We start from the raw sequence: 56,981 nt of genomic DNA on the forward strand, positions 1-56,981 counted from the left end.
AAGCTCGGGTTCTCGGTGGTGGCGGCGATCAGGGTGACCAGCCGGTTCTCCACGGCCGGCAGCAGGACGTCCTGCTGGGCCTTGGAGAAGCGGTGCACCTCGTCGACGAACAGCACCGTCGGGTTGCCGCGGGCCAGCTCGCGCTTGGCGGTGTCCAGCTCGGCGCGGACATCCTTGACGCCGGCGGTGACGGCGGAGAGCTCCACGAAGCGCCGGTTCGTGGACCGGGACACCACCGCCGCGATGGTCGTCTTGCCGACCCCGGGCGGTCCCCACAGGAAGACCGACCCGGGCTCGCCGGCCGCCAGTCGGCGCAGCGGGGAGCCCGGGGTCAGCAGGTGGTCCTGGCCGACGATCTCGTCGAGGGTCCGGGGACGGAGCCGGACCGCCAGCGGCTCCTGGCCGCTGGCGGTCCCGCCGAGCACGCCCCGGCCGGTGGGCTCGGGTTCGTCGTTGTCGGAGAAGAGGTCGTGAGGCATCGTACGTTCAGCCTACCCACGACCCGCAGTCCCCCGACGCGTGGCGATCAGGCCTGCGACGTGGCCGCCGCGACCCTCTCCTCGTCCTTCTTCTTCGGCTTGGAGTCGACCCCGGCCTCCTTGCGCTGCTTGGTCGTGATCGGCGCCGGGGCACCGGTCAGCGGGTCGTAGCCGTTGCCGGACTTGGGGAACGCGATCACGTCGCGGATCGAGTCGGTGTGGGCGAGCAGGGACACGATCCGGTCCCAGCCGAACGCGATGCCGCCGTGCGGGGGGGCGCCGAACTTGAACGCGTCGAGCAGGAAGCCGAACTTCTCCTGCGCCTCCTCCTCGCCGATGCCCATCACCTTGAACACCCGCTCCTGGATGTCGCGGCGGTGGATACGGATCGAGCCGCCACCGATCTCGTTGCCGTTGCACACGCAGTCGTAGGCGTAGGCGAGGGCCGAGCCCGGATCGGTGTCGAAGGTCTCCATCGAGTCCGGCTTCGGGGAGGTGAAGGCGTGGTGCACGGCGGTCCAGGCGCCCTCGCCGACGGCGACGTCACCGGCGGCGACGGCCTCGGAGGCGGGCTCGAACAGCGGGGCGTCGACCACCCAGAGGAAGCTCCAGGCCGACTCGTCGACCTGCCCGGTGCGCCGGCCGATCTCCAGCCGGGCCGCGCCGAGCAGCTCCTGGGAGGACTTGCGTCCCCCGGCAGCGAAGAAGATCGCGTCGCCAGGCTGCGCGCCGGTCGCGGCGGCCAGGCCGTCGCGCTCGGCCTCGGTGATGTTCTTGGCGACCGGCCCGCCGAGCGTGCCGTCCTCGCCGACGGTTACGTACGCCAGGCCCTTGGCCCCGCGCTGCTTGGCCCACTCCTGCCAGGCGTCGAACTGGCGGCGCGGCTGGGAGGCCCCGCCGGCCATCACGACGGCACCGACGTACGGCGCCTTGAACACCCGGAAGGTGGTGTCCCGGAAGTAGTCGGTCATCTCGGTGATCTGCAGGTCGAAGCGCAGGTCCGGCTTGTCCGAGCCGTACCGGTCCATCGCGTCGGCGTACGTCATCCGCGGGAACGGGGTGGGCAGTTCGACGTCGACCAGCCTCCAGACCGCGACCATCACCTGCTCGGCCAGGGCGATCACGTCGTCCTGGTCGACGAAGCTCATCTCGATGTCGAGCTGGGTGAACTCGGGCTGGCGGTCGGCGCGGAAGTCCTCGTCGCGGTAGCAGCGGGCGATCTGGTAGTAGCGCTCCATCCCCGCGACCATCAGCAGCTGCTTGAACAGCTGGGGGGACTGGGGCAGGGCGTACCAGGAGCCGGGCGCCAGGCGGGCCGGGACCAGGAAGTCACGGGCGCCCTCCGGGGTGGAGCGGGTCAGCGTCGGGGTCTCGATCTCGACGAAGTCGTGGGCCTCCAGCACCGAGCGGGCCGCCCGGGATACCTGGGAGCGCAGGCGCAGCGCGGCGCCCTGGCGGGGCCGGCGCAGGTCGAGGTAGCGGTACTTCAGCCGGGCCTCCTCGCCGACGGTTACGTGCTCGTCGATCTGGAAGGGCAGCGGGGCGGCGGTGTTGAGCACGTCGAGGTCGGTGATCGCCACCTCGATCTCGCCGGTCGGCAGGTCCGGGTTGGCGTTGCCTTCCGGACGCTCCTCCACGACACCGGTCACGGCGATGCAGTACTCGTTGCGCAGGTCATGGGCGCCGGAGGACTCGAGGATCTCGTCCCGCACCACGACCTGGGCCACGCCGCTGGCATCGCGAAGGTCGATGAACGCGACGCCGCCGTGGTCCCGCCGGCGGGCCACCCAGCCGGCAAGGGTGACGGTCTGGCCGGCGTGCTCGGCACGCAGGGTACCGGCGTCATGGGTGCGAATCACAGGGTGTCCTTCCGGGAACTGGGCATCGTACGGTTGGCCAGCCTACCGCCGATCGACCGGGCGACCGTGACAGGATCAGGGCGCCGTCCGCTGCGGCGTGACCAGTCCGTACTGGTAGGCCAGCACCAGGATCTGGGTACGGGAACGGACCCCGAGCTTGTCCCCGATGTGGCGCAGGTGCGCCTTCACCGCGGCCTCGGAGATACACAACCGCTCGGCGATGTCCTTGTTGCTCAGGCCGAGCGCCAACTGGTCGAGGACCTCGTGCTCACGGGCCGTCGGCGCGGGCACCCGTCGGGGCAGCTGGGCGTGCGCCGGAGTGGCCGAGGGCCCCTCGGCGATGCTGCGGGCCAGGGCGCGCGAGATCCGGGGACTCAACGGCATCTCGTCCGCCAGCGCCTGCCGGATCCCGTCCATCAGCTCCTCGGCGGAGGAGTCCTTCACCAGGTAGCCGGCCGCACCTGCGCGCAGTGCCGGCACCACGTAGTCGACCGACACGAAGGTCGTGACCGCGACCATGCACGCGTCGGGGTGCTGGCGTCCGATGGCGGTCATCGCCTCGACCCCGGACATCCGCGGCATCTTGAGGTCCATCAGCACCACGTCCGGGCGCAACTGGCCGTAGCGGCCAACCGCCTCCGCCCCGTCGGAGGCCTCACCGACCACGACGAACTCCGGATGGTCCGCGAAGATGTGGCGGAAGGCGTCGCGAACGACCGGTTCGTCGTCGACGACGAGGATTCTGGTGGGCTCGGTCACGCCCCTAGACTAAGCCCCCGGAATGTAGACAAAAGGTGATGGCCAGCCCGGTCGTGATGGACCAGCATTGATCTCGGCGCCGGGGGGTGCTGTCAGCGCAGGGAGGTGGGGGCCGTGAAGAAGAACATCAGGGCGCAAGGGATCAGCAGGATCGCCAGGATCTCGGTAGTGTCCTTGGCAGTCATGTTCATCACGGCCCCCCTCTCCCCCGCAGCCACGTCCGAGAACGCCATCGCCCAGCCGTTGGGTTTTCGCGACATGATCTGCCGGTACTTCCCGTCCGTTTGCGCCTGATCCGGATACCATCACGTCCTTTCCCTCCCGTTTGCAGGAGTTGCTGGAGTCACGTCCCTTGCCGACGTGGCTCCGTGTCGCGATGGTCGTCACCATTTCGCTGAGTTTCGTGGACGACCTGCGCGGGTCGTTCGGCGACTGGGCCACGATCCGCGGCGACCAGCACGAGGTGTGGGTCCAGATCGGCCTGCTGCTCAGCTACCTGGTGCTGTACCTGTCCACCTGGCGCACCACTGCTGCGGTGCTGGCCTTCATACCCACCCTGGTGGTCGCGCTGACGACCGGTGACTCGTCTGTGGTGCTGCTGAGCGGGGCGGCCGTCGTCGGCCTGGCCCCGATCACGACGCGCCTGCCGGTCACGCTCGCGACCTGGCTGCTGTTCCTGGGGTGGGCGGTGCTGGCCGCAGTGCTGAAGGGATCGGCCTGGCGCGACATCTTCTGGCTGGCGATGCTGGTGTTCTTCCTCAGCAGTGTGCTCGGCACCGCGGTGCGCCGGTTCCAGGTCCAGCTGTCGCACGACCGGCGCCGGCTGCTGGAACTCCAGGAGGAGAACCGGCGGATCCGTGAGGACGAGCGGGCAGCGCTGGCCCGCGAGCTGCACGACGTGGTGGCCCACGAGCTCTCGCTGATCTCCCTGCAGATCACCAGCCGCAGCCGCACCGACGACCCCGCCGAGCTCCACCGGGTCCTGGACAGCGTGCGGCAGGCCACCCATTCCGCCCTCTACGAGCTGCGGCTGCTGGTGGGAGTGCTGCGGGAGGACGACCCGGGCGACGACTCCGACCTCGGGCACCTCAACGACGACACGTCGGTGCTGCGCGCCGTCGAGGGACTGACCGCCAGGCTGGACGAGCTCGGCTTCGATGCCCGGTTCGTGGTCTCCCCCGAGGTCGACGGGCTCCCCTCCACGCTCACCCGGACGCTGATCCGCATCATGCAGGAGTCGTGCACCAACATCGTCAAGCACGCCCCGTCCGGGTGCACCTGCCGGGGCGAGGTGCGGCTCGGTCCGCGCTCGGTGCTGCTGACCGTCCGCAACCCCCTCGGTCGGGTGGCCGGGCGCGAGGACCTGAACGACGGGCCGACCGGCTGGGGCCTGCGGGGCATCGCCGAACGGGTCGACCTGCTCGGCGGTCAGCTGCGTGCCGGCCAGGAGGGCTCGGACTGGCTGGTGCGGGCCGAGCTCCCCCTCTCGGCCGACGAACTGACCTAGCCGTCAGCCCAGCGGCCCGCGCACTGTACGGGGGAAGAGGTCCTCGGCCGGCGGAGTCCACGCATCGGCATCGGCGCCGACCTGCTCACCAGAACGGATGTCCTTCACCTCGTCGTTCTCCCCGGCGCCGAACCACACGTACGGGATGCCGCGGCGGTCGGCGTAGCGGATCTGCTTGCCGAACTTGTCCGCCTTCGGGGCCACCTCGGTCGGGATCCCGCGCCGGCGCAGCCGGTCGGCGGTCCGCAGCGCGACCTCGCGGCTCTCCTCGTTGTCGACTGCCACCAGGACGCAGGTCGGCACCGAACGCGACGCGGTGAGCTCCCCACGGCCCAGGATCGGGGCCAGCAGCCGGGTGACGCCGAAGGAGTAGCCGACCCCGGGGAAGGTGTTCTTGCCGTCGGAGGCGAGGGCGTCGTACCGGCCGCCGGAGGCGACCGAGCCCATCTTCTCCGCGCCCTGCAGCACGGTCTCGTAGACGGTGCCGGTGTAGTAGTCCAGGCCGCGGGCGATCTTCAGGTCGGCGAGCATCCGCCCGGGCACCTGGCGCTCGGCCACCCGGACCACGGCGGCGAGCGCCTCCAGGCCCTGGTCGAGCAACGCGTGCTCGACGCCGAGTTCGCGGACCCGGTCGACGAAGGACTCGTCGGTGGTCGCGATGCCCGCCAGTGCCACGCACTTGGCTGCCTGCCCGGTCTCCAGGCCGAGCTCGGTGACCAGCAGCTCGGCCACCGCGTCCGGGCCGATCTTGTCGTACTTGTCGACCCGCTGGAGCACGGCGGCGGTGTCCTCGATGCCGAGCCCGCGGTAGAAGCCCTCGGACAGCTTGCGGTTGTTGACGTGCAGCACGACCGGCGGGATGCCCAGGTCGACGTGCAGCTTCTCGAACGCGTCGAGGGCGACCAGAGGGATCTCGACGTCGTGGTGGTCGGCCAGGGTGCCCTGGCCGACGATGTCGATGTCGGCCTGGAGGAACTCGCGGTAGCGGCCCTCCTGCGGGCGCTCGCCGCGCCAGACCTTCTGGACCTGGTAGCGGCGGAACGGGAAGACCAGGTGCCCGGCGTGCTCCAGCACGTAGCGGGCGAACGGCACCGTCAGGTCGAAGTGCAGGCCGAGTTCGTCGGTGTCGCCCTCGGCCGCGTGCAGCCGCCGGACGACGTAGATCTCCTTGTCGATCTCGCCCTTGCGGGCCAGCTGGTCCATCGGCTCGACGGCCCGGGTCTCGATCGAGGCGAAGCCGTGCAGCTCGAAGGTCGACGACAGGATCCGCAACGCATGCAGCTCGACCATCCGCTCGGCGGGGAGGAACTCGGGGAAGCCGGACATCGGCTTGGGGCGGCTCATGCGGACAGCGGCCTTTCGGGACGGGGTTGCGTACGCGAGGGCGTACGCACGACCCCACGAGCCTAGTCCCTACAACTGCAGGTAGGGATTGGTGGCGCGCTCGCGGGACACCAGCGTCTGCCCACCGTGGCCGGGCAGCAGGACCGTACGATCGGCCAGGCCGAGGACGACGTGGCGCAGCGTCTCCGCCATCACCGTGGGGTCGCCGCTCGGCAGGTCGGTGCGCCCGACGCTGCCGGCGAACACCACGTCGCCGGTGAGGACCAGCGCGTCGTACCGGTCGTCGTCGGGGTAGGCCAACCGGTACATCGTGGATCCGGGGGTGTGCCCGGGGGCGTGCAGGGCCTCGAACTCCAGCCCCGCCAACTCGATCCGGTCCCCGTCGGCCACCTCGTGCAGCGGGGAGGGCTCGCGGTCGGTGAAGTCCGGGGCCTCGCCGAACGTCCGGGCGACCAGTTCACGGGCGGCCGGGATCGAGTACGGGTCGGTCAGGGAGGGCCGGTCGGCCGGGTGGATCCAGCAGCCGATGCCGTACTCCTCGGCCACGGCCGCCGCCGAGAACATGTGGTCGATGTGTCCATGGGTGAGCAGGACACCCGCCGGGACGAGCCCCTGGTCCCGGACGATCCGCCGGAGCGTGTCGATCGCCGTCACGCCCGGATCGACCACGACGCACTCGCCGCCGGGAGCGGGCCCGACAAGGTAGCAGTTCGTCTGCCAGGCACCCGCCGGAAATGAGGCAATGAACACAACTCGCACCCTATCGGGCAAGATGTACCCCATGAGTGAGATGTCAGGGCCAGCTTCCTTTGGTCGCGTCGACGCCGACGGCACGGTCTACGTACGCACCCCGGAAGGAGAGCGCACCGTGGGCCAGGTCCCGGATGCGGACCCCGCCGAGGCCCTCGCGTTCTACGTGCGCCGCTTCGAGAACCTCTCGGTCGAGGTCGACCTGCTGGAGAACCGGCTCCGGGGCGGTGCCCTGTCACCCGACGAGGCACGCAAGCGCATCGCCCAGGTCAAGGAGAGCATCCACGACGCCGCCGCCGTCGGTGACCTTGCCGCGCTGGAGACCCGCCTGGAGGGACTGCAGCCGCTGATCGAGGAGAAGTCCGAGGAGCGCAAGGCCGCCCGGGCGGTGCAGAACGAGGAGACCCGCCAGGCCAAGGAGGCCATGGTCGCGGAGGCGGAGAAGATCGCCGCCGGCAGCGACTGGCGCGGTGGAGTGAACCGGTTCCGCGACCTGCTGGAGCAGTGGAAGGCCCTCCCCCGCATCGACAAGGCCACCGACGATGCCCTCTGGCACCGTTTCTCGACCGCCCGGACGACCTACACCCGGCGCCGCAAGCACCAGTTCGCCGAGCAGAACGCCCAGCGCGAGGGGGCGAAGGCGCTGAAGGAGGCGATCATCGCCGAGGCCACGCCGCTGGCGACCTCCGAGGACTGGGGCCAGACCTCCCGCGACTTCCGCGACCTGATGCAGCGCTGGAAGGCGGCCGGTTCGGCTCCGCGCGACATCGACGACAAGCTGTGGAAGCAGTTCCGCACCCTGCAGGACACCTTCTTCAATGCGCGCAACAACGCGCAGAGCGTCCAGGACGAGGAGTTCCGCGGCAACCAGGTCGCCAAGGAGGCGCTCCTGGACGAGTACGAGCCGCAGATCCGCCCCGAGGACGACCTGCCCGGCGCCAAGCGCCTGTACCGGGAGCTGCTGGAGAAGTGGGCCGAGGTCGGCATGGTGCCGCGCGACTCGATGCGCGGGCTGGACAGCCGGCTGCACAAGATCGAGCAGTCGGTCAAGCAGCGCGAGGACGCCGAGTGGAAGCGTACGGACCCGCAGGCCCGCGAGCTGGCCACCGACACCGCCCGCAAGATCCAGGCCCAGATCGACGACCTGGCGGAGAAGGCGGACAAGGCGGAGTCCCGCGGCGACGCCCGCCGGGCCAAGGAGCACCGCGACGCGATCTCCACCTACCAGACGTGGCTGGAGCAGGCCGAGCGGGCCGCCCGCGACTACGGCGCCTGATCACCACCGGACCGAACGCGACCGCGGTCGCCGTCACCCGACGGCGGCCGCGGTCGTTCGCTGGTGTACGAGGGGTGCGCCGGCTCAGCCCTGGACCCGGTAGACGTCGTAGACGCCCGGAACACGCCGGATCGCGTTCAGCACGTGGTCCAGGTGGGTCGGGTCGGGCGTCTCGAAGGTGAGGGTGGTCTTCGCCGTCTGGTCCCGGCGCGTGTTGACGCTGGCCGCGCTGATCGAGATGTGCTCCTCCGCGATCGACCGGGTGATGTCGGACAGCAGGCCGTTGCGGTCCAGCGCCAGGATCTGCACGGTGACCAGGAAGCTGCTGGCCGAGGTCGGAGCCCACGAGACGTCGACGATGCGCTCGGGCGAGTTCTCCACCAGGTCCAGCGCATTGCTGCAGTCGCGGCGGTGCACCGAGACACCGGACGCGCGGGTGATGAAACCGAGGATGTCGTCACCGGGGACCGGCGTGCAGCACCGGGCCAGCTTCACCCACAGGCCCTTGTCTCCGTCCACCATCACCCCGGTCTCGGAGGACGACGGGACGGTCCTGGGGCGGCGCAGGACGATCGAGTCCTCGCTGGTCTCGTCGGCCACCTCCTCCGGTCCGCCGGCGATCTCGACCAGCCGCTGGCACACCGCCTGCGGCGACACCGAGCCGTCGCCCACCGCCTTGTAGAGGCTGTTGACGTCGGCGACGCGGAAGTACGCCGCGACCTCGGTCAGGTGCTCGATGGTGAGCAGGCGCTGCATCGGCATGTCCATCCGGCGCATCTGCCGGGCCAGGGACTCCTTGCCGCCCTCGATCGCCTCGTCGCGCCGCTCCCGGCTGAAGTACTGGCGGATCTTGGCGCGGGCGCGCGGGCTGGCGACGAAGTTCATCCAGTCCCGGGAGGGGCCGGCCCCCTCGGCCTTGGAGGTCAGGATCTCGACCCGGTCGCCGGTCTGCAGCTTCGACTCCAGCGGGACCAGCCGGCCGTTGACGCGTGCGCCGATGCAGCGGTGCCCGACCTCGGTGTGCACCAGGTAGGCGAAGTCGACCGGGGTCGCTCCGACCGGGAGGGTCAGCATGTCGCCCTTGGGCGTGTACACGATGACCTCGTCGGCGTTGATCGAGAAGAGCAGGTCGTCGAGGAACTCCTCGGGGTCCTCCGTCTCGCGCTGCCACTGGTTGAGCGCCCGTACCCAGGTCAGCTCGCTGGGGTCGGACCGGTCGCCCTTGCCCTCCTTGTACTTCCAGTGGGCAGCGACGCCGTAGTCGGCGCGGCGGTGCATCTCCCAGGTCCGGATCTGGAACTCGACCGGGGATCCCTCCGGACCGCGCACCGTGGTGTGGAGCGACTGGTACATGTTGTACTTCGGCATCGCGATGTAGTCCTTGAACCGCCCGGGCAGCGGGTTCCACTGCGAGTGCAGCACCCCCAGCGCGCCGTAGCAGTCCTGGATCGAGTCGACGATGATGCGCAGCGCGACCAGGTCGTAGATGTCGTCGAACGAGCGTCCCCGCACCACCATCTTCTGGTAGATCGAGTAGTAGTGCTTCGGCCGGCCCGTGACTGTCGCGCGGATCCCGGCCTGGCGCAGGTCGTTGTCCACGATCTCGGTGACCTGCTTGAGGAACTTCTCCCGGGAGGGTGCGCGCTGGGCGACCAGGTGCACGATCTCGTCGTACAGCTTGGGCTGCATGGTGGAGAACGCCAGGTCCTCCAGCTCCCACTTGATCGTGTTCATGCCGAGCCGGTGCGCCAGCGGCGCGTAGACCTCGAGGGTCTCCTCGGCGATCCGGTTCTGCTTGTCGGGTCGCAGGTAGTGCAGCGTCCGCATGTTGTGCAGGCGGTCGGCGAGCTTGATCACCAGGACCCGGATGTCCTGGCTCATGTTGACGATCATCTTGCGCAGCGTCTCGGCCTTGGCCGAGGAACCGTACGTCACCTTGTCCAGCTTGGTGACCCCGTCCACCAGCAGCGCGACGGTGGGACCGAAGTCTGCCGTCAGCTGGGCGAGGGTGTAGTCGGTGTCCTCCACCGTGTCGTGCAGCAGCCCGGCACAGATCGTGTCCTCGGCCGCACCGAACTCGGCCAGGATCGTCGCCACCGCCAGTGGGTGGGTGATGTACGGGTCACCGCTCTTGCGCTTCTGGCCGGAGTGGAAGTGTGCAGCGGTCACGTAGGCGCGCTCGACCAGCTGGAGGTTCGCCTTGGGGTGGCTGGCCCGGATCGCCTGGAACAGGGGGTCCAGGACGTTCGGCTGCTGGGGCTTGGTGCCCAGGCGTGCCAAGCGCTGGCGCATCGAGAGGCGCGGCGCATCGCCCAGTGCGACGGGCAACGTGTCGTCGGACATGCTCGGCCTCCTCACGGTGCATCCGCGTATTGGCGGAATTCTAGTCCCCCGAGCGCAGATCTCCCCCGTACGGCCCGGATCTGACCGAGGAGCGGGACGGTCAGCCCTCGACCGTCACCAGGGCGGTGATCGCCGTCTCGCCCAGACCGGCCTCCGCCAGCCGGCGGTGCGGCTCCAGGAAAGCGAGCTCCATCACCACCGCCACGTGGACCAGCTCGGCGCCGAGACGCCGGATCAGTTCGGCGGTGGCCGCCAGGGTGCCGCCGGTGGCCAGCACGTCGTCGACCACCAGCACCCGCGATCCGGGCTTGATCGCGTCGGTGTGGATCGTCAGCGTCTCACTGCCGTACTCCAGGTCGTAGCTGACCTCGTACGTCGCGGCGGGCAGCTTGCCGGGCTTGCGGACGGGCACGAAACCCGCCCCCAGCGCGACGGCGACCGGGGCACCGACGATGAATCCCCGCGCCTCCATACCGACCACCACGTCGATGGCGGGCGGGGCCGCCGCGACCAGTTCGTCGACGGTGGCCCGGAAGCCCTCCGCGGAGCCGAGCAGCGGGGTGATGTCCTTGAACCCGACCCCCTGCTGGGGGAAGTCCGGGATGTCGCGGATCAGCGAGGCGATCAACCTGCGGTTCTCCGCCGAGGTGCGGGCAGGCACTGCGGTGGTCATGGTTCCTCGATCTCCTCGGACGCTCAGTGCTCGGTCCGGCGCTGGCTGCGCGGGCGGTGCTCGGGCTGGTGGCGGACGCCGTGATGGACGTGGTCGGTCACGTCGACAGCCACAGTGACCGGTGAGGGGCTGGAGGTGACCAGGGCCGCCTCCTGTTCGGCCCGGAGCTGCCGCTCCTCGTCCCGGGCCAAACGGGAACGCCAGTCGGCCATCTGCGAGGTGCGCTCCTTCATGTCCACCAGCAGCGAGGTGGCGATGTAGATGGAGGAGTAGGCGCCGGCGATCATGCCGACGACCATGGCCAGCGACAGGTCCTTGATCGGGCCGGTGCCCAGCACCCAGATGCCGGCGACCAGCAGCGCCACGATCGGCAGCACGCCGATGATGGTGGTGTTGATCGACCGCAGCAGGACCTCGTTGAGGCTCCGGTTCGCAGCCCGCGTGTAGGTCTCCTTGCGTACGCCCAGGTCCCGGACGTTCTCCCGGACCCGGTCGAAGACGACCATCGTGTCGTAGAGGGAGTAGCCGAGGATGGTGAGCAGTGCGGTCAGGGTCGCCGGGGTGACGGAGAAGCCGACCCAGGCGTAGACCCCGACGGTGACGACCAGGTCGTGCAGCACCGCCGCGATCGCCGCGACCGCCATTCGCCAGTCACGGAAGTACACCGCGATCAGCAGACCTACCAGGACCAGGAAGACGCTCAGTGCGATGATGCCCTTCTGGGTGATCTGCTTGCCCCAGGAGGCGCCGATCAGGCTGTAGGACACCTGGTCGGGTGATACCCCGGCCCAGGACCCGAGGGCCTGGCGGATCTCGGTGACCTCGGGGCTGGTCAGCGCGCGGGTCTGCACGTTGACGGTGTTGGCACCGATGGTCGTGACGGTGATCTCGTTCAGCTCGGGGATGCTCAGCTTCTCGATGGCGGCGCGCGCGTCGTTGACGGAGGTGTCGGTGACGGCGTACGGCACCCTGAACTCCGAGCCGCCCCGGAACTCGATGCTGAGGTTCAGGCCACGGACCAGCACCCCGAGGATGCAGATCGCCAGGACCACGGCGCTGATCACGTACCAGCGCCGGCGGTGGGCCATGACGTCGTAGACGTTCTCGCCGTGCGACAGCCGAACGAGCTTGCCCAACAGGCCGCCCATCATGCCTCCTCGGTGGTGGGAACAGAGTTGGTGACAGGAGCGCTGGCGACAGGAGCGCTGGCGACAGGGCTGCTGGTCGCGACACGGCTGGTGGCAGGAGCGGCATCGCGCGGGCGCCGCCGGCTGGTGGGCAGCCGCTCGACACCGATCGAGGCCGGTTCCAGCCCCGAGCCACGCCGTCCCTCACCGAAGTACCGGGTCCGCATCAGCAGCGTCATCACCGGCTTGGTGAACAGGAAGGTCACCACCAGGTCGATGATCGTGGCCAGCCCGAGGATGAAGGCGAACCCGCGGACCGCGCCGATGGAGAGGATGAACAGCACCAGGGCGCTGAGCAGCTGCACCCCGTCGGAGATCAGGATCGTCCCGCGGGCCTTCTCCCAGCCGGACTCGACCGCGGAGCGGATCGTACGTCCGGACCGCACCTCGTCCTTGATCCGCTCGAAGAAGATGATGAAGGAGTCGGCCGTGACGCCGATGCCGACGATGGCACCCGCCACACCGGGCAGGTTGGTCGCGACACCGAGGCCCTGCCCCAGCAGCACCATCAGGGAGTACGTCATCACCGCCGCCAGGGCGATCGTCGCGATGACGATCCAGGACAGGGTGCGGTACATGGCGACCGCGAAGGCCGCCACGAGGATCAGGCCGAGCAGTCCCGCGATCAGGGCGCCGCGCAGCTGCTCACCGCCCAGGACCGGGGAGACCGTGTCGACCGAGTCGATCGTCAGGGCGAGCGGCAGGGCGCCGTACTTGAGCACGGAGGCCAGGCTCTGGGCCGATTCCTGGGTGAAGCCCTGGGAGCCTCCGTCGATCTGGGCGCGGCCGTTCGGGATCACCTCGTTCACCTGCGGAGCCGACACGACCCGACCGTCCAGGACGATCGCGAACTGCTTGGTCGGCACGCCCTGGGCGAGCTGGGCGGTGGCGTCGGCGAACAGGCGGGCGCCCTCGGAGTTGAAGTCCATCGTGACGACCCACTGCAGCTGTCCCTGGGGGATGCCCGCGCTGGCGGTCTGCACCTGCTGGCCGCTGACCACCGTCGGACCGAGCAGGTACTTGGCCGTGCCCTCGCGGTCACAGGTCATCAGCGGCTGGTCGGCGACGTCGTTGACCGGGTCACCACAGTGGTAGGCGGCGAAGTTCGCAACTGCCTGCTGGTCCGGCTGCCAGGTCAGTGCCTTGTCCTGCGGCACGCCCTTGCCCGCCACCGACGGGTAGGGCGACGGCGCAACGCTGGGCTTCGCCGGGGCCGCCGGAGCGGTCGGCAGGTTGTTGGCCTTCGGCGTGGTCGAGGCCTGCGGAACCACCGAGGCCTGCGGGGCCGTGCTGCCGGACCCGGCCTGCGGCGTCGCGCCCGGGCTGGGGGTGGCCGCCGGGACGGCGATCGGCTCGGCGTAGTAGACGACTCGGAAGTTCAACAGGGCCGTCTGGCCCACCATGTCCCGCAACCGGTCCTGGCTGACGTTCGGAACGCTGACAGTGATCTGGTTGTTGTTCGCCGTGGTGACCTCGGACTCGCCGACGCCGAGGCTGTCGACGCGCTGCTGGAGGATCGTACGGGCCTGCTCCAGGCTCGCCTTGTCGACCTGTCCCCCGCCGGTGGAATTGGACGCGGTCAGCGTGATGGTGGTGCCGCCCCGCAGGTCGAGGCCCAGCTTGGGCACCCAGCTCCCGCTCGCAGCCATCCCGCCGACCATCGCGGCAATTGCCACGAAGAGGGCCAGCAGCGGTCGCCAGGGATGGACGGGATGGGACGATCGTCGGTTCGTCGATGCCATGGGGTCCGGGGCTCAGGCTTTCCGGTCGTCCGGGCCGTGGAGGCGTCCGTCGGTGTCGCGATCGGTCCCGGTGGTGTCGGTCGTGTCGGTCGTGTCGGTTCCGGCTGCGGTGTCGGGCCGCTCGAGGTCCGTCCGCTCGAGATCCGTCCGCTCGACGTAGGTGTCGTCCGTCGTGTCCTCGAGGACCTCGTCAGAGGGCTCCTCGGGGTAGGCCCAGAACTCGTCGCGGCTGCGCGGCACGACGCCGGTCACCAGTCGCTTGTCGACGGTCATCACCACGCCGGGGGCGACCTCCACCCGGGCCTGGACGTCGCCCAGCTCGACCAGCGTCCCGTAGACACCGATCTGGGTCGACACGCGCGCACCGGGCTCGAGCTCGCCCATCAGGGCGGCCTGCTTCTTCTGCTGGACCCGCGCGGGGCGCACCAGCATGAAGTAGCCGAGCGCGACGAAGAGCGCGATCATCAGCAGCGTGCTCGTGGAGTTGTTCATGTATCTCACTTCTCGGGTCAGGGACGGACGGGGGCGAGTCTAGTCCCACAGGGACGGGGCCCCGGTTTCCTGGCCCGGGACGGGCAGTCCCAGGTGGGCATAGGCAGCCGGGGTGGCGACGCGTCCGCGCGGCGTGCGCATCATGAACCCGAGCCGCACCAGGAAGGGTTCGGCGACCTCCTCGACGGTGTCAGGCTCCTCGGCCACGGCGATCGCCAGGGTGGACAGCCCGACCGGACCGCCACCGAAGCGGCTGCACAGCGCGACCAGGACGGCCCGGTCGAGACGGTCCAGGCCCAGCTCGTCGACCTCGTACAGGTCGAGGGCGGCCCGGGCGGTGGCCCGGTCCACGTCACCGGTGCCGTGCACCTGGGCGTAGTCGCGGACCCGGCGCAGCAGCCGGTTGGCGATCCGGGGCGTGCCCCGGGAGCGCCGGGCGATCTCGGCGCCGGCATCGGCGTCGACCGGCACGTCGAGGACACGCGAGGAGCGCTGCACGATGTGCTCCAGCGCCTCGGGCGCGTAGAACTCAAGCTGCGCGGTCATCCCGAACCGGTCGCGCAGCGGGCCGGGCAGCAGTCCGGCCCGGGTGGTGGCACCGACCAGGGTGAAGTAGGGGATCTCGATCGGGATGGCCGTGGCGCCGGGGCCCTTGCCGACCACGACGTCGACCCGGTAGTCCTCCATCGCCAGGTAGAGCATCTCCTCGGCGGGCTTGGACATCCGGTGGATCTCGTCGAGGAAGAACACCTCGCCCTCGACCAGTCCGGACAGGATCGCCGCCAGGTCGCCGGCGTGCTGGATCGCCGGGCCGGAGGAGATCCGCAGCGGGACGCCCATCTCGGCGGCGATGATCATCGCCAGGGTCGTCTTGCCCAGCCCCGGCGGGCCGGACAGCAGGACGTGGTCGGGGGTGGTGCCGCGCTGCCGGGCGGCGGCGAGCACCAGACCGAGTTGGGCGCTGACCCGCGGCTGGCCCTCGAAATCGGTCAGCCGGCTGGGCCGCAGCGCCGCCTCGACGACACTCTCCTCGGCGAACGCGTGCGGGTCGACCGCGCCACGGTCGGTCACGACCGCACCACCTCCCGCTTCACTTGGCCAGCGACTGCAGCGCCGCCCGCATCAACTGTGCCACGCCGATCGAGGGGTCCTCGACGACGAGCGGTTCGACGGCGTCGCAGGCCAGCTCCGCCTCCTTGGCGGACCAGCCGAGCCCCTGCAGGCCTCCGGCGACCTGCTGGCGCCAGAGCGGACGCTCGTCCGCCGGGACCGACGGCCGATGGCCGACGGGGTCCACCCCGAGGCGGACGACCTTGTCCTTCAGCTCGACCAGCATCCGCTCGGCCGACTTCTTGCCGACCCCCGGCACCCGGGTCAGGGCGGCCAGGTCCTCGGCGAGGATGGCGGCCACGAACGCGGGCGGGTCGAACAGGGAGAGCACCGCCAGCGCCAGCTTGGGCCCGACGGCGTTCACCCCGAGCAGCATCTCGAAGGCCTCGCGCTCGGTCGGGTCGACGAAGCCGAACAGGGTGAAGGTCTCCTGGCGCATCTGCAGGGAGGTCTCCAGGTGGCCGCGCTCCCCCAGCCGCAGCCCGGCGAGGGCGCGGGCGGTGCACTGCACCTCCAGCCCCAGTCCGCCCAGGTCGATCACGGCGGTCGTCGCCCGGATGGCGCTCACCGTCCCGGTGAGGTGTGCGATCACCGACCGCCCTCCTTCCATGTCGTACGTCTGTTGCCGGCGTGGTCCTGGATCGCCTGCTGCCAGCGGTTGGGTACGGCATCGCCGACGACGATGCCGCTGCGCCACAGGTGGCACACGGCCAGGGCGACCGCGTCGGCGGCGTCCGCGGGCCTGGGCATCTCGGCCAGCCCGAGGATCCGGGCGACCATCGTGCCGACCTGCTGCTTGTCGGCGCGGCCGGACCCGGTAACCGCCGCCTTGACCTCCGAGGGGGTGTGCAGCTGGACCGGGAGTCCGTTCCGGGCGCCCACCAGCATGGCGATGCCGGCCGCCTGGGCGGTGCCCATCACTGTCGGGCTGTTGTGCTGGGCGAAGACCTGCTCGACGGCGACCACGTCGGGCCGGTGCTCGCGCAGCTTCGCCTCGATCTCGCGCTCCAGCAGCACCAGGCGGCGTGGTGTGTCGAGGTCCGCCGGGGTGCGGAAGACCCCGACATCGACCAGGCTGCACCGCCGGGAGCGGTCGCCGTCGATGACGCCGAAACCGCACCGGGTCAGGCCCGGATCGATGCCGAGGATTCGCACGCTGGGGTCGGGCCTCAGTCCTCGGAGAGGGAGGCCAGGGCCTCGGCGTCGGGTTCGTAGTTGCCGTAGACGTTCTGGACGTCGTCCAGGTCGTCGATGGCGTCAACCAGCTTCTCGACCTTCTCGAAGACCTCCAGGTCGACCTGCTGGAAGAAGTCGGGCACGAACTCCACCTCGGCGGAGTCGTAGTCCAGACCGGCGGCCTGGATCGCCTGGCGGACGGCGACGACCGAGTTCGGCTCGCAGATCACCCGGAACTGCTCGCCGGCATCCTGCACGTCCTCCGGGTCGGCCTCCAGGGTGGCCTCGAGCAGCTCGTCCTCGCTGATCTCCTTGCCGTCCTGCTTCTTGGCCACCGACACGACGCCCTTGCGCTGGAACATCCGCGAGGTGGATCCCGGGTCGGCGACGGTGCCGCCGTTGCGGGTGATGGCGACGCGGACGTCGGAGGCCGCGCGGTTGCGGTTGTCGGTGAGGCACTCGATCAGCAGGGCGATGCCGGCCGGGCCGTAGGCCTCGTACATGATCGTCTCGTAGTTGACCGCATCGCTGCCCTCACCAGCGCCGCGCTTGACAGCACGGTCGATGTTGTCGTTGGGGACCGAGGACTTCTTCGCCTTCTGGATGGCGTCGTAGAGGGTCGGGTTGCCGCCCGGGTCGCCGCCGCCGATCCGGGCAGCGACCTCGATGTTCTTGATCAGCTTGGCGAAGAGCTTGCCGCGCTTCGCGTCGATGACGGCCTTCTTGTGCTTGGTGGTGGCCCACTTGGAATGCCCACTCATGGGGTGCTCCTGTCTGTCGAACCGCCGGGGCGTCAGCCCCAGATGCGGGGGTGTTCGGGGGTGGTGGGCACTGACTGTGCCCAGCGGCGGCGCCACGGTGCGGCGCCGTCCTCGACGGCCGATGCCGTCCGGCCGGTGAACCTGTCGGCCCAGCCTGCTCCGGGTTCCGGCGTCCCGCCGGGGTCCGGCACCCGTCCGCCTGCGATGTCCGTGCTCATCACTGTCACCCCCGTCCTGTCGTGCCGCGGGTCTCCGCGACGCGGCTTCCCACCACATCGGTCACCATCGTCGGTCCGGGGTGCAGGTAGGTGAGCTGCGGGTCCGGTCCGACGCCGTTCGAGACGATCTCGAGTGCATCGGCCAACGAGGTCGCGGCGCGCATCCCCAGCCGGGCAGCACTGTCGCGGTCCGCCCCCACCCAGACGATGTCCCCGCAGTGCTCACGGGCCCGGGAGATGGCGTACCACTGGTAGACCGGCAGCATACCCGCGTAGCCGTGCTCGTCACGGTGCAGGTGGCCGTACCAGTCGTCGGTGGCGAAGCGCTGCTCGTGCTCGTCGTGGACGACCTGCGGGTCAGTGGTGCGGGTCAGGACCTGGGTGAAGAAGTCACCCGCGGCCGAGTGCTCGGTCGGGCTGAAGTCGGGCCGCAGCGGGTGGCAGATGATGACCGCCCCGCCCGCCCGGACCGGGCTGCCCGCTCCGGCCAGGCCCGCCAGGGCCGCCCAGGCTGCGGTGAGGGGGTCGGCCGGGAGGCCTGCGTTGTGTGGGGTCCGTCCCGGCACCGTCGTGATCAGGACGTCGGCCTGGCCGGGGACCTGCACCATCTGCTGGTCGGCCAGGGCCGTACGGGTGGCCTCGGCGACCTGGTCGGGGGCGCCGGCGGTGAGCGCGCAGATCTCGCGGGCCTGCATGCCCTCCCACATGGCCTTGTGCAGGCGCTCGGGGGCCACCTTGCCGGCCCGGCGGGCCGCGGTGAGCGCGAGCCGCTGCGGCACCGACCACTCCCACTCGCGCCGGCCCAGGTAGCCGAACGGGGCCGCTACGTCCTGCTGGTCGGTCACCACGTCGATGGCGAACAGCGGCAGCCTGTCGGCCAGCACGGCGGCGACCCGCTGCTGCGCGTCCGGTGCTGCCGAGAAGCCGTGCATGGCGTCCAGCGTCTCGCGGGCGACGACGCCCTCGGCGAGGAAGCCTGCACCGGCGTCGGCCGCGGTGCGCGCCACGTTGACCGTCACCACGACGTCGGAGGCGGCCAGGCGCCGGTTGACCAGGACGGGCTCGCCCCGGTCGGTGCTGCCGAGGTCGGCGGGACCGGCGGGATCGGCCAGGTCGTGCTGGACGACCAGGTGGTCGGGGCCGAGCGCGTCGACCACGCGCCGGCCGAGGACGGCGGCGAGCTCGGCGGCGCCGAGCCTGCGGCCGGTCCCGATCGCGAGGAGCACCTGGACGTCGTCGACGCGCCGCTCCGCGGCCACGTCGAGGATGCGCTCGACCAGCCGGCCGCGGATGTCCTGGGCCATCGGGGCGACGGCCAGGCCGGTGACCACGACGGTGAGGGAGCTGCTCGGCTCCAGCAGGTCGGCCAGCGGGGTGGTGCCCTTCGGCGCACCGAGGGCGGACCCGATGGCCTGCTCGACGTCCTGGAGGGCGCTGTCGTACTCGTTGGCGTACACCACCTGGGTACCCAGCGGCAGGGTGGCCAGGTGTCCGGCTCCCCCGTCACCGACCAGCAGTGGCGGCGTACGCTTCTCGACTTCGAGGACGAATCCCGGTCGCGACATGTTCCGTCTCCTCCTCTAGCGGCCGAGAGGCCGGTTGCGTCGGCTCCCCGCGCTGTGGGAGCTCCATTCCACGATCGACCAGTGGTCGGCCTGCGCCACCCGCATCAGCGGGACGTCAGGGTTGACCGCCACCGGGTTGCCCACGGCCCGCAGCATGGACTCGTCGGCGTGGGAGTCGGCGTACGCGTAGCTCTTGGCCAGGTCGATCCCGTTCGCGGCGGCGTAGTGGCGCAACCACGCGGGCCGCGCCTCGCCGACCAGCGGCGGGCCGGTCAGGTAGCCGGTGCAGCGCCCCTGCTCGTCGGTGGCCAGGTCGGCGGCGACGATGTGGTCGAACAGCGGTGTCAGTGGCCGGGTGAAGGGGCGGATGGTGCCGGTCAGCAGGACGGTGGTGTGCCCGGCATCGCGGTGCTCCCGGATCCGGCGGATCGCCTCCGGGGCCAGCCGGTCCATGATCAGGTCGGTGAGCGTGTCGTCGACGAAGGATTCCAGTGCGGCCAGGTCGGCCCCGCGGTAGCGCCGGTACAGCGCGCGCAGGAAGGCGCCGCGGTCCCGGTTCTCGGTCCACAGCAGGCCGGGAAGGTCCCGGACCAGACCGAGGACGGCCTTGGACCGACCCCAGGGGCCGAGCTCGGGCAGCCGGACCCACAGGTAGCTCTGGATCACGTCGGAGTTCAGCACCGTGCCGTCGAGGTCGAAGGCCGCCAGCACGGTGCCCGGCTGCTTGGCGGGGGTGAGCTCGCGATAGGTGGTCGGACGGGCCCTGCGCTTGCGCTTCAGCTCCTCCATCCGGCGGATCGGAGCGGTGATCGAGGCGATGTGGATGTCCTCGAGGTACTCCTTCCAGTCGTACACGGAGGAGTCGAACGCGAACGCGTCCAGGTCGGCCGGGTCCAGCCGGTTGTGCAGCGCGATCGTGTTGTCGTCGAGGTAGGTGACCTCGGAGCGCAGGTACTCCCCATAGATGGTGAGGTAGCGGCGCAGGAAGGCGATCTGTTCCCCTCCCTTGTCCAGGTCGCGGGCGAGCTGGCGGAACACCTCCCAGCGGGGGGCGATCTTCAGGGCCATGTCGGCGAACTCGTACGCCTTGGTGGAGGTGTTGAGCAACTGGTCGACGCGCTGGGCCCCCGGGAAGCTCCAGGTCGGCAGCTGGGCGGCACCCTGCCCGCCGGGGGTGAGCGGATGCTCCAGGAAGTAGTGGCGCACGTGGTCGTAGATGTCGGCGAACGTCAGCGGGTTCCTCGCGCCGGAGTTCACGTGGTAGAACACCGGCTCGCCGATCCTCGGCCGGGTGGCGCAGACGGCGAGCGTCGCGTTGACCACCATGTCGCAGGGAACGATGTCGATCACCGAGTCGGGCGAGGCCGGCAGCTCGGGCATGTTGCCCTTGCCGTACGCCAGGATGATCGGGTCGGCCATCTTGAAGCCCTCGATCCACCCCGGGTACGGGTGCTTCAGCGAGGACTCGACGATCGCCGGCCGGACCACCGAGACCATGATGTTGCGCCCGAGGTCGGCGACGACGCGTTCACCGAGCGCCTTGGTGAAGGTGTAGCAGTCGGTCCAGCCCAGCGACCGGGCCCGCTCGGTGCCCGCCTCGACCAGCTTGTCGTGCACCCACGTACGACGACGCTCCTCGGTGTCACGGGCCGTGGTGAGGTAGCCGGCCTTGCGGTGCACCCGCTCGGCCTGGCGGCGCAGCCGGGTCAGCCGCTCCGGGGTCCGTGATTCCAGCTCGATGGTCTCCTTGAGCTTCAGGCCCCAGGTGGTCTCGGTGTCGTAGTCGATGTCGTGGACGTGCTGGGCCTCGGGGATCATCCCCCGCCGGCGACCGGCGGTGTAGGCAGTGGAGACGTGCACGTAGTGCGGCACCTTGACCAGCGTGCCGGCCTCGTCGGTGACCGCCTCGAGCATGGCCTCCATCAGCGCCCTGGTACCGACCGTGTTGGTGGCGAACGCCTTGTCGATCGGCGGGTCGAAGGAGACGTCACCGGCGCAGTGCAGCACGATGTCCAGGTCCCGGGGCAGCGGGGGGACGTTGGGCAGGTCACCCTCGATCACCTCGATCCGGGAGTCGACGAGCTCGGCCTTGCCGCCGGCGGCCTGCACCAGTTCGCGGAAGATCGGCTTGCCGACCAGCGTGATCACCCGGTCGCGCGCCCCGGCGGAGCCCTTGCGGCGCACCAGGACGGCGGGGGTCGTGTCGGGCAGCTCGGTCAGGATCTTCCAGAGCAGCTGCTCACCGATGAAGCCGGTGGCACCGGTCATCACGATCTTCTTGCCGGCGAGCAGGTCACGCAGCCGGCCCTCGAGCGGCGGGGCCTCCGCCACGTCGGGGGTGTCGGTCGAAATCGTCACGGGACTCCTACTGCTCGAGGCCGGCGGAGATACTGCGCGTCAGGGCGAGCGCGTCCTCCACGGTGAAGTTGCCCAGGTACAGGGCGGTGCCGACGATGGCGCCCTCGACACCGATCGAGACCAGGCCGGACAGCTGCCGGATGTCCTCCAGGCTGGAGACGCCACCGGAGGCGACGACCGGGGCATCGGTGCGGGCGCAGATCGCCCCGAGGAGGGCGAGGTTCGGTCCCGAGAGCATGCCGTCGGAGCGTACGTCGGTCACGACGTAGCGGGCGCAGCCCTCGTCGTTGAGCCGGTCGAGGACCTCGAACACGTCCCCGCCCTCGCTGGTCCAGCCGCGCGCGGCCAGCTTGTCGTCCTTCACGTCCAGGCCGATGGCGACCTTGTCGCCGTAGGTCCGGATCACCTCGGCGCACCACTCCGGCCGCTCCAGCGCGGCGGTGCCGATGTTGACCCGGGTGCAGCCGGTCGACAGGGCCCGCTCCAGGGACGCGTCGTCGCGGATGCCGCCGGACATCTCGACCTTCATGTCGACGGCGGCCACCACCTCGGCCAGCACGTCGGCGTTGTTGCCCTCACCGAAGGCGGCATCGAGGTCGACCAGGTGCAGCCACTCGGAGCCCGCCTCCTGCCATCGCCTGGCCGCTGCGAGCGGGTCACCGAAGCGCTTGTCGGTGCCGGCGATCCCCTGGACCAGCTGGACGGCCTGGCCGTGGCGGACATCGACTGCGGGAAGGATCTCCAAGGGTTTCACGCAGGGAACCCTACCCGACGGGGCAGACACGGGGTGGCCAACGACATGGGACAGACGGAAGGGGCGGGTTCAGGCCCCGAGCGTACCGAGCCAGTTGCGCAGCACCACGGCGCCCGCGTCCCCGGACTTCTCCGGGTGGAACTGGGTGGAGGTCACGGCCCCGTACTCCACGGCGGCGACGAACCGGTCGCCCCCGTGCTCGGCGTACGTCACCCGGACGCCCGGCAGGGCGAGCAGCTCCGGTGAGGCGTGCACACCGTAGGAGTGGACGAAGTAGAACCAGCCGTCGGTGATGCCCTCGAACACCCCGGGCTCCTCCGGCGTGCTGACGGTGTTCCACCCCATGTGCGGCAGCCGCCGCGCCGCCAGCCGCTCCACGACCCCGGGCAGCACGCCGACTCCGACGGCCTCGATGCCGTGCTCGACGCCCTGGCCGAACAGGATCTGGTGGCCCACGCAGATGCCCAGCACCGGTCGTCCCTCCGCCACGCGGGCCCGGACCACCTCGTCACCACCGACCGAGCGCAGTCCGTCCATGCAGGCGGCGAAGGCGCCCACCCCCGGCACCACGAGCCCGTCCGCCTCGTGGGCCAGCGTGGGATCGGAGGTCAGGGTGACATCGGCGCCGGCCGCCTCCAGGGCGCGGAAGGCCGAGCGCAGGTTGCCCGAGCCGTAGTCCAGCAGCGCGACGACGGGCTGGGCGCCCGGCGCCATCAGAGTGCTCCCTTGGTGGAGGGGACACCCTCGACCCTGGGGTCCAGGGCGACGGCGTCGCGCAGCGCCCGGGCCAGCGCCTTGAACTGGGCCTCGACGATGTGGTGCGGGTCCCGGCCGGCCAGCAGTCGCAGGTGCAGGCAGATCTGCGCGTTGGCCGCGAAGGTCTCCAGCACGTGGTGGGTCATCGAGCCGGCGTACGGCACCGACCCTCCCCCGCCGCCGATCAGCGCGTACGGCTGGCCCTCGGGCTCGCCGGCGATGACGGCGTACGGGCGGCCCGACACGTCGACGACCGCGTGCGCGAGCGCCTCGTCCAGCGGGACGTACGCGTCCGCGAACCGGCGGATGCCCTTCTTGTCGCCCAGCGCCTGCAGGAAGGCCTGGCCGAGCACGATCGCGGTGTCCTCGACGGTGTGGTGGGCGTCGACCTCGACGTCACCGGTGGTCTGCACGGTGAGGTCGAACAGGCCGTGCTTGCCCAGGGCGGTGAGCATGTGGTCGTAGAACGGGACGCCGGTGCTGATCGCGGTGCGTCCGCGGCCGTCCAGGTCGATGCTGACCCGGACGGAGGACTCGGAGGTCTCCCGGACGATCTCGGCGGTGCGGGTGGTCATCGTGGCTCCCTCGCTCATCGCGGCTCCCTCGGTCATCGGGTCTCGTCGGCCAGGCGAGCAGCGTCCGGCAGGACCTCGAGCAGCGCTGTCCGGAAGGCCGCCATCTCCTCGGGGGTCCCCGCGCTGACGCGCAGCCACCCCTCGGGGCCGACCTCGCGGATCAGCACCCCGCGCTCCAGCAGGCCGCTCCACAGGGCGTGTCGGTCGGCGAAGCGGCCGAAGAGCACGAAGTTGGCGTCGGTCTGGGCGGTCTGCAGGCCCTGTTCCCCCAACCAGGTGACCAGGGCGTCACGCTCCCGGCGCAGGTCGTCGACCCGGGCCAGCAACTCGTCGGCGTGCTCCAGCGCAACCCGGGCGACGGCCTGGGTGACCGCCGAGAGGTGGTAGGGCAGCCGGACGATCCGGCAGGCGTCGACGATCGCCGGGGCCGCGGCCAGGTAGCCCAGCCGGCCACCGGCGAACGCGAACGCCTTCGACATGGTCCGGGAGACGACCAGGTTCGGGCAGGTCGGCAACAGGTCCAGCGCCGAGGGGACGCCGTCGCGGACGAACTCCTGGTAGGCCTCGTCGGCCACCACGATCCCCTCGGTCGCCTCGCAGATCCGCCGGATGTCCTCCAGCCCGGTGGTGGTGCCGGTCGGGTTGTTCGGCGAGCAGATGATGATGACGTCGGGGCGCTCCAGCCTGACCTGGGCGATCGCCTCGTCCACGTCGATGGTGAAGTCGGCCCGGCGCGGCACGGCCACGTAGCGGCTGTGGGTGTCCCGGGCGTACTCGGGGTACATCGAGTACGTCGGGGTGAACGCCATCACCACCCGGTCCGGTCCGGCGAAGGCCTGCAGGAGGTGCACCATCACCTCGTTGGACCCGTTGGCGGCCCAGACATGGTTGGCCGTCAGCTCGTACCCGCCCCGGTTGAGGTAGCCGGCCAGCGCGGTGCGCAGCGCGGTCGCCTCCCGGTCCGGGTAGCGATTCATCGTCGTCGCGGCCTCGGCAGCCGCGCGGCCGATCTCGGCCCGGACGGTCTCGCTGGGGCCGTACGGGTTCTCGTTGACGTTCAGGCAGACCGGGACGTCCAGCTGCGGGGCGCCGTACGGCTCCTGGCCGACCAGCTCGGGCCGCAGCGGCAGGTCCGCCAGCGTGATGGCTGCGGTAGAGCCCGTCACGACCGGGTCCCGTCGGGGTCCTCGATGCGTACGCGCAGCGCGTTGCCGTGCGAGGGCAGGTCCTCGGAGTCAGCGAACACCATGACGTCCTTGGCGACGGCGTCGGTGGCGCCCTGCTCGTAGCGGATCAGGTGCACCGCCCGCAGGAACGACTTCACGTTCAGGCCCGAGGAGTGCTTGGCCCCACCGCCGGTCGGCAGGACGTGCGTCGATCCGGCGAGGTAGTCACCCAGGGAGACCGGCGACCAGGTGCCGACGAAGATCGCACCGGCGTTGGTGATCCGCTGGGCCAACGCGTAGGCGTCCCGGGTGTGGATCTCCAGGTGCTCGGCGGCGTACGCGTCGGCGACGGCCAGCCCCTGCTCCATGTCGCGGACCAGCACGATCCCGGACTGCTTGCCGTTGAGGGCCTCGTGGATCCGATCGGCGTGGCGGGCATCGGCGGCCTGGGTGGCGACGACCTCGTCGACACGGCGGGCCAGCTCCTCCGAGTCGGTGATCAGCACCGCCCCGGCCATCGGGTCGTGCTCGGCCTGGGAGACCATGTCCGCGGCGACGTGGCTGGGAATGGCAGTCCCGTCGGCGAGGATGGCGACCTCGGAGGGGCCGGCCTCGGAGTCGATCCCGACCTTGCCCTGCACGTAGCGCTTCGCGGCCGCGACGTAGATGTTGCCCGGCCCGCAGATCATGTCGACCGGGCGGCACAGGTCAGCCACCCCGTACGCGAACATCGCGACGGCCTGGGAGCCGCCGACCGCGTACACCTCCTCGATGCCGAGCAGGGCGCAGACGGCCAGGATGCTGGGGTGCGGCAGGCCGCCGAAGTCGACCTGCGGCGGGGAGGTCACCGCGATCTGCTTCACGCCGGCGACCTGGGCGGGTACCACGTTGTGGATCACCGAGGAGGCGAGCGGGGCCCGCCCGCCCGGCACGTACAGGCCGACCCGGTTGACCGGGATCATCTTCTGGCTGATGATCGCGCCGGTCGCGACCTCGACGTCGACCTGCTCGGGGCCGAGCTCCTGGTAGGCCACGATGCGGCGGCGCTCGATCGCGATCTCGTACGCCTGGCGCACCGTCGGGTCCAGGGCCTCGAGGGCGTCCTGCAATGCCGCAGCAGGCACCCGCAGGTGCTCGGGGACCACATGGTCGAACTTCTCCGAGAGCCGGTTCAGCGCATCGACGCCGTGGGCGGCCACGTCCTGGCACACCGGCGCGACGATGTCGAGCGCCGCGGTCACGTCGAAGGGGGCACGGGGCACCATGGTGGAGTAGTCCACCTCGGCGTCCACCTGGTCACGAAGATCGACAACATTCAGCACGCGGATAGTCTACGGGGCGTGTTCATCGGATTCGGCACCCTCGCCAATGTGGTCACCGTGGTGGTGGGCTCCTCGATCGGCCTGCTGGTCGGCAATCGCTTCCCGAAGCGTACGCAGGCGACCGTCGTCGACGCGCTCGGCCTGATCACCCTGCTGCTGGGTGCCCTCTCGGCGGTGGACGTGCTCTCCCCCGCCCTCTCCGGGGCCACCGGGTCCAGCGCCCCGGTGCTGATCGTGCTGGGCGGCCTGCTGATCGGGGGGGTGATCGGCTCCGTGTTCGACCTGGAGCAGCGCCTGGACGGCTTCGGCCACTGGGTGCGGCGCAGGCTGGTGCGTGGCAAGGAGACCTCCCACGACGCCGAGAGCCGCTTCGTCAACGGCTTCGTGTCTGCCTCGCTGCTGTTCTGCGTCGGACCGCTGACCATCCTGGGCTCGCTGAACGAGGGCCTGGGGCGTGGGCCCGACCAGCTGCTGGTCAAGGCGCTGCTGGACGGCTTCAGCTCCATCGCCTTCGCCGCCAGCCTCGGGGTGGGTGTGCTGGCCTCCTCGGCGGTCGTGCTGGTGGTGCAGGGACTGCTCACCCTCGCCGGCTGGGCGATCGGTGACGTGCTGCCCGAACCCCACCTGATGGCGCTGTCCGCGGCCGGCGGCCTGATCCTGGTCGGCCTGGGGCTGCGCCTGCTGGACGTCAAGAAGGTCCCAGTGGCCAACCTGCTGCCGGCCCTGGTCGTGGCGCCGTTCCTGGTCCAACTGGTGGTCGTGTTCCGCTGAGCGGGCCCCCCGCTTCACGGAATCTTCACGAGGACTCCCGTCGATGCTCCACATCGGCGCGGTGGACTGGATCCATCACCACCACTCAGGAGGAACCATCATGAAGCGCACACGTCTCGTCGCGGGGATCGCCGCCGCCGCTCTGGGTCTGGGCATCGCCGGGCCGGCCCTGGACCGGGCCTTCGCCGCCCCGCCGACGAACCAGCCGTGGACCCAGGCCAGCGCGTCCGCGCTCCCGACCTCCCCGCTGTCCGAGGCCGAGAAGGCCACGCTGCTCCGGATGGCCGACGAGGAGCGGATGGCCCGCGACCTCTACACGAAGATCGCCGAGAAGTACCCCGAGGCCACCCAGTTCAGCAAGGTCGCCAAGAGCGAACAGATGCACTACGACCGGGTCCTCGCACTCCTCGACACCTACCACCTCACCAAGCCGTCCGACACGCCAGGCACGTACGCCGACGCCGAGGTGCAGAAGCTGTACAACGCCTGGTGGGAGCAGGCCCAGAAGTCGCAGGACGAGGCCTACAAGGTCGGCGTCGACCTGGAGAAGGCAGACGTCGCCGATCTCGAGGCGGCCGTCAAGCAGTCCGACAACGCGGACCTCGACCAGGTCTACGGCCGGCTGCTGACCGCCTCCCAGCGCCACGAACAGGCCTTCAGCGCCGGGCCCGGCGGCGCCACCGCGCTGGGGACCGGACAGGGCCGGATGAACGGCCAGGGCCAGGGCGGCATGAACGGCCAGGGCGGCATGAACGGCCAGGGCCGGGGCGGCATGAACGGCCAGGGTGCCCACGACGGCAGCTGCCTGCAGAACTGACACCTGGTGACAGGACCTGGTGACAGGACCTGGTGACAGAAAGGGGCCGGTCCGCGGAGCCGCGGACCGGCCCTGCCGCGCCCGCCCGCGTCAGGCCGTCCCCGTCAGGCCGTCGGGAGGACGAGCCGGAACGTGGCTCCCCCGCCGAGTCCGGGCGACGCCGCGGTCACCTCGCCACCGTGCGCCCTGGCGATGCTGCGGGAGATGGTCAGGCCGATTCCGGAACCCGACCGAGCACGACGCGTGGCCCGCGGGTCGGGCACCCGGTAGAACCGTTCGAAGATCCGCTCGAGCTCCTCGGGCGCGATACCCTGCCCGGTGTCCTCGACGGCCACGACGGCCCGTCCCGCGTCGGCCCCGACGCGTACGGTGACGCGGCCCGCCCCCGAGCAGGCGCGCAGCGCGTTGCCGAGCAGGTTCGTCACTACCTGCCGGATCCGGTCGTGGTCGGCCACCACCCGCACGGTCGGAGCGGGTTCGAGGACCAGGGCGACCCCCTCGTCGTCGAACTGCGGCCGCAGCCGCTCCACCGTGTCCGCGACGAGCCCGGTCAGGTCCAGGGGCGCGGGGCGCAGCTCGAGGCGGCCCTCCTCCGCCCGGGACAGGGCCGAGAGGTCCTCCGCCAGGCGACGGAGGACCCGGGTCTCGGCCCCGAGGGCGGCCAGTCGCTCGGGATCGGGGGCGAAGATCCCGTCGATCATGCCCTCCACGTAGCCGTCGATGACGGTCAGCGGCGTACGCATCTCGTGCGCGACCTCACCGATCAGGCGGGTCCGCCGCCGCTCGGACTCCTGGATCGCCCCGCCGAGGCTGTTCACGTCGATGGCCAGCGCGGCGAGCTCCACCTCGCGCGGCACTTCGGCTCGCGTGCCGTAGTCACCGCGGGCCAGCGCCCGGGTGGTCGCCCGGACGCGGTCCAGGGGACGCAGCAGCCGACGCACCATCACCCAGGCCAGTCCGGCGGCCACGAGCACCGCCGCGGCCAGACCGATCGCGAGGGAACGGTTGATGGCGGCGTCGAAGGCGGCGAGCAGTGCCTGGCCGCGCCCGGCGTTCCCCGTCCCGGGACCGGGACCCATCGGTCCGGCAGCACCGGTGACACCCGCCCGGTAGGCGAAATCGGCCGGGGCGAGCAGGCGGACGAGGACCAGGGTCACCGAGGCCCCGACCACGGCGACGGTCAGGTGGGACAGCAGGAGCCGCGTGCTGAGGCGACTCACCGGGAACCCGCCCGGCACTTGTACCCCACCCCGCGCACAGTGGCGAGGAACCGTGGCGCCGACGGGTCGTCCGCCAGGGCTGCGCGGATCGTCCGGACGTGGACGTCGACGATGCGCTCGTCACCGAAGAAGTCCCCGCCCCAGACTCGTTCGAGGAGTTGGCGGCGGGAGAAGACCCGCCCCGGAGCCTCGCACAACGCGGCCAGCAGGTCGAAGTCGAGGGCCGACAACTCGACCGGCCGCTCGTCCACCCGGACCTCCCGGGTGAGGCGGTCCACCACGAGGCCGTCGCACTCCAGCCGGTCCGGGTTCGGGGCCGTCCGGCGTCCCCGGCGCAGCACGGCGTCGACCCGGGCCACCACCTCCCGGGGGCTGAAAGGTTTGGTGATGTAGTCGTCGGCCCCCAGCCGTAGGCCGACGAGCCGGTCGACCTCCTCCGCCCGGGCGGTGACGAGCAGGACGTACGCCTCGCAGGCCGCCTCGATCTGCTGCATCACCTCCAGGCCGTCCCGGTCGGGCAGCCCGAGGTCGAGCAGGACGACGTCCGGGTGGGCGTGGCGTACGGACTCCACCGCGCCCGCGCCGTCCGGGGCCTCTGCCACCTCGTACCCGGAAGCCTCGAGGTATCCACGCAGGACATCACGAATAGCGGCCTCGTCGTCGACCACCAGCACCCGGGCACCCATCCCCACTCCTCACGTCGGCGGCTCCAGTATCCCAGGCGATGCCCGGCCGGGTATCGCGTCGGGGAGAATGTCCCCATGGCCAAGAGAACGAGACGGGCCCATGAGCCGGCCGGTACGCCGGCACTCCTGGCGGTCGAGCGTGCCGGCGTCGACCATCGGTTGCACGAGCACGCCACCGACGTGCACGCCGAGGGAGAGATCGGCCCGGAGTCGGCCCGCCAGCTGGGGGTCAGTCCGGACCGCGTCTTCAAGACCCTGGTCGCCGACTGCGGTGGCCGGCTGGTGGTCGCGGTCGTCCCGGTGAGCCACCACCTGGACCTGAAGGCCCTGGCCCGGGCGATGGGCGCCAAGAAGGCACAGATGGCCGATCCGGCGGTCGCCGAGCGCTCCAGCGGCTACGTCGTCGGCGGGATCTCGCCGTTGGGCCAGCGCACCACGCTGCCGACGGTGGTCGACGACTCGGCCCTGGACCACGAGACGATCTTCGTCTCGGCCGGGAAGCGCTCACTCAAGCTCGAGATCGCCCCGGCCGACCTGGTCGAGCTCTGCGCCGCCGTCGTCGCGCCGATCCGTACGTAGCCCCGACCGGCGGGCCGTGCCGTCCGGATCGGGGCTGAAGGCGCTCCACAGCAGCACCGGGAGCATCGCCAGGAACGGCCAGACCAGCACGGCCACCGGCGTCCCGAGGGCCAGGTCGATCGGCACCACGTCACCGGGGGAGGCCGCGGCGATCCGGTCCGAGACCGGCGTGCCTCCGAGGACCCCGGCCGCCCAGGCGGCCAGCCCGGCCAGCAGTGGTCCGGCGACCGCCCAGGCCACGATCCACCGGCCCTGGCGCCGGAGCACCAGGACGGCCAGCAGGCCGAGCAGCAGGCCCCCGAGGATCCCGACCAGGCAGTATGCCGCGGTCGCCTCGAAGACCCGGGTCAGGGCGTACTCGCTGAGCACCGCCTTGCCGTCGGGCTGCACGGTGTAGCCGGGCAGCACCGTGGTCGTCCGCCACACCAGCCCGCCCAGTGCCCCGGTCGCCAGGGAGCCCAGCAGGTACAGGCCCGGGGCGAGCATCCTCATCCGGCGGCGCTGACGTTGGCGGGCCCGAGCAGTGCCTTCAGGTCGGCCATCAGGGGCGGGGATGCGTCGACCCGCAGCCCCGGCTGGACCCGCCAGACGCTGGTCCCCTTGCCGCCCTTGAGCCGGACCCGGACCTCCGTGGCGCCCGGGTGGGCGGCCAGCACGTCCCGCAGCTGCTCGATCCTGGGCTGGGTGCAGCTGACCGACGGGATGGTGATGATCACCGGACCGTGCGCGTCCTCGCTGATGTTGGGCAGCAGGACCTCGCGGGCGAAGATCGAGACCGCCTCCTCCTCGCGGCGCAGGGTGCCCTTGACCTGGACGATGGTGTCCGGGGCGAGGATCGGGGCGACCAGTTGGTAGACCTTGTTGAAGCACTTGACCTCGATCGAGCCGCCGAGGTCCTCCACGTAGATCACCGCCCACAGGTCGCCGCGCTTGTTCTGCTTGCGGACCACCTGGGTGATCATCCCGGCCACGGTGATCGTCTCCCCGTCGCGGGGCCCGTCCTCGTCGAGCAACTGCTCGACCCCGCAGTCGGAGAGCCGGGCCAGTACCGGCTCCATGCCCTGCAGCGGGTGGTCGGAGACGTAGAGGCCGAGCATCTCGCGCTCGAAGGCGAGCTTGGTGCGCTTGTCCCACTCGGGCACGTCGGGGACCACCACCGTGGTCGGGTCGTCCTCGGCCTCGACGACGCCGAACAGGTCGTCCTGTCCGTTCGCCTCGTTGCGCTTGCGGCCGGTGATCTTGTCGATCGCCTCCTCGAAGCACTCCATCAGCGCCCGGCGGTGGTGGCCGAGGGAGTCGAAGGCCCCGGCCTTGACCAGCGACTCGATCAGCCGCTTGTTGCAGACCGCCAGCGGCTGGTGGTCCAGGAAGTCGTTGAAGGAGGTGGCGTGGCCGTGCTCCTCGCGCGTCGCGAGGATCTCGTCGACGACGTGCTCGCCGACGTTGCGGATCGCGGTCAGGCCGAAGCGGATCGACTCCCCGACCGGGGTGAAGTGCGAGGCCGACTCGTTCACGTCGGGCGGCAGCACCTCGATGCCCATCCGGCGGCACTCGCCGAGGTAGACGGCCATCTTGTCCTTGTCGTCCTTGACCGACTGGAGCAGCGCCGCCATGTACTCGACCGGGAAGTTCGCCTTCAGGTACGCGGTCCAGTACGAGACCAGCCCGTACGCCGCCGAGTGCGCCTTGTTGAAGGCGTAGTTGGAGAACGGCAGCAGGATGTCCCAGAGCGTCTTCACCGCCTCGGCGGAGTAGCCGCGCTCGAGCATGCCGCCCTCGAAGGTCTCGTACTGGGCGTCCAACTCCTTCTTCTTCTTCTTGCCCATCGCCCGGCGCAGCATGTCGGCACCACCGAGGGTGTAGCCGGCCAGCTTCTGGGCGATGGCCATGACCTGCTCCTGGTAGACGATCAGGCCGTACGTCTCGCCCAGGATCTCCGACAGCGGCTCGGCCAGCTCCGGGTGGATCGGCTCGACCGGCTCCTTGCCGGTCTTGCGCCGGGCGTACTTGTTGTGCGAGTCGGCGCCCATCGGGCCGGGGCGGTAGAGCGCACCGACGGCGGAGATGTCGTCGAAGCAGTCCGGCTGCATCGAGCGCAGCAGCGCCCGCATCGGGCCACCGTCCAGCTGGAAGACGCCGAGGGTGTCACCGGCCTGCAGCAGCTCGAAGGTCGCCGGGTCGTCCAGGGTGAGGTCCTCCAGCACGACCTCCTGGCCCTTGTTCAGCTGGATGTTCTCCAACGCATCGGCCAGGATCGTCAGGTTGCGCAACCCGAGGAAGTCCATCTTGATCAGGCCCAGGGCCTCGCAGCTCGGGTAGTCGAACTGGGTGATAATCTGGCCGTCCTGCTCGCGCTTCATCAGCGGGACGACGTCCATGATGGGCTCCGAGGACATGATCATGCCGCAGGCGTGCACGCCCCACTGCCGCTTCAGGCCCTCCAGGCCCATCGCGGTGTCGACCACCTCGCGGACCTCGGGCTCGGTGTCGTAGAGCGCGCGGAACTCCTGGCCCTCCAGGTAGCGGTCGTGGCTCTCGTCGAACAACTTCTGCAGCGGGACGTCCTTGCCCATCACCGGGTCAGGCATCGCCTTGGTGATCTGGTCACCCAGCGAGTACGGCTTGCCGAGCACGCGGCCGGCGTCCTTGACCGCCTGCTTGGCCTTGATGGTGCCGTACGTGACGATCGCGCTGACCTTGTCCGCGCCGTACTTGTCGGTCACGTACTGGATCACCTCCCCGCGGCGGCGATCATCGAAGTCGATGTCGAAGTCGGGCATCGAGATGCGCTCGGGGTTGAGGAACCGTTCGAAGATCAGGCCGTGCTCGATCGGGTCGAGCTCGGTGATGTGCAGCGCGTACGCGCACATCGACCCGGCGCCCGAGCCACGGCCCGGACCGACCTTGATGCCCTGGGCCTTGGCCCACTTGATGTAGTCCGAGACGACCAGGAAGTAGCCGGGGAAGCCCATCTGCAGGATCACGCCGGTCTCGTAGTCGGCGCGGTCGCGGACCTCTGCGGAGTACCCGTTCGGGTAGCGGTCAGCCAGGCCGCGGTTGACCTCCTTGACGAACCAGGTCTCCTCGGTCTCCCCCGCCGGCACCTCGAACTGCGGCATGTACTTGCCGATCGCGTTGTCGAACGTGATCTCGCAGCGCTCGGCGATCGCCAGGGTGTTGTCACAGGCCTCGGGGATCTCGTGGAACAGCTCGCGCATCTCCCGGGCCGACTTGAGGTAGTAGCCGTCGCCGTTGAAGCGGAACCGGTTGGTGTCGGCCAGGTGCGCGCCCGCCGAGACGCACAGCAGCGCGTCGTGCGCGTGCGAGTCCTCCTTGGACACGTAGTGCGAGTCGTTGGTGACGACCAGCGGCAGGGACAGCTCCTTGCTGATGTCGCGCAGCCCCTGGCGGACCCGGGTCTCGATGTCGAGGCCGTGGTCCATCACCTCGACGAAGAAGTTGTCCTTGCCGAAGATGTCGCGGAACTCGGCGGCCGAGGCCAGCGCGTTCTCGTACTGGCCCAGCCGCAGGTAGGTCTGCACCTCCCCCGAGGGGCAGCCGGTGGTGGCGATCAGCCCCTTGGCGTAGCGGTGCAGCAGCTCGCGGTCGATCCGCGGCTTGTAGAAGAAGCCCTCGATCGAGGCGTACGACTCCAGCTTGAACAGGTTGTGCATGCCCTCGGTGGTCTCCGACCACAGGGTCATGTGGGTGTAGGCGCCCTTGGCGGAGACGTCGTCGCCGGTGCCGTCGCCCCACTGCACCCGCTTGCGCTCCGAGCGGTGCGTCTTGGGGGTCATGTACGTCTCGCAGCCGATGATCGGCTTCACCTCGAAGTTCTGGGCGGTCTTCCAGAACTCGTAGGCGCCGAACATGTTGCCGTGGTCGGTGACGGCGATCGCCGGCATGCCGAGCTCCTCGGCCCTGCGGAACATGTCCGGGAGCCGGGCTGCGCCGTCCAGCATGGAGAACTCCGAGTGGACGTGCAGGTGGACGAACGAGTCTTCGACGGAACCGGCCATGGGGCGGCTGCCACCTCCTGGAGTGGGGAACTCGGTGTGCGCGGACCTCGCGCGGCGGGACGAGCAGGGACCAGAGTAGCCCGGCCCGGACGGACCCGCCGGGGACGAGCCGAAGCCCCCTGGGAGGGCGGCCCGAGCGCGGCCCCGATCGGGCGGGTCGGCGGTGCCGGGCGGCTAGACTGGGGCGACCCACAAGATCTCCAAGGAGCTGTCGTGCCCGAGTCCTCGGCCAGCGCGTCACCCGGTCCGCACCAGCAGACCGAGACCGAGCGCAAGTTCGCCCTCCTCCCCGGAGCCGAGGTGCCCGACCTCAGCGGTCTGGCCGCGGTCGGCGAGCCTGTGGTCCTTGACCTGTCCGCCACCTACATCGACTCCCCCACGTACGAGCTGAACCGGGCCCGGATCACGCTGCGCCGCCGCACCGGTGGCACCGATGCCGCCTGGCACCTCAAGCTGCCCGCCGAGGACGGGGCCCGGACCGAGCTGCACGTCCCGCTGGAGCCCACCGACGACCCGATGCTGGTCCCCCGTGGGCTCCGGTCGGTGGTCAACGAGCGCGTCGGCACGGTCGCCCTGGTGCCGGTGGCGCTGCTGGAGACCAGGCGTACGGTCCGGGTGCTCTCCGACGCCGCGACCGGCAAGCGGCTGGCCGAGCTGGCCGACGACACCGTCACGGCGACCCGCCTCGCCCTGCCGGGGACGGCCGGCCGTTCGACGACGTGGCGCGAGCTCGAGGTGGAGCTGCTCGAGGGGGACGTCGCGTTCCTGGACGCCGTCACCGAGAAGCTCCAGTGGGCCGGCATCGTGCCCTCCCAGTCCCCCTCGAAGGTCTCGCAGGCCCTCGGCGATGCCCCCGCCGCCGCGGCCGCCCGGCAGCCGTCCACGCAGGACGAGCTGGTCGAGACGGTGCTGCGGGCCCTGGCCACCCACGTCGGGGTGCTGCAGGGCCGCGAGGAGGCCGTCGCGGTCGACGCGCCCGACGCGGTGCACAAGGCCCGGGTCGCCTCCCGGCGGCTGCGCAGCATCCTGCGCGTGTTCCGCGACCTCTTCGACGCCGATGCGGTCCAGGACCTGCGCGACGAGCTGCAGTGGTACGCCACCGAGCTCGGCCACGCCCGCGACGCCGAGGTGCAGAAGGCGCGCCTGCTCGACCAGCTCGACTCGCTGCCTTCCGAGTCCGTGGTCGGTCCGGTCCGGGCCCGGATGGAGACCGAGCTGGAGGCCACCCACCAGGCCGCCCTGGCCGGGGTCGCCGCCTGTCTGGCCGACGACCGCTACCGCGCCCTGATGATCAGCCTGGGCCGCTGGTTGAGCGATCCCCCGCTGGCCCCGGACGCGGGCGGCACCGTTGCGGAACGAGCGGTCGAGCTGGTCGACAAGGCGATCACGAAGGTGCGTCGCGCGCACGCGGAGGCCGAGGCCTCCCAGGGCGAGGAGCAGCTGGCAGCCCTGCACGAGGTCCGCAAGAAGGCCAAGATCGTCCGCTACGCCTGCGAGGCGCTGGTCCCCGCCTACGGGGAGTCCGCCGCCTCGTCGGCCCGCGACTGGGAGGCGGTCACCGAGGTGTTCGGCGAGATGAACGACGCCGTGGTCGCCCGGGCACGCCTGCTCGCCCTGGCCGAGGCGGCCACCGCGGCCGACGAGCCGACCTTCACGTACGGCGTGCTGTTCGGCACCCAGATGGGCAACCTGGACCGCGACCTGCCGGAGGCCAGGGCGGCCCTGAAGCGGGCGGTCCGCCACGGACCGGACAGCTGGGGGGACTGACCGCCAGCAGGCATACCCGGAACGGCACGGACCCCCGGTCCCCCTCGCGGGGGGCCGGGGGTCCGTGCCGTACGGGACCGGGTGGCCAGGAGGCCGGCTGGTCAGACGGTCATGGACCGTTCCTGCGGGCCGATCGGGCGGGGCAGCTTGCTGCCACCGCTGAGGAAGGCGTCCACGCCTGCGGCGCAGGAACGTCCCTCGGCGATCGCCCAGACGATCAGCGACTGGCCGCGACCGGCGTCACCGCAGCAGAAGACACCCTCCACGTCGGTCATGTAGGCGTCGTCGCGGGCGAGGTTGCCACGCTGGTCAAGTCCGGCACCCAGCTCGCTGACCAGGGCATCGGTCTCGGGGCCGACGAAGCCCATCGCCAGCACGACCAGGTCGGCGGGGATGACCTTCTCCGAACCCTCGACGGGCGCGAACCCGCGGGCACCGTTGGGCCGGACCTCGACGAACTTCAGCTGCCGGACGTGGCCTTCCTCGTCCCCGATGAACTCGGAGGTGGACGCCTCGAAGATGCGCTCACCGCCCTCCTCCTGGGAGGTGGAGACGCGCCAGACCGCCGGGTAGGTCGGCCACGGCTGGTGCGGCGGACGGTCCTCCCCCGGTGCCGGGAAGATCTCCAGCTGGGTCACCGAGGCGGCCCCCTGGCGGATCGCGGTACCGATGCAGTCCGAGCCCGTGTCGCCGCCGCCGATCACGACCACGTGCTTGCCGGTGGCCAGGATCTGGTTCTCGACCTTCTTGCCGCGGGCGACCCGGTTGGCCTGGGGCAGGTAGTCCATCGCGAAGTGGACCCCGTCCAGCTCGCGCCCGGTGGCGGGCAGGTCGCGCGGCTTCGTCGAGCCGATCGCCACCACGACCGCGTCGTACCGGGAGCGCAGCTCGCTCCAGGTGATGTCCTTGCCGATGGTGACGCCGGTACGGAAGATCGTGCCCTCGTCCTTCATCTGCCGGATCCGCCGGTCCAGGACCGACTTCTCCATCTTGAACTCCGGGATGCCGAAGCGCAGCAGGCCGCCGGGGGCCTCCGAGCGCTCGAACACCGCGACCGTGTGGCCGGCCCGGGTCAGCTGCTGGGCGGCGGCGAGGCCGGACGGACCGGAGCCGACGACGGCCACGGTGTAGCCGGTGTGCCAGTCCGGGGCCTGCGGCTGGATGTAGCGGTCGTCCCAGGCACGCTCGGCGATCGAGACCTCGATGCCCTTGATCGCCACGGGGTCACCGTTGATGCCGACCACGCAGGCGGTCTCGCACGGCGCCGGGCACAACCGGCCGGTGAACTCCGGGAAGTTGTTGGTCGCGTGCAGGCGGTCGGACGCGGCCTCCCAGTCGTCCCGCCAGACCTGGTCGTTCCACTCCGGGATGATGTTGCCCAGCGGGCAGCCCTGGTGGCAGAACGGGATGCCGCAGTCCATGCAGCGGGCGGCCTGGGTCTTGATGATCGGCAGCAGTGCCGCCGCCGGACCACCCGGGTAGACCTCGTTCCAGTCGCGTATGCGCTCGGCAGGGTCGCGGCGCGTGGGGTGCTCGCGCTCGTACTTCATGAAGCCACGGGGATCAGCCACGGGTTGCCTCCATCATCATCGTGGTCGTCGCATCATCGTCGAGGCCCTGGGCCTCGGCCTCGGCGCGGGCTGCCATCACCCGCGCGTAGTCACGGGGCAGCACCTTGGTGAAGCGCTCCCCGATCACCGCATCGACGGCCTCGCCCTCGAGCAGTCGGCCGGCCACCGCCGAACCGGTCTCCTTGGCGTGGCGCTCCAGGAGGTCGCGGACCCGGGCCACGTCGTCGGCATCCAGCGGGTGCGCGTCGACGAGTTCGGTGTTGAGACGGTGGTGGTCCATGTCCAGCACGTAGGCCAGGCCACCGGACATGCCGGCGGCGAAGTTGCGCCCGGTCGGGCCGAGCACCACCACGGTGCCCCCGGTCATGTACTCGCAGCCGTGGTCACCCACGCCCTCGACCACCGCGGTGGCGCCGGAGTTGCGGACGCAGAAGCGCTCGCCGACCTGGCCCCGCAGGTAGATCTCACCGGAGGTGGCACCGTAGCCGATCACGTTGCCCGCGATGATCTCCTGCTCGGCGACGAACGTGGCGTCCGGGTGCGGGCGCACGATCACGCGGCCGCCGGACAGGCCCTTGGCGACGTAGTCGTTCGAGTCGCCGACCAGTCGCAGGGTCATGCCCTTGGGCACGAACGCGCCGAAGCTCTGGCCGCCCGACCCGTCGAACGTGATGTCGATGGTGTCGTCGGGCAGGCCCTTGCCCTCGGTCGCCATGGTGACCTCGTGGCCCATCAGCGTCCCGACCGTACGGTGCACGTTGCGCACCTTGATCGAGGCTGTGACCGGCTCGGGCGTACGACCCTCGCGGGCCGCCTCCAGCACCGGCGCGACCAGGTCCATCAGCTGGACGTCGAGCTGCTTGTCCAGGTCGTGGTCCTGGTCGACCACGTGGCGCCGGGCGGTGTGCTCGGGCACCGACGGCTGGTAGAGGATCGGGCGCAGGTCGAGGCCGGCGGCCTTCCAGTGGTTCTCCGCCACCCGGGTGTCCAGCTGGTCGGAGCGGCCGATCGCCTCCTCGATGGAGCGGAAGCCCAGCTCGGCGAGGATCTCGCGGACCTCCTCGGCGATGTACTCGAAGAACGTCTCGACGAACTCCGGCTTGCCGGTGAACTTCTTGCGCAGCTCGGGGTTCTGGGTGGCGACGCCCACCGGGCAGGTGTCCAGGTGGCAGACGCGCATCATCACGCACCCCTCGACCACCAGCGGGGCGGTGGCGAAGCCGAACTCCTCCGCGCCCAGCAGCGCGGCCACCACGACGTCGCGGCCGGTCTTCATCTGCCCGTCCGCCTGGACGACCACGCGGTCGCGCAGGCCGTTGGCGATCAGCGTCTGCTGCGCCTCGGCCAGACCGAGCTCCCAGGGGGTGCCGGCGTGCTTGAGCGAGGTCAGCGGCGCCGCGCCGGTGCCACCGTCGTGGCCCGAGATCAGCACCACGTCCGCCTTGGCCTTGGCCACGCCGGCCGCGACCGTGCCGACCCCGGACTCGGCCACGAGCTTGACGTGGATCCGGGCCGCCGGGTTGGCGCACTTGAGATCGTGGATCAGCTGCTTGAGGTCCTCGATCGAGTAGATGTCGTGGTGCGGCGGCGGGGAGATCAGGCCGACACCCGGCGTGGAGTGACGGGTCCTGGCGACCCACGGGTACACCTTGGGTCCGGGCAGCTGGCCACCCTCGCCCGGCTTGGCACCCTGGGCCATCTTGATCTGGATGTCCTCGGCGTAGGACAGGTACTCCGAGGTCACGCCGAAGCGGCCGGAGGCCACCTGCTTGATCTTGGAGCGGCGGGCCGGGTCGTGCAGCCGGTCGGCGTCCTCGCCGCCCTCACCGGTGTTCGACTTGCCGCCGATCCGGTTCATCGCGATGGCCAGCGTCTCGTGCGCCTCCTGCGAGATGGAGCCGTACGACATCGCGCCGGTGGCGAACCGCTTGATGATCGACTCGATCGGCTCGACCTCGTCGATGTCGATCGGCTGGCGGTTCTGCCGGAACTTCAGCAGGCCACGCAGCGTCATCAGGCGCTCCGAGCTGTCGTTCACCCGGTTGGTGTACTGCTTGAAGACGTCGTACCGGCGGTTGCGGGTGGAGTGCTGGAGGCGGAAGACCGTCTCCGGGTCGAACAGGTGCTCCTCACCCTCGCGACGCCACTGGTAGTCGCCACCGATCTGCAGCTGGCGGTGGGCCAGCGGGATGCCGTCGATCGGGTAGGCCAGGTCGTGGCCGGCACGGATCTGGAGGTGGATCTCCTCCATCCCGATGCCACCGATCTTGGAGGTGGTGCCGGTGAAGTAGCGGTCGATGATCGCCTGGGACAGGCCGACGGCCTCGAAGATCTGGGCACCGGTGTACGACGCGACGGTGGAGACGCCCATCTTGGACATCACCTTGAGCACGCCCTTGCCCAGGGCCTTCGCCAGGTTGGCGACGGCCTTGTCCGGATCGACGGTGACGAAGGTGCCGGTCCGGGCCAGGTCCTCGGCGGTCTCGAAGGCCAGGTAGGGGTTCACCGCGGCGGCGCCGTACCCGATCAGGGTGGCGACGTGGTGGACCTCGCGGACGTCACCGGCCTCGACCACGATGCCGACCTTGGTGCGGGTCTTCTCCCGGACCAGGTGGTGGTGGATGGCGGCGGTGAACAGCAGCGTCGGGATCGGGGCCCACTCCTGCTTGGCGTGCCGGTCGGACAGCACCAGGATCCGGGCGCCGTCGGCGATCGCCGCGGACGCCTCCTGGCACAGCTCCTCGAGGCGGCGCTCGAGCGCCTCGGTGCCCTGCTCGATCGAGTAGAGGCCACGCAGCACGTACGACTGGTAGCCGGGCAGGTTGCCGTCCTGGTTGATCCGGACGATCTGGGTCAGCTCGTCGTTGTTCAGGATCGGGAACGGCAGCACGATCTGGCGGCACGAGGCGGGGCTCGGCTCGAGCAGGTTCTGCTCGGGGCCGATCGAGTTGAACAGGCTGGTGACCAGTTCCTCGCGGATCGCGTCGAGCGGCGGGTTGGTGACCTGCGCGAAGTGCTGCACGAAGTAGTCGAACATCAGCTTCGGCCGCTTCGAGAGGATCGGGATGGGCGTGTCGGTACCCATCGCGCCGATCGGCTCCGCACCGGAGTTGGCCATCGGAGCGATGATCTTGCGCAGGTCCTCCTCGGAATAGCCGAAGACCTGCTGGCGGCGCGTCACGGAGGCGTGGGTGTGCACGACGTGCTCGCGCTCGGGCAGGTCGGACAGGTTGAGCCGGCCCTGCTCGAGCCACTCCCCGTACGGCGCCTGGCCGGCCAGCCCGCTCTTGATCTCGGCGTCCGGCACGATCCGGTGCTCGGCCAGGTCGGCCAGGAACATCTCGCCCGGCTTGAGCCGACCCTTGGCCTGCAGCTCGTGGTCGGGGATGTCCAGCACGCCGGACTCGGAGGCCAGCACGACCAGCCCGTCCCGAGTGACCCAGTAGCGCCCGGGGCGCAGGCCATTGCGGTCCAGGACCGCACCGATCTGGGTGCCGTCGGTGAAGGTCATGCAGGCAGGGCCGTCCCACGGCTCCATCAGGCAGGCGTGGTACGCGTAGAAGTCGCGGACCTCCTGCGCCATGTCCGGGTTGTTCTCCCAGGCCTCCGGGATCATCATCAGCACCGCGTGCGGCAGGCTGCGACCGGCGAGGTCGAGCAGCTCGACGACCGAGTCGAACGAGGCCGAGTCGGACGCCGTGGGGTCACAGATCGGGAACAGCCGGTCCAGCGAGCCCGGGATCAGGTCGGTGTCCAGCAGCGCCTCACGGGCGCGCATCCAGTTCTTGTTGCCGCGCACGGTGTTGATCTCGCCGTTGTGCGCGACCATCCGGAACGGGTGGGCGAGCTCCCAGGCCGGGAACGTGTTGGTGGAGAAGCGCGAGTGCACCACTGCCAGGGCAGAGGCCATCCGCTCGTCATGCAGTTCGGGGAAGACCTCCTCCAGCTGCGCGGTGGTCAGCATGCCCTTGTAGACCAGGGTGCGGGCCGACAGCGAGGGGAAGTAGACCTTGGCCTCGCGCTCGGCGCGACGGCGCAGGCCGTAGACGCAGCGGTCGACCTCGATGCCGTGCTTGTCGCCGGACGCCGGGGCCACCACGAGGTGCTCCATGTGCGGCATCACGTGCAGGGAGATCGGGCTGAGGGTGTCGGTCACCACGGGGACGGGGCGCCAGCCGATGACGCGCAGGCCCTCCTCGTTGGCGATGTCCTCGATCTGGCGCCGCGCGGCGTTGCGTCGCGGCTCCTTGGCGGGCAGGAAGGCCAGGCCGACGGCGTACGACCCTGCCTCCGGCAGCTCGAAGTCGCAGACCTCGCGCAGGAAGGCGTCAGGGACCTGCATCAGGATCCCCGCGCCGTCGCCGGCGGCCACGTCAGCGCCGGTGGCGCCACGGTGGTCGAGGTTGCGGAGGGCTTCCAACCCCTGCTCGACGATCCGGTGGGACGGGTCACCGCTGAGCGTGGCGACGAACGCCACGCCACAGGCATCGTGCTCGTACATCGGGTCGTAGAGACCCTCACGGGCCATGCTCTCTCGTGTCTGGAGCGCACTGTCAGGAGCCACTTCTCTCCCCTCGGACAGGCCACGTCGTCACCTCTGCGGTGAGAACGGGCGATGAGTCGGTACGCCGGGACCGGACCTCACCAGGGAGGGGGTCCGGCAGCGCAACGCGCGGATGCGGAGCCAGCCGTCGGCGCCGTTGCACGACGACAGACTTCCAATCCGCCATTTTTCAGCATCGGCGGTCGACAAGTAAAGGCCGGGAACCACGGCGTTACATGATTGTGCACACATGTAACACGATCGTCACGGTCAGGTCTCAGGCAGGCCTCAGTGGATCCTCAGTTTGTCCCGGAGCGCGTGTGTGATCAGAGCGCTACCACCCCGCGCACCCGGTGGCCGACGGCGATCGACTCGCCCGAGATCGCTCCTGCTCGAGGCGACACGAGAAAGGCGATGAGGTCCGCGATCTGTTCGGGGCTCGACTCGCCTCCACGGCCCGGCGCCACGTCAGAGGATGGCGAGGCGGAGACAGTCCCGGGATTGACCGTGTTCACGGTGACGCCGGACCCGGCCACGCTGTCGGCCAGATTCTTGGCGGCGACGATGAGGGCGGCATTGCGGACCGAACCGGTCACATTGCCCGTGAGGTACGCGTTCTGGCCGCTCACTCCGACGATTCGCCCATAGCCCGCCCCGGTCATGATCGGCAGCGCCGCGTTCGCCAGACGAAGGAAGGACATCGCCTTCGCCTCGACCGCGGACAGGACCTGGTCCGGGTCGGCATTGCGGGACGCATCGAGGGTCTGGGCGCTCGGGGCAGCCGCGACCACCAAAACGTCGAGACGGCCGTACTGCTCGAGCACGTGGTCCAGCGCCTCCCTCACCGCGTTCGGGTCACCCGCGTCGAGGACCATGCCGTCCTCGACATGGCGAGACGCGGCGATGGCCAGGGCCCCTTCCGCCCGGAGCCGCGCGACGACTGCCCGCCCGATGAACCCCGTGCCGCCCACGACGAGGGCCACGCGATCGCGTAGTTCAAGATCCATGCGAAGGAGCCTAGCTGAGCAGGTACTCGGTTGTGCCGCCCCACTGCTGGGATCACCGGACTGCCGTCCGGCACAGGGAAACACCCACCGCGGCGCCCGGACAGGCGGTGGGCGGCCTCCGCTGACGTCACGGGCGCGTCATCAAGGGGCCGGATCCCGAGGACCCCAGGGGCAACCGCGCATGGCGTGGGAAAGGCCCTGGCCAACGCCTTATCGAGGCCGGCGACCTCATCCGGTGCGAAGGCCGCCACTCAGCCGTACGGGGCCATCCCCCGGCCCTCCCGCGAGCGGGCGTACGCCCAGATGGCGCCGGCTCCCGCGAGCACACCGGTGGTGGCCAGTACCACCGCCCCGTGCCAGGCCCCGGTCTCCTCGGGCAGCAGCAGGTAGAGGGCGACCATCAGTCCCCACTGGAACAGCGAGGCCACGACGAGCTGGCCGTGGCGCATCTCCTCCAGCACGCTGGCCAGCAGCACCGACCAGCCGATCGTGGTCACCACCGCGAGGATGCCCAGCCCCGGGCCGAAGCGCCAGGTCGACGCGGTGAGCAGGCCCCAGACCAGGCCGGTGCCGACCGCGGCGGCGATCCACCCGTACGTCGCGCGCAGGGTCGGCCGGACGATGCCACGCCAGGCCGATTCCTGGGCCACTGCCAGTGGGAGGTACAGCCCGAGCCGGGCGATGAACGGCAGCCCGGCATCGGGGTCGATCCGGGGCACGGACAGCCAGCCGAGCAGCAGGCAGAGCTGGTTCCAGGCGACGAGCAGGCCGATGACCAGCAGCAGGGCGACCAGGCCGCGGCGCAGCACTCGGGCATCGACGTGCGCGTCGAACTGCGTGCGCAGTCCGGGCAACCGTCGCCGCAGCGCCAGGACGAGGCCGACCCCCAGCGCCGGGGCGAGGGTGGAGGCCGACAGCAGGCCGGCGTCGCGCAGGGCCCAGCCGACCAGGACCTGCTCGAGGGCGACGACGACCGCCACGGGAAGTGCCAGCACCCCCACCACGGCCCAGGCCTGCCGCCGCCCAGCGGCCGCCGGCCCGGTCATGCCTCGACGACCTCCCTGCGCCCGTCCGGGTCGACGGCCTCCGGGGCCTCGCGGTCCCGGTGGCGCAGCCGCACCAGCACCAGGGCCACCAGGGCGGCGACGAAGACGATCACGGAGACGTACTCGTTGATCCGCCACGTGCCGATCGTGTTCGCCTTGTCGATCCGCAGGCCCTCGACCCAGAACCGGCCGAAGGTGTAGAGCACCACGTAGAGCAGGAAGACCTGGCCGTGGCCGAGGCGCAGGCGCCGGTCGACGAGGACCAGGACCAGGGCCACCAGCAGGACCCACAGCAGCTCGTAGAGGAAGGTGGGGTGGAAGGTCGCGTACTGCTCGTACCCGGCGGGGCGATGGGCCGGGTCGATCTCCAGGGCCCACGGCAGGGTGCTCGGACGTCCGAAGAGCTCCTGGTTGAACCAGTTGCCGAGCCGCCCGATGCCCTGGGCGATGGCCAGGCCGGGGGCGAGGCTATCGGCCATGGCGGCGAAGGAGGCACCCTTGCGGCGGCAGACCAGCCAGATGCCGAGGGCACCGGCGGCGACCGCCCCCCAGATGCCCAGGCCGCCGTTCCAGATGTAGAGCGCTTCGACCGGGTGCTTGCCGGGACCGAAGTAGAGCTGGTGGTCGGTGATCACGTGGTAGAGCCGGGCGCCGATGATCCCCAGGGGGATCGCCACCAGCAGGGCCGTCTCCAAGGTGTCCTGGGTACCGCCGCGGGCCCGCCAGCGGCGGGACCCGACCACCCAGGCCACGCCGATGCCGACCAGGATGCACAGGGCGTAGGCGCGGATCGGGATGGTCAGGTCCCCGAAGGGCAGCGGAACGTACCACACCCCTTGCGGGGGGCTGGGGATCGACAGGGGTGCGAGCACCCCGGGGATCATCTCCGGGGGGAGGATCATCTGGCCGCCTTTCGGTTCGTCGGGCCACCGTCACTCTAGCCAGTGGCACCGACGTCCGATCGTTCAGCGGGCCGCGCGGACACCCCTGGCCAGGTCGAGCGACAGGGCCCGCAGGGCGGCCAGGTCCTCCGGGTGGCCGGCGTCGTCGGCCTCGATCAGGGTCCGGACCAGGGCCGAGCCGACGATGACGGCGTCCGCGTACGCCCCTATCTCGGCGGCCTGGGCACCGTCGGAGACCCCGATGCCGATCCCGATCCGAGTCTCGGGCGAGATCCGGCGGATCCGCTCGGTCAGCACCCGGCCGGCGTCCGAGGTGGTCTCCCGGGCACCGGTGACGCCCATCACCGCGGTGGCGTACAGCCAGCCGCGACCGGCGCCGGCGGTGAGCGCGATCCGGTCGTCGGTCGAGGAGGGGGCGACCAGGTAGATCCGGTCCACACCGTGCTCGTCGGTCGCCGGGGTCCACTCGTCCGCCTCGTCGGGGGTGAGGTCGGGGGTGATCACCCCGGCTCCCCCGGCGTTGGCGAAGTCACGGGCGAAGGCGTCGCAGCCGTACTGCTCGATCAGGTTCCAGTACGACATCACGCACGGGGTGGCGCCGGCGGCGGCGACGGCCTCGGTGGCCGCGAGCACGTCGCGGACCCGGACGCCCCGCTCCAGCGCCCGGGTGGCGGCACGCTGGATGGTCACCCCGTCCATCATCGGGTCGGAGTACGGGATGCCGATCTCGACGATGTCGGCACCGGGGCCGTCCCCGGGGCTCACCAGGGCTCGCATCGCGTCCAGTGAGCCGGGAACGCTCGGGTAGCCGACGGGGAGGTAGCCGATGAAGACGGAGCGGCCCTCGGCGGCGGCACGGTCGAAGACCGGGGTGCAATTGCCTGGTGCTGTCATCTCAGATCTCCTCGGGCCGGGGCTCGGCATGGGCGGTGACGTCCTCGGGCAGTTCGACCGGGTCGCCGCCCATCGTCTGGTCGACCTCGCCGGTCAGCCCGAACCAGCGGATGGCCGTACGTACGTCCTTGTCGCCGCGACCGGACAGGGTGACCATGATCAGCGGCCGGGCCTGCGGGTCGGTCTCGGCGATCCGGCGGCCCAGGCGCATCGCGCCCGCGATCGCGTGCGCCGACTCGATCGCCGGCATCAGGCCCTCGGTCTGGGTGAGGAGCTGGAAGGCCTCCATCGCCTCGGCGTCGGTGACCGGCTCGTACGTCGCCCGGCCGCTGTCGTGCAGGTAGGAGTGCTCGGGGCCGACGCCCGGGTAGTCCAGCCCGGCGGAGATCGAGTGCGACTCCTCGGTCTGGCCGTCCTCGTCCTGCAGCAGGTAGGTACGGGTGCCGTGCAGCACCCCGACGCTGCCGCCGGTGATGGACGCCGCGTGCCGGCCGGTCTCGACCCCGTCGCCGCCGGCCTCGAAGCCGTACAGGGCGACCGAGTCGTCGGGGATGAAGTCGGCGAAGGAGCCGAGCGCGTTCGAGCCGCCGCCCACGCAGGCGCAGACCGCGTCGGGCAGCTGCCCGTACGTGTCCAGGAACTGCTGGCGGGCCTCGGTGGAGATCACCCGCTGGAACTCGCGGACGACCTTCGGGAACGGGTGCGGGCCGGCGACGGTGCCGATCAGGTAGTGCGTGGTGTCGACGGTGGCGACCCACTCGCGCATCGCCTCGTTCATCGCGTCCTTCAGCGTCGCGGAGCCGGACTCCACGGCGATCACCTCGGCACCGAGCAGCTGCATCCGGGCGACGTTCAGGGCCTGCCGGTCGGTGTCGACCTTGCCCATGTAGACCCGGCACTCCAGCCCGAACAGGGCGGCCGCAGTCGCCGTCGCCACGCCGTGCTGGCCGGCGCCGGTCTCCGCGATGACGCGCTTCTTGCCCATCCGCTTGGTCAGCAGGGCCTGGCCGAGCACATTGTTGATCTTGTGCGACCCGGTGTGGTTGAGGTCCTCGCGCTTGAACACGATGCGGGCGTTGCCGCAGTGCTCGGAGAAGCGCTTCGCCTCGGTGAGCGGGGTGGGACGGCCCGCGTAGTTGACCCGCAGCGAGTCCAGTTCGGCGACGAAGTCAGGATCGATGACGGCCTTCTCGTAGGCCTCCTCGAGCTCGGCCAGCGCCGCGTAGAGCGCCTCCGGCACGAACTTGCCGCCGAGGCGGTCGAAGTGGCCGCGGGCGTCGGGCATCGAGCGCCCGTCCCACGGCTTCTGGCCGGCGATGTTGCGGACGTTCTCAGCCACGGACTGCCTCCTTCATGGCACGCACCCCGGCGACGGGATCGCCGCCGGTGACGAGGGCCTCGCCGATCAGCGCCACGTCGGCGCCCGCCTCGGCAAAGGCCCGGACATCCTCGGGTGTCCGTACCCCGGACTCGGCGACCAGGACCGTCCCCTCCGGGACGAGCGGGGCCAGCCGGGCGAAGGTACGGATGTCGACCTCGAGGGTGTTGAGGTTGCGGTTGTTGACGCCGACCAGGACGGCGCCGGCATCGGCGGCGCGGCGCACCTCGTCGGCGGTGTGGGTCTCGACCAGCGGGGTGAGGCCGAGGTCGAGCGCGGTGGCGTGCAGGGCTGCCAGCTCGGCGTCGGACAGCGAGGCGACGATCAGCAGGGCGAGGTCGGCGCCGACGGCCCGGGCCTCGTACAGCTGGTAGGCGTCGGTGATGAAGTCCTTGCGCAGGACCGGCACGTCGACCCGGGCGCGGACGGCGGCCAGGTCGTCCAGCGAGCCGCCGAAGCGGTGCTTCTCGGTCAGCACCGAGATCGCGTCGGCGCCGCCGTGGGCGTATGCCTCGGCCAAGGCCGCAGGGTCGGCGATCTCGGCGAGGGCGCCCTTGGAGGGGCTGGACCGCTTCACCTCGGCGATGATCGCGATCCCGGGGGCGCGGAAGGCCGGCAGCGGGTCGCGGGTGGCGGGCAGGGCAGCGATCCGGCGCACCAGTTCGTCCTGCCCGACGAGCGCGCGGCGCTCCTCCATGTCGGCGCGTGCACCGGCGTTCAGCTCATCGAGGACACCCATCGGCCTCTCCCTTCCTGGTTCCACTTCGGTTGTACCCGTGCCGACCCGAACGGCGGCCGACCGGTCCTGCCGGTGGCTCGCCATCCGTCGTCGTGCTGCTCTTCGTGCTGTTCATTGTCGTGCCGGCCTGCAGCACGCCAGGCGCCGTGAGACGCCACGGGCGCCACGGACCAGTGGTCCGGGCGCCCGGGAACGTCTACCGGGCGCGGGGCCCGGACGTCGCGTCTTCAGACGTTGTCGCGGCCCATTCCACGCAGGACGGCCCAGACGATCCACGCCACCAGGGCGAGGACGCCGGCGACGATCAGCAGGGAGATCTTGGGGCTGGGGATCATCGCGACGACGCCGACGATGGTGGCGATCATGAAGATCACCGCGAAGGCCATGGCGGCCGGGGACTTGCCGTGGTGGTACTTCTCCTCGGGAGCGTGCCCGATGGCGCTGTGACTCATCTCTGACTCTTCCTGTCCTGTTTCTCGACCTGCTCAGGCGAGGCTATCGCAGATTGGTCGGTGGGGTCGACGCCCGCGTCGAGTGCTTTCCAGATCGCCGTCGGATCCTCCAGGTCGACCGCCACCGGGCCGCGCTCGAACCGGGAGCGCCGGCTGCCCCAGCGCGGGGCCAGCACCACCAACAGCACGCCACCGACCGCCACCAGCACGCCACCGGCCGCGTACGCCCAGGGCCACGGCGTGGCCTCCAGCGTGCCGTCCACCGACAGGCTGAACGAGCGGAGCGCCTGCTGCACCACGTCCTGCGACGGGCGCGGCCGGGCGGCCCCGACCCAGACCATGCCGCTCCCGGCCAGGGCCAGCACCGCGCCGAGCACCTGGCGCCCACGAGCGGCCAGGGTGAGCGAGAGCAGGACCCCGGCGACTGTCACGACGGCCAGGGCCTGGGTGAGGCTGCCACTGGACAGGTTCCCGCTGACCGGTCCGCGCCCCTCGGCGACGACGGCGTTCCACCACGGCTGGGCGCCGGTGACGAACGCCACCAGGGCGCCGAGGGCCAGGGTGGCGTAGGCCAGCAGGCGACCGGTGGCCGCCGTCACCGGGCACTCCCGTCCAGGGTGCGCAACCGCTCGGCGGCGCCGATCGCCCGGACGACCGCCATCGCCTTGTTGCGGCACTCCTGGTTCTCGGTGGCCGGAACGGAGTCGGCGACGATGCCCGCACCGGCCTGGACGTACGCGGTGCCATCCTTGACCAGGGCGGTCCGGATCGCGATCGCGACGTCGGCGTTGCCGGCGAAGTCGAAGTAGCCGATCACTCCCCCGTACACGCCCCGGCGGCTGACCTCCAACTCGTCGATGACCTGCATCGCGCGGACCTTCGGTGCACCGGACAGGGTGCCCGCCGGGAAGCAGGACAGCACGGCCTGGACCGCGTCCACGTCGTCGCGCAGGTGCCCGGTCACGCCGGCCTCCAGGTGCATCACGTGGGAGTAGCGGCGTACCTTCATGAACTCGATCACCTTGACCGTGCCGGGGTCGCTGACCCGGCCCAGGTCGTTGCGGCCCAGGTCGACCAGCATGACGTGCTCGGCGCGCTCCTTCTCGTCGGCCAGCAACTCGGCCTCCAGCGCGACGTCCTCGGCCGCGGTCCGGCCCCGGGGCCGGGTGCCGGCGATCGGGTGGGTGACGGCCTCGCGGTCGGTGACGGTGACCAGGGCCTCCGGGCTGGACCCGACGATGTCGAAGCCGTCCAGCCGCAGCAGGTACAGGTAGGGGCTCGGGTTGATCCGGCGCAGCACCCGGTAGATGTCGAGCGGGTCGGCCTGCGTACGGATGTCGAAGCGCTGGGAGACGACGATCTGGAAGGCCTCGCCGGCCCGGATCTCCTCCACCGCGGCGTGCACCGCGGCCTCGAACTCCTCCGGCGTACGCTGCTCGACCACTGCCGGCTCGGCGACGCCGTCGTCGACCACGCGGGCCAGAGCCTCCCCGGGCTCGGCCAGCCGGCGGACCATCTCCTCGATCCGGGTGACCGCATCGGCGTACGCCTCGTCGACCCGCTCGTCGGTGGCGTCGTGGTTGATCGCGTTGGCGACCAGCCACAGCTCGCCGTTGTGGTGGTCCATCACGGCCAGGTCGGTGCCGAGCATCATCACCAGCTCGGGGACCTGCAGGTCGTCGACGTTCTCGTCGGGCAGCAGCTCCAGCCGGCGGACGATGTCGTAGCCCAGGTAGCCGACGAACCCGCTGACGAAGGGCGGCAGTCCCTCGGGACGCTCGGTCCGCAGCACCTGCAGCGAGGACCGGAGCACCTCGATCGGGTCCCCCTGCGTCGGCAGCCCGACCGGCGGGGTGCCGGTCCAGTGGGCCGTCCCGTCGCGCTCGGTGAGCGTCGCCCCGCTGCGTACGCCGATGATCGACCAGCGCGAGAACACGCCGTCCTCGGCGGACTCGAACAGGTAGGTGTGCGGCGCGTTGCGGGCCAGCCGGGCGTACAGGCCGACCGGGGTCTCGGCGTCGACGATGACCTTGGTCCAGACCGGGATCACCCGGGTGTCCCGGGCCAGCTCGCGGAACCCCTCGGCGGTGGGGGTGATGGTGGGCCGGCTCATCGCCGCTCACCACCCGTACCGTCTGCCCCGGCCAGCGGCAGCAGGTGGGTGTCGAAGCAGGAGGTGGTGCCGAGGTGGCAGGCCGGACCGACCTGGTCGACCTGCAGCAGCAGGGCGTCGCCGTCGCAGTCGAGCTCGACCCGGCGCACCCACTGCTGGTGGCCGCTCTCCTCGCCCTTGACCCACATCCTGGAGCGGCTGCGCGACCAGTAGGTGCCGCGCCCGGTCGCCAGCGTGAGGGCGAGCGCCTCGTCGTTCATCCAGGCCATCATCAGCACCCGCCCGGTGGTCGCGTCCTGGGCGATCGCCGGGACGAGCCCGTCCGGGGTGCGCTTCAGCAGCGCCGCGATGTCGGCGTCGAGGGTGGCCGGGGTCGGTACGGGGCGGTCCTGCTCGGTCATGACAGCTGCTCCAGGATGATCTCGCGGACGCGGCCGGCATCGGCCTGGCCGCGCATCTCCTTCATCACGGCACCGATCAGGGCACCGGCGGCCTGGACGCGCCCGGCCCGGATCTTGTCGGCGACGTCCGGGTTGGCGGCGATGGCCTTCTGCACGGCGTCGCCCAGGGCCCCGTCGTCGGAGACGACGGCCAGTCCGCGCCGGGTGACGACCTCGGCCGGCTCGCCCTCGCCGGCGATGACGCCGTCGAAGACCTGGCGGGCCAGCTTGTCGTTGATCGTGCCGGCCTCCACCAGCGCCTGCACGGCGGCGACCTGGACCGGCGTGACGCCGACCTCGTCCAGGCCGATGCCCGCCTCGTTGGCGCGCCGGGACAGCTCGGCGGTCCACCACTTGCGGGCCGCCGGTGCCGCGCAGCCGGCGGCGACCGTCGCCTCGACCAGGTCGAGGGCGTCGGCGTTGACGACGTCACGCATCTCGGCGTCGCTGAAGGACCACACCTCCTGGAGCCGGTTGCGGCGAAGACCCGGGTTCTCCGGCAGGGTCGCGCGCAGTTCCTCCACCCACTCCCGGGAGGGTGCGATCGGGACCAGGTCGGGCTCGGGGAAGTAGCGGTAGTCCTCCGCCTCCTCCTTGGAGCGGCCGAAGGAGGTCTCGCCGATGTGCTCCAGCCAGTTGCGGGTGCACTGCTGGATGGTGCCGCCCCCGGACAGCACGGCCGCCTGGCGCTGGATCTCGTAGCGCACCGCGCTCTCGATCGAGCGGAACGAGTTGATGTTCTTGGTCTCGGTGCGGGTGCCCAGTCGCTCCCGGCCCCACGGCTTGAGGGAGACGTTGGCGTCGCAGCGCAGCGAGCCCTCGTTCATCCGGACGTCGGAGACGCCCAGGGCGCGCATCAGGTCACGGATCGCCTCGACGTACGTACGGGCGATCTCGGGAGCGCGCTCGCCGGCCCCCAGGATCGGCTTGGTGACGATCTCGATCAGCGGCACGCCGGCCCGGTTGTAGTCGATCAGCGAGTAGTCGGCACCGTGCAGGCGACCGGTCGCGCCACCCATGTGGGTGAGCTTGCCGGCGTCCTCCTCCATGTGGGCGCGCTCGATCTCGACCCGGAAGACCTCCCCGTCGGACAGCTCGATGTCGAGGTAGCCGTCGTAGGCGATCGGCTCGTCGTACTGGCTGGTCTGGTAGTCCTTGGGCATGTCGGGGTAGAAGTAGTTCTTCCGCGACATCCGGCACCACTCCGCGATCGAGCAGTTCAGGGCCAGGCCCATCCGGATGGCCGACTCGACGGCCTTGCCGTTGATCGCCGGCATCGACCCGGGCAGGCCGAGGCAGACCGGGCAGGTGTGCGTGTTGGGGGCGGCACCGAACTCGGCCGAGCAGCCGCAGAACATCTTGGACTCGGTGTTCAGCTCGACGTGCACCTCGAGCCCGAGCACCGGCTCGTACGCCGCGAGGGCGTCCTCGTAGGACAGCAGCGGATCACTCATCGGGCAACCTCCGTCGCGGTAGTGGCCGGGGCGGTCAGGTCGGCGACGCGGTCCAGCAGCGGACCGCCCCAGCTGTCCTGCAGGGAGCGCTCCAGCGCGGCACCGACCAGGTAGAGCCGGTCGTCGGCCAGGTGCGGGGCCATCACGTGGAAGCCCAGCGGCAGCCCGTCGGAGGTCAGTCCGGACGGGAAGGACGCGGCGGAGTTGCCGGCCAGGTTGGTCGGGATGGTGCACAGGTCGTTCAGGTACATCGCCATCGGGTCGTCCAGGCGCTCGCCGATCCCGAACGCCGCCGTCGGCGTCGTCGGGGAGACCAGCACGTCTGCCTTGGCGAAGGCTGCGGTGAAGTCCTGCTGGACCAGGGTGCGGACCTTCTGGGCCGAGCCGTAGTAGGCGTCGCGGTAGCCGGCCGACAGGGCGTACGTGCCGATGATGATGCGGCGCTTCACCTCGGCACCGAAGCCGGCCTCGCGCGAGAGCGCCATCACCTGCTCGGTCGACCGGGTGCCGTCGTCGCCGACGCGCAGCCCGTACCGCATCGCGTCGAAGCGGGCCAGGTTGGAGGAGGCCTCGCTGGGCAGGATCAGGTAGTAGGCGGCGAGCGCGTACTCGAAGTTCGGGCAGGACACCTCGACGACCTCGGCGCCGAGGGAGGCGAGCCGCTCCACGGTGGCATGGAAGTTGGCCTCGGCCTCGGGCGCGTAGCCCTCGCCGCCGAGCTCCCTGACCACGCCGATCCGCAGGCCCTTGACGTCGCCGTGGCGGGCCGCCTCGACGACCGCCGGGACGGGGGCGGCCAGCGAGGTCTGGTCCTTGGGGTCGTGGCCGCCGATCACCTCGTGCAGGAGGGCGGTGTCCAGGACCGTACGTGCGCACGGGCCGGGCTGGTCCAGGCTGGAGGCCAGCGCGATCTGGCCGTACCGGGACACGCCGCCGTAGGTCGGCTTGACCCCCACGGTGCCGGTGAAGGCGGCGGGCTGGCGGATCGAACCGCCGGTGTCCGTGCCGATCGCCAGGGGCGCCTCGAAGGCCGCCAGTGCGGCGGCCGAGCCGCCACCGGAGCCGCCGGGGACCCGGGACAGGTCCCAGGGGTTGTACGTCGGGCCGTAAGCGGAGTTCTCGGTGGAGGAGCCCATCGCGAACTCGTCCATGTTGGTCTTGCCGAGGATGACCACGCCGGCCTCGAGCAGCCGGCGGGTGACCGTCGCGTCGTACGGGGGGCGCCAGCCCTCCAGGATCCTCGAGCCGGCAGTGGTCGGCACGCCCCGCTGGGTGAGGACGTCCTTGAGTGCCAGCGGCACGCCGGCCAGCGGGCCGACCTGCTCGCCGGCGGCGATCCGGGCGTCGACGGCGGCGGCCTGGGCCAGCGCACCGTCCTCGTCCACGCTGAGAAAGGCGTGCACCTTGTCGTCGACCGCGCCGATCCGGTCCAGGTGCGCGCGGGTGACCTCGACGCTGGAGACCTCTCCAGCGGCGATCGATGCCGCCAGGTCGGCGGCGGTGGACCTGGTGATGTCCATGCTCACTGCTCCTCCCCCAGGATCCGCGGGACCCGGAACCGGCCGTCCTCGTGGTCGGGCGCCATCGCCAGGACCTCGGCCGGCGGCAGCGACTCCGCCACCGCGTCGGTGCGGAACACGTTGGTCATCGGCACCGGGTGCGAGGTCGGCGTCACGTCGGCCGTGGCCACGTCGGCCACCCGGGCGACCGACTCCAGGATCACGTCCAGCTGCGGGGCCAGATGGGCCAGCTCCTCCGCTGAGAGGTCGATGCGGGCCAGCTGGGCCAGCCGCGCCACCTCGTCTGGGCTCAACGCCACGGTGCTACTCCTTGCGTACGGATCGACGGCGTACGCCCTCGCGGGTCGTACGAACCCTCATCCTAGGGCCGATCGACAACGTGGCCGGTCCGTGCACGCGGATCGTACGGGTCCCGCAGCCGCCGCACAGCCCACCGTGGGGCTGCCCGCGCCGGTCCGGGCCGGCACAGATGACACCAAGGTAAAGATCTGTCGACACACAGGCGACAGATGCGTCCGAATGCGCTCGGCAGCGATCCGCCGGGAGACAATGGGGCGTGTTCCTGATGCGAGTATCCATGCCCGATCGTCCCGGTGCCCTCGGCGCCGTCGCCTCCGCCGTCGGAATGGTGGGCTGCGACATCAAGTCGATCGAGATCGTCGAGACCCAGGACGGCCACGGTATCGACGACTTCATGCTCGACATCCCGACCGGCGTGCTCCCCGACACCGTGGTGAGCGCCTGCCAGGAGGTGTCCGACGTCCACGTCCTGTGGATCTCCCGGCACCACGACAGCGGCACCCTGCAGAGCGACCTGGAGACGCTCGAGCAGATGACCCGCGACCCGCAGCATGCCGCCGAGGTGCTGGTGGACAGCGCACCCAGCGTCTTCCACTGCCAGTGGGCCGTGCTGGTCGACCGGGCCGCCACGCCGATGACGATCTCCTACGCTACGGCGATGGCCCCCGACCTGGACGGTGAGGTGCTGGCGTCCGTCGGTGACCTGGCCACCGCCGGATCGGCGGAGGTGCCCTCCGGCTGGGTCCCGGCCTGGAGCGAGTCGACCCTGGCCTGGGCCTGTATCGGCAACGAGCGGGCCATCATGGTCGGTCGCACCGGTGGGCCGGACTGGCTGCCCTCCGAGATCGCCCGGCTGCGTCACCTGTCCGCCCTCGCGGCCTGAGCCGGACGGTGCCGGCGGAGGCCCTCGTCCCGGTCTGGCTGGTCGAGTTCCTGGTCGCCGCCGCGTACGGGGTGGTCGGCGCCGTCGTCCCGGTGTTCAACGCCGAGGCGTACGCCATCGCGGCCGGAGCCCTGCACCCGGCCGGTTCGGCGTTCGCGATCCTCGGGGTCACCCTCGGCCAGAGCATCGGCAAGATGCTGATGTTCTGGGGCGTACGCCGGGGCAAGGAGTTGCGCTTCTTCCACGCCGGGCCGGCCACCGGCGGCGCGGTCGAGACCCCTCCCAGGGCCGAGGCCGAGCTGGGTACCGTCCGGCGCTGGTGGTCACGTACGGTCCGGGTCTCGCTGCGGCTGGTCGGTGACACCCGCTGGGGGCTGCCGCTGATCTTCCTGGCCTCGCTGGTCGGCTTCCCGCCGCTCTACCCGGTGGTGCTGGTGGCCGGCGCCTCCCCGATCCCGGCGGCGAGCTTCGCGCTCACGATGACCGTTGCACGGGGCCTGCGCTTCGCCCTGCTGGCCTGGGGCGGCACCGGGCTGGTGGCGCTGCTCGCCTGAGCGTCAGAGCAGGGCGCCCTTGCCGGTCATCATCCAGTAGAAGACCCACCAGGCGGTGACGAGCACGGCCAGGGCCACCACGAACACCACGCTGACCACGACACGCTGGCGGCGCTTGCTGCGCGTGCTGGGCACCAACGTGGGACCCCACTCGCCCAGGCGTGGACGCACCCGGGCAGGCGCATCACCGTGCAGGTCGGGGTCGGAGAAGAGCTTGGCCACGCCACGAGCGTACGTCGCGTGGCCCAGCGCTCAGTCCTCGACCAGTGGCAGGCCCTCGGGGCCCTCGTCCAGCAGCCGCTGGAAGTGCTCGGCGGCGATGATCGGCCGGCCGAGGTCGCGGGCCTTGTCGGCCTTGGAGCCGGCGCCCTCGCCGACGACGACGTAGTCGGTCCGCTTCGACACCGACCCGGCCGCCTTGGCCCCACGGGCGACAACCGCCTCCTGCGCCTCGTCACGGCTGTAGCCCGGCACCGTGCCGGTGACCACGATGGTCAGCCCGGCCAGGGTCTGCGGCTGCTCCGCGGCCCGGGCCTCGGCAGCGGCGTACGTTCCGAGGACGCAGCCGGCGGCCTGCCACTTGCGGACGATCTCGGCCCGCCAGTCGGTGGCGAACCATTCCCGGATCGCCGCTGCCGTCACCGGCCCGATGCCCTCGGCGCCGGCGAGCTCCTCCTCGGAGGCGTCCCGCAGCGCCTCCACCGAGGGGAAGGCCGCGGCCACGTCGGGGGCGTTCCCCTTGCCGATGTGCCGGATCGACAGCGCCACCAGGAACTTGGCCCAGGGCCGCGTCCGGGCGGCCTCCAGGTTCTCCAGCAGCTTGGTGCCGTTGGCCGAGAGCACCCGGCCGGTGGTACCGGCCTTCTTCTCCCGGGCGTTGGCGTTGCGGGTGTAGAAGTCGGTGCGCAGCAGGTCCTCGGCGGTCAGGTCGAACAGGTCGCCCTCGTCGGTGATCAGGTGGGCGGCGAGGATGGCGTCCGCGCCCTTCTCCCCCAGCATCTCGATGTCCAGCGCCGCCCGGGAACCGAGGTGGAACAGCCGCTCGCGAAGCTGGGCGGGACAGGAGCGCTGGTTGGGGCAGCGCAGGTCCTTGTCCCCCTCCTTCTCGTACGCGAGTTCGGTGCCGCACTCGGGGCAGTGCGTCGGCATCACGA

The 56,981-nt window shown here is 70.9% G+C and carries 52 protein-coding genes (1 of these 52 running past the window's edge); 8 read left to right on the forward strand and 44 right to left on the reverse strand.

All coding sequences use genetic code 11. The features are described from left to right. The 4 genes from GA0111570_RS08525 to GA0111570_RS17665 all read right to left on the reverse strand — a co-directional run. Positions 1-479, reverse strand: a 479-nt coding sequence (locus GA0111570_RS08525; RefSeq protein ID WP_139283188.1) for an AAA family ATPase, incomplete at its 3' end; no start/stop codon positions are given. A gap of 47 nt (positions 480-526) precedes the next feature. After that, positions 527-2,338 (reverse strand): aspartate--tRNA ligase, encoded by a 1,812-nt coding sequence (gene aspS / locus GA0111570_RS08530; RefSeq protein WP_092609306.1) that lies wholly within the window; start codon positions 2,336-2,338, stop codon positions 527-529. A gap of 75 nt (positions 2,339-2,413) precedes the next feature. Further along, a complete protein-coding gene (locus GA0111570_RS08535; RefSeq protein WP_092609309.1) occupies positions 2,414-3,097 on the reverse strand; it encodes a response regulator in 684 nt (227 codons plus the stop codon). A gap of 92 nt (positions 3,098-3,189) precedes the next feature. Next, entirely contained in the window at positions 3,190-3,357 is a 168-nt protein-coding gene (locus GA0111570_RS17665; protein ID WP_175557406.1) for a hypothetical protein, read from the reverse strand. A 116-nt stretch (positions 3,358-3,473) separates the two neighbouring features. Between GA0111570_RS17665 and GA0111570_RS08540 the strand changes: the two genes are divergently transcribed. Next, positions 3,474-4,604 carry a sensor histidine kinase gene (locus tag GA0111570_RS08540; protein WP_092609312.1) on the forward strand — a complete coding sequence of 377 codons (1,131 nt, stop codon included), beginning with the start codon at positions 3,474-3,476 and terminating at the stop codon, positions 4,602-4,604. Between the two features lie 3 nt (positions 4,605-4,607). Here the strand turns inward: GA0111570_RS08540 and hisS are convergent, their stop codons facing one another. Continuing rightward, a complete protein-coding gene (hisS, locus tag GA0111570_RS08545; RefSeq protein ID WP_092609316.1) occupies positions 4,608-5,948 on the reverse strand; it encodes a histidine--tRNA ligase in 1,341 nt (446 codons plus the stop codon). A 69-nt stretch (positions 5,949-6,017) separates the two neighbouring features. After that, on the reverse strand, positions 6,018-6,698 hold the full coding sequence (locus GA0111570_RS08550; protein ID WP_092609319.1) for an MBL fold metallo-hydrolase: 681 nt from the start codon (positions 6,696-6,698) through the stop codon (positions 6,018-6,020). A gap of 31 nt (positions 6,699-6,729) precedes the next feature. Between GA0111570_RS08550 and GA0111570_RS08555 the strand changes: the two genes are divergently transcribed. Then, the gene (locus GA0111570_RS08555; RefSeq protein WP_425438618.1) at positions 6,730-7,974 is read left to right on the forward strand and encodes a DUF349 domain-containing protein; all 1,245 of its coding nucleotides are present in this window, start codon (positions 6,730-6,732) and stop codon (positions 7,972-7,974) included. A gap of 84 nt (positions 7,975-8,058) precedes the next feature. On the opposite strand, the gene GA0111570_RS08560 is transcribed toward GA0111570_RS08555, so the two are convergent. The 17 genes from GA0111570_RS08560 to hisD all read right to left on the reverse strand — a co-directional run bounded on the left by GA0111570_RS08560 (position 8,059) and on the right by hisD (position 26,172). Next, positions 8,059-10,317, reverse strand: a complete 2,259-nt coding sequence (locus GA0111570_RS08560) for a RelA/SpoT family protein (RefSeq protein ID WP_092609325.1) — start codon at positions 10,315-10,317, stop codon at positions 8,059-8,061. Positions 10,318-10,417: 100 nt separating this feature from the next. Beyond that, complete coding sequence (locus tag GA0111570_RS08565; RefSeq protein ID WP_092609328.1) at positions 10,418-10,990, reverse strand: adenine phosphoribosyltransferase; 573 nt, start codon at positions 10,988-10,990, stop codon at positions 10,418-10,420. Between the two features lie 23 nt (positions 10,991-11,013). After that, on the reverse strand, positions 11,014-12,138 hold the full coding sequence (gene secF, locus GA0111570_RS08570) for a protein translocase subunit SecF (protein ID WP_175557408.1): 1,125 nt from the start codon (positions 12,136-12,138) through the stop codon (positions 11,014-11,016). Further along, on the reverse strand, positions 12,138-13,919 hold the full coding sequence (secD, locus tag GA0111570_RS08575; RefSeq protein ID WP_092609334.1) for a protein translocase subunit SecD: 1,782 nt from the start codon (positions 13,917-13,919) through the stop codon (positions 12,138-12,140). The genes secF and secD overlap by 1 nt, the downstream gene beginning before the upstream one ends. Positions 13,920-13,931: 12 nt before the next feature. Continuing rightward, positions 13,932-14,411 carry a preprotein translocase subunit YajC gene (gene yajC / locus GA0111570_RS08580; RefSeq protein ID WP_217634093.1) on the reverse strand — a complete coding sequence of 160 codons (480 nt, stop codon included), beginning with the start codon at positions 14,409-14,411 and terminating at the stop codon, positions 13,932-13,934. A gap of 39 nt (positions 14,412-14,450) precedes the next feature. Then, positions 14,451-15,482: a Holliday junction branch migration DNA helicase RuvB gene (ruvB, locus tag GA0111570_RS08585; protein ID WP_092609339.1), complete on the reverse strand. Its 1,032-nt coding sequence runs from the start codon at positions 15,480-15,482 to the stop codon at positions 14,451-14,453. Between the two features lie 19 nt (positions 15,483-15,501). Next, on the reverse strand, positions 15,502-16,113 hold the full coding sequence (gene ruvA, locus GA0111570_RS08590; protein WP_092609342.1) for a Holliday junction branch migration protein RuvA: 612 nt from the start codon (positions 16,111-16,113) through the stop codon (positions 15,502-15,504). Then, positions 16,110-16,676, reverse strand: coding sequence for a crossover junction endodeoxyribonuclease RuvC (ruvC, locus tag GA0111570_RS08595; protein ID WP_092609345.1), 567 nt, complete (start codon positions 16,674-16,676; stop codon positions 16,110-16,112). The genes ruvA and ruvC overlap by 4 nt, the downstream gene beginning before the upstream one ends. Positions 16,677-16,690: 14 nt before the next feature. Continuing rightward, positions 16,691-17,458, reverse strand: coding sequence for a YebC/PmpR family DNA-binding transcriptional regulator (locus GA0111570_RS08600; protein ID WP_092609348.1), 768 nt, complete (start codon positions 17,456-17,458; stop codon positions 16,691-16,693). Between the two features lie 32 nt (positions 17,459-17,490). Next, the gene (locus GA0111570_RS17320; protein ID WP_139283189.1) at positions 17,491-17,676 is read right to left on the reverse strand and encodes a hypothetical protein; all 186 of its coding nucleotides are present in this window, start codon (positions 17,674-17,676) and stop codon (positions 17,491-17,493) included. A gap of 5 nt (positions 17,677-17,681) precedes the next feature. Then, positions 17,682-19,241, reverse strand: coding sequence for a lactate racemase domain-containing protein (locus tag GA0111570_RS08605; RefSeq protein ID WP_092609350.1), 1,560 nt, complete (start codon positions 19,239-19,241; stop codon positions 17,682-17,684). A 15-nt stretch (positions 19,242-19,256) separates the two neighbouring features. Next, complete coding sequence (locus GA0111570_RS08610; RefSeq protein WP_342689713.1) at positions 19,257-21,599, reverse strand: HAD-IB family hydrolase; 2,343 nt, start codon at positions 21,597-21,599, stop codon at positions 19,257-19,259. 7 nt (positions 21,600-21,606) lie between these two features. Beyond that, positions 21,607-22,353 (reverse strand): bifunctional 1-(5-phosphoribosyl)-5-((5-phosphoribosylamino)methylideneamino)imidazole-4-carboxamide isomerase/phosphoribosylanthranilate isomerase PriA, encoded by a 747-nt coding sequence (gene priA, locus GA0111570_RS08615; protein ID WP_092609353.1) that lies wholly within the window; start codon positions 22,351-22,353, stop codon positions 21,607-21,609. 69 nt (positions 22,354-22,422) lie between these two features. Beyond that, complete coding sequence (hisH, locus tag GA0111570_RS08620; protein WP_092609356.1) at positions 22,423-23,067, reverse strand: imidazole glycerol phosphate synthase subunit HisH; 645 nt, start codon at positions 23,065-23,067, stop codon at positions 22,423-22,425. Next, complete coding sequence (gene hisB, locus GA0111570_RS08625; protein ID WP_092610172.1) at positions 23,067-23,684, reverse strand: imidazoleglycerol-phosphate dehydratase HisB; 618 nt, start codon at positions 23,682-23,684, stop codon at positions 23,067-23,069. Before hisB ends, hisH begins: the two co-directional genes overlap by 1 nt. A gap of 32 nt (positions 23,685-23,716) precedes the next feature. Next, complete coding sequence (locus GA0111570_RS08630; protein ID WP_245703088.1) at positions 23,717-24,850, reverse strand: histidinol-phosphate transaminase; 1,134 nt, start codon at positions 24,848-24,850, stop codon at positions 23,717-23,719. Next, positions 24,847-26,172 (reverse strand): histidinol dehydrogenase, encoded by a 1,326-nt coding sequence (gene hisD, locus GA0111570_RS08635; RefSeq protein WP_425438619.1) that lies wholly within the window; start codon positions 26,170-26,172, stop codon positions 24,847-24,849. Before hisD ends, GA0111570_RS08630 begins: the two co-directional genes overlap by 4 nt. Positions 26,173-26,190: 18 nt before the next feature. On the opposite strand from hisD, the gene GA0111570_RS08640 reads away from it, so the two are divergent. Continuing rightward, complete coding sequence (locus GA0111570_RS08640; RefSeq protein ID WP_092609359.1) at positions 26,191-26,943, forward strand: DUF554 domain-containing protein; 753 nt, start codon at positions 26,191-26,193, stop codon at positions 26,941-26,943. A gap of 100 nt (positions 26,944-27,043) precedes the next feature. Further along, complete coding sequence (locus GA0111570_RS08645) at positions 27,044-27,760, forward strand: DUF2202 domain-containing protein (RefSeq protein WP_175557409.1); 717 nt, start codon at positions 27,044-27,046, stop codon at positions 27,758-27,760. Positions 27,761-27,864: 104 nt separating this feature from the next. Here GA0111570_RS08645 and GA0111570_RS08650 read toward each other — a convergent pair whose 3' ends face one another. Then, positions 27,865-28,980 (reverse strand): sensor histidine kinase, encoded by a 1,116-nt coding sequence (locus tag GA0111570_RS08650; protein WP_092610181.1) that lies wholly within the window; start codon positions 28,978-28,980, stop codon positions 27,865-27,867. Next, positions 28,977-29,666, reverse strand: coding sequence for a response regulator transcription factor (locus tag GA0111570_RS08655; RefSeq protein ID WP_092609365.1), 690 nt, complete (start codon positions 29,664-29,666; stop codon positions 28,977-28,979). The genes GA0111570_RS08650 and GA0111570_RS08655 overlap by 4 nt, the downstream gene beginning before the upstream one ends. A gap of 75 nt (positions 29,667-29,741) precedes the next feature. On the opposite strand from GA0111570_RS08655, the gene ybaK reads away from it, so the two are divergent. Further along, entirely contained in the window at positions 29,742-30,245 is a 504-nt protein-coding gene (ybaK, locus tag GA0111570_RS08660) for a Cys-tRNA(Pro) deacylase (protein ID WP_092609368.1), read from the forward strand. Here the strand turns inward: ybaK and GA0111570_RS08665 are convergent. After that, a complete protein-coding gene (locus GA0111570_RS08665; RefSeq protein ID WP_139283190.1) occupies positions 30,171-30,737 on the reverse strand; it encodes a hypothetical protein in 567 nt (188 codons plus the stop codon). The genes ybaK and GA0111570_RS08665 overlap by 75 nt on opposite strands. Then, on the reverse strand, positions 30,734-34,264 hold the full coding sequence (gene dnaE / locus GA0111570_RS08670; RefSeq protein ID WP_092609374.1) for a DNA polymerase III subunit alpha: 3,531 nt from the start codon (positions 34,262-34,264) through the stop codon (positions 30,734-30,736). Before dnaE ends, GA0111570_RS08665 begins: the two co-directional genes overlap by 4 nt. A gap of 213 nt (positions 34,265-34,477) precedes the next feature. On the opposite strand from dnaE, the gene GA0111570_RS08675 reads away from it, so the two are divergent. Further along, complete coding sequence (locus GA0111570_RS08675; protein WP_175557410.1) at positions 34,478-36,031, forward strand: CYTH and CHAD domain-containing protein; 1,554 nt, start codon at positions 34,478-34,480, stop codon at positions 36,029-36,031. 101 nt (positions 36,032-36,132) lie between these two features. On the opposite strand, the gene GA0111570_RS08680 is transcribed toward GA0111570_RS08675, so the two are convergent. The 15 genes from GA0111570_RS08680 to gatC form a co-directional block, all read right to left on the reverse strand. Then, positions 36,133-37,602 carry a glutamate synthase subunit beta gene (locus GA0111570_RS08680; RefSeq protein ID WP_092609380.1) on the reverse strand — a complete coding sequence of 490 codons (1,470 nt, stop codon included), beginning with the start codon at positions 37,600-37,602 and terminating at the stop codon, positions 36,133-36,135. Then, positions 37,595-42,130, reverse strand: coding sequence for a glutamate synthase large subunit (gltB, locus tag GA0111570_RS08685; protein WP_092609383.1), 4,536 nt, complete (start codon positions 42,128-42,130; stop codon positions 37,595-37,597). The genes GA0111570_RS08680 and gltB overlap by 8 nt, the downstream gene beginning before the upstream one ends. Positions 42,131-42,471: 341 nt before the next feature. Further along, positions 42,472-43,152, reverse strand: coding sequence for an SDR family NAD(P)-dependent oxidoreductase (locus GA0111570_RS08690; RefSeq protein WP_092609385.1), 681 nt, complete (start codon positions 43,150-43,152; stop codon positions 42,472-42,474). Between the two features lie 251 nt (positions 43,153-43,403). Further along, entirely contained in the window at positions 43,404-44,198 is a 795-nt protein-coding gene (locus GA0111570_RS08695) for a hypothetical protein (protein ID WP_092609388.1), read from the reverse strand. Then, entirely contained in the window at positions 44,195-45,100 is a 906-nt protein-coding gene (lgt, locus tag GA0111570_RS08700) for a prolipoprotein diacylglyceryl transferase (protein ID WP_245703090.1), read from the reverse strand. The genes GA0111570_RS08695 and lgt overlap by 4 nt, the downstream gene beginning before the upstream one ends. A gap of 63 nt (positions 45,101-45,163) precedes the next feature. Further along, on the reverse strand, positions 45,164-45,994 hold the full coding sequence (trpA, locus tag GA0111570_RS08705; RefSeq protein WP_092609391.1) for a tryptophan synthase subunit alpha: 831 nt from the start codon (positions 45,992-45,994) through the stop codon (positions 45,164-45,166). Between the two features lies 1 nt (position 45,995). Then, positions 45,996-47,279: a tryptophan synthase subunit beta gene (gene trpB, locus GA0111570_RS08710; RefSeq protein WP_092610187.1), complete on the reverse strand. Its 1,284-nt coding sequence runs from the start codon at positions 47,277-47,279 to the stop codon at positions 45,996-45,998. Positions 47,280-47,325: 46 nt separating this feature from the next. After that, on the reverse strand, positions 47,326-48,111 hold the full coding sequence (gene trpC / locus GA0111570_RS08715) for an indole-3-glycerol phosphate synthase TrpC (protein ID WP_092609394.1): 786 nt from the start codon (positions 48,109-48,111) through the stop codon (positions 47,326-47,328). 227 nt (positions 48,112-48,338) lie between these two features. Next, on the reverse strand, positions 48,339-48,563 hold the full coding sequence (locus GA0111570_RS08720; RefSeq protein WP_092609397.1) for a hypothetical protein: 225 nt from the start codon (positions 48,561-48,563) through the stop codon (positions 48,339-48,341). Then, complete coding sequence (locus GA0111570_RS08725; RefSeq protein WP_175557411.1) at positions 48,560-49,162, reverse strand: Trp biosynthesis-associated membrane protein; 603 nt, start codon at positions 49,160-49,162, stop codon at positions 48,560-48,562. The genes GA0111570_RS08720 and GA0111570_RS08725 overlap by 4 nt, the downstream gene beginning before the upstream one ends. Next, a complete protein-coding gene (locus GA0111570_RS08730) occupies positions 49,159-50,676 on the reverse strand; it encodes an anthranilate synthase component I (protein WP_092609403.1) in 1,518 nt (505 codons plus the stop codon). The genes GA0111570_RS08725 and GA0111570_RS08730 overlap by 4 nt, the downstream gene beginning before the upstream one ends. Next, a complete protein-coding gene (gene hisI, locus GA0111570_RS08735; RefSeq protein WP_092609406.1) occupies positions 50,673-51,077 on the reverse strand; it encodes a phosphoribosyl-AMP cyclohydrolase in 405 nt (134 codons plus the stop codon). The genes GA0111570_RS08730 and hisI overlap by 4 nt, the downstream gene beginning before the upstream one ends. Continuing rightward, positions 51,074-52,570: an Asp-tRNA(Asn)/Glu-tRNA(Gln) amidotransferase subunit GatB gene (gatB, locus tag GA0111570_RS08740; protein ID WP_092609409.1), complete on the reverse strand. Its 1,497-nt coding sequence runs from the start codon at positions 52,568-52,570 to the stop codon at positions 51,074-51,076. The genes hisI and gatB overlap by 4 nt, the downstream gene beginning before the upstream one ends. After that, positions 52,567-54,090 (reverse strand): Asp-tRNA(Asn)/Glu-tRNA(Gln) amidotransferase subunit GatA, encoded by a 1,524-nt coding sequence (gene gatA / locus GA0111570_RS08745; RefSeq protein ID WP_092609412.1) that lies wholly within the window; start codon positions 54,088-54,090, stop codon positions 52,567-52,569. Before gatA ends, gatB begins: the two co-directional genes overlap by 4 nt. A gap of 2 nt (positions 54,091-54,092) precedes the next feature. Beyond that, entirely contained in the window at positions 54,093-54,389 is a 297-nt protein-coding gene (gene gatC, locus GA0111570_RS08750) for an Asp-tRNA(Asn)/Glu-tRNA(Gln) amidotransferase subunit GatC (RefSeq protein WP_092609415.1), read from the reverse strand. A gap of 278 nt (positions 54,390-54,667) precedes the next feature. On the opposite strand from gatC, the gene GA0111570_RS08755 reads away from it, so the two are divergent. Both GA0111570_RS08755 and GA0111570_RS08760 read left to right on the forward strand, forming a co-directional pair. Beyond that, entirely contained in the window at positions 54,668-55,273 is a 606-nt protein-coding gene (locus tag GA0111570_RS08755) for an ACT domain-containing protein (protein ID WP_092609418.1), read from the forward strand. An 8-nt stretch (positions 55,274-55,281) separates the two neighbouring features. Next, positions 55,282-55,827: a hypothetical protein gene (locus GA0111570_RS08760; protein ID WP_092609421.1), complete on the forward strand. Its 546-nt coding sequence runs from the start codon at positions 55,282-55,284 to the stop codon at positions 55,825-55,827. 3 nt (positions 55,828-55,830) lie between these two features. Here GA0111570_RS08760 and GA0111570_RS08765 read toward each other — a convergent pair whose 3' ends face one another. Together GA0111570_RS08765 and ligA are read right to left on the reverse strand one after the other, a co-directional pair. Further along, on the reverse strand, positions 55,831-56,049 hold the full coding sequence (locus GA0111570_RS08765) for a hypothetical protein (protein WP_092609424.1): 219 nt from the start codon (positions 56,047-56,049) through the stop codon (positions 55,831-55,833). 30 nt (positions 56,050-56,079) lie between these two features. After that, on the reverse strand, positions 56,080-56,981 hold the end of the coding sequence (gene ligA, locus GA0111570_RS08770) for an NAD-dependent DNA ligase LigA (protein ID WP_217634102.1). The gene runs 1,222 nt beyond the window's last position; 902 of the gene's 2,124 nt are visible here — the last part of the coding sequence; its start codon lies off the right edge, out of view; it ends in the stop codon at positions 56,080-56,082.

Source organism: Raineyella antarctica (assembly GCF_900092135.1).
Lineage (GTDB): Bacteria > Actinomycetota > Actinomycetes > Propionibacteriales > Propionibacteriaceae > Raineyella > Raineyella antarctica.

What these genes read in the sequence shown, in the direction of transcription:
- trpA (WP_092609391.1), bottom strand. Translation starts at nt 45,994, where the DNA reads ATGACAGCACCAGGCAATTGCACCCCGGTCTTCGACCGTGCCGCCGCC.
- hisI (WP_092609406.1), bottom strand. Translation starts at nt 51,077, where the DNA reads ATGACCGAGCAGGACCGCCCCGTACCGACCCCGGCCACCCTCGACGCC.
- gltB (WP_092609383.1), bottom strand. Translation starts at nt 42,130, where the DNA reads ATGGCCCGTGAGGGTCTCTACGACCCGATGTACGAGCACGATGCCTGT.
- yajC (WP_217634093.1), bottom strand. Translation starts at nt 14,411, where the DNA reads ATGAACAACTCCACGAGCACGCTGCTGATGATCGCGCTCTTCGTCGCG.
- GA0111570_RS08655 (WP_092609365.1), bottom strand. Translation starts at nt 29,666, where the DNA reads ATGGGTGCCCGGGTGCTGGTGGTCGACGACGAGGCCGCTATTCGTGAT.
- GA0111570_RS08555 (WP_425438618.1), top strand. Translation starts at nt 6,730, where the DNA reads ATGAGTGAGATGTCAGGGCCAGCTTCCTTTGGTCGCGTCGACGCCGAC.
- hisH (WP_092609356.1), bottom strand. Translation starts at nt 23,067, where the DNA reads ATGGCGCCGGGCGCCCAGCCCGTCGTCGCGCTGCTGGACTACGGCTCG.
- GA0111570_RS08720 (WP_092609397.1), bottom strand. Translation starts at nt 48,563, where the DNA reads ATGAGTCACAGCGCCATCGGGCACGCTCCCGAGGAGAAGTACCACCAC.
- GA0111570_RS08690 (WP_092609385.1), bottom strand. Translation starts at nt 43,152, where the DNA reads ATGGATCTTGAACTACGCGATCGCGTGGCCCTCGTCGTGGGCGGCACG.
- GA0111570_RS08730 (WP_092609403.1), bottom strand. Translation starts at nt 50,676, where the DNA reads ATGAGCCGGCCCACCATCACCCCCACCGCCGAGGGGTTCCGCGAGCTG.
- GA0111570_RS08565 (WP_092609328.1), bottom strand. Translation starts at nt 10,990, where the DNA reads ATGACCACCGCAGTGCCTGCCCGCACCTCGGCGGAGAACCGCAGGTTG.
- secD (WP_092609334.1), bottom strand. Translation starts at nt 13,919, where the DNA reads ATGGCATCGACGAACCGACGATCGTCCCATCCCGTCCATCCCTGGCGA.
- GA0111570_RS08695 (WP_092609388.1), bottom strand. Translation starts at nt 44,198, where the DNA reads ATGACCGGGCCGGCGGCCGCTGGGCGGCGGCAGGCCTGGGCCGTGGTG.
- ybaK (WP_092609368.1), top strand. Translation starts at nt 29,742, where the DNA reads ATGGCCAAGAGAACGAGACGGGCCCATGAGCCGGCCGGTACGCCGGCA.
- hisB (WP_092610172.1), bottom strand. Translation starts at nt 23,684, where the DNA reads ATGACCACCCGCACCGCCGAGATCGTCCGGGAGACCTCCGAGTCCTCC.
- secF (WP_175557408.1), bottom strand. Translation starts at nt 12,138, where the DNA reads ATGGGCGGCCTGTTGGGCAAGCTCGTTCGGCTGTCGCACGGCGAGAAC.
- GA0111570_RS08605 (WP_092609350.1), bottom strand. Translation starts at nt 19,241, where the DNA reads ATGTCGCGACCGGGATTCGTCCTCGAAGTCGAGAAGCGTACGCCGCCA.
- lgt (WP_245703090.1), bottom strand. Translation starts at nt 45,100, where the DNA reads ATGATCCTCCCCCCGGAGATGATCCCCGGGGTGCTCGCACCCCTGTCG.
- GA0111570_RS08600 (WP_092609348.1), bottom strand. Translation starts at nt 17,458, where the DNA reads ATGAGTGGGCATTCCAAGTGGGCCACCACCAAGCACAAGAAGGCCGTC.
- GA0111570_RS08645 (WP_175557409.1), top strand. Translation starts at nt 27,044, where the DNA reads ATGAAGCGCACACGTCTCGTCGCGGGGATCGCCGCCGCCGCTCTGGGT.
- GA0111570_RS08665 (WP_139283190.1), bottom strand. Translation starts at nt 30,737, where the DNA reads ATGAGGATGCTCGCCCCGGGCCTGTACCTGCTGGGCTCCCTGGCGACC.
- GA0111570_RS17665 (WP_175557406.1), bottom strand. Translation starts at nt 3,357, where the DNA reads ATGTCGCGAAAACCCAACGGCTGGGCGATGGCGTTCTCGGACGTGGCT.
- GA0111570_RS08560 (WP_092609325.1), bottom strand. Translation starts at nt 10,317, where the DNA reads ATGTCCGACGACACGTTGCCCGTCGCACTGGGCGATGCGCCGCGCCTC.
- GA0111570_RS08540 (WP_092609312.1), top strand. Translation starts at nt 3,474, where the DNA reads ATGGTCGTCACCATTTCGCTGAGTTTCGTGGACGACCTGCGCGGGTCG.
- gatA (WP_092609412.1), bottom strand. Translation starts at nt 54,090, where the DNA reads ATGGACATCACCAGGTCCACCGCCGCCGACCTGGCGGCATCGATCGCC.
- gatB (WP_092609409.1), bottom strand. Translation starts at nt 52,570, where the DNA reads ATGAGTGATCCGCTGCTGTCCTACGAGGACGCCCTCGCGGCGTACGAG.
- GA0111570_RS08755 (WP_092609418.1), top strand. Translation starts at nt 54,668, where the DNA reads ATGCCCGATCGTCCCGGTGCCCTCGGCGCCGTCGCCTCCGCCGTCGGA.
- GA0111570_RS17320 (WP_139283189.1), bottom strand. Translation starts at nt 17,676, where the DNA reads ATGAGCACGGACATCGCAGGCGGACGGGTGCCGGACCCCGGCGGGACG.
- trpB (WP_092610187.1), bottom strand. Translation starts at nt 47,279, where the DNA reads ATGCCCGACGCCCGCGGCCACTTCGACCGCCTCGGCGGCAAGTTCGTG.
- hisS (WP_092609316.1), bottom strand. Translation starts at nt 5,948, where the DNA reads ATGAGCCGCCCCAAGCCGATGTCCGGCTTCCCCGAGTTCCTCCCCGCC.
- trpC (WP_092609394.1), bottom strand. Translation starts at nt 48,111, where the DNA reads ATGGGTGTCCTCGATGAGCTGAACGCCGGTGCACGCGCCGACATGGAG.
- dnaE (WP_092609374.1), bottom strand. Translation starts at nt 34,264, where the DNA reads ATGGCCGGTTCCGTCGAAGACTCGTTCGTCCACCTGCACGTCCACTCG.